This is a genomic window from Streptodolium elevatio (assembly GCF_040649515.1).
In the GTDB taxonomy this organism is placed as follows: domain Bacteria; phylum Actinomycetota; class Actinomycetes; order Streptomycetales; family Streptomycetaceae; genus Yinghuangia; species Yinghuangia elevatio.
Map to the genome: position 1 here is coordinate 1 of NZ_JBEZFP010000051.1, position 54,889 is coordinate 54,889.

At 72.6% G+C, this 54,889-nt stretch carries 52 protein-coding genes and 3 pseudogenes; 28 read left to right on the top strand and 27 right to left on the bottom strand.

Annotated elements, in window-relative coordinates; all coding sequences use genetic code 11:
* Nucleotides 1-771, top strand: a 771-nt coding sequence (locus AB0C36_RS20130; protein ID WP_358355855.1) for a phosphatase PAP2 family protein, incomplete at its 5' end; no start/stop codon positions are given.
* 186 nt (nucleotides 772-957) lie between these two features.
* On the opposite strand, the gene AB0C36_RS20135 is transcribed toward AB0C36_RS20130, so the two are convergent.
* Nucleotides 958-3,345, bottom strand: coding sequence for a molybdopterin-dependent oxidoreductase (locus AB0C36_RS20135; RefSeq protein WP_358355857.1), 2,388 nt, complete (start codon nucleotides 3,343-3,345; stop codon nucleotides 958-960).
* A gap of 133 nt (nucleotides 3,346-3,478) precedes the next feature.
* On the bottom strand, nucleotides 3,479-7,198 hold the full coding sequence (locus AB0C36_RS20140; RefSeq protein ID WP_358355859.1) for an indolepyruvate ferredoxin oxidoreductase family protein: 3,720 nt from the start codon (nucleotides 7,196-7,198) through the stop codon (nucleotides 3,479-3,481).
* Between the two features lie 186 nt (nucleotides 7,199-7,384).
* Between AB0C36_RS20140 and AB0C36_RS20145 the strand changes: the two genes are divergently transcribed.
* The 3 genes from AB0C36_RS20145 (at nucleotide 7,385) to AB0C36_RS20155 (ending at nucleotide 10,024) form a co-directional block, all read left to right on the top strand.
* Nucleotides 7,385-7,858 (top strand): Lrp/AsnC family transcriptional regulator, encoded by a 474-nt coding sequence (locus AB0C36_RS20145; protein WP_358355861.1) that lies wholly within the window; start codon nucleotides 7,385-7,387, stop codon nucleotides 7,856-7,858.
* Between the two features lie 99 nt (nucleotides 7,859-7,957).
* Nucleotides 7,958-8,890 (top strand): 3-keto-5-aminohexanoate cleavage protein, encoded by a 933-nt coding sequence (locus AB0C36_RS20150; RefSeq protein WP_358355863.1) that lies wholly within the window; start codon nucleotides 7,958-7,960, stop codon nucleotides 8,888-8,890.
* A 174-nt stretch (nucleotides 8,891-9,064) separates the two neighbouring features.
* On the top strand, nucleotides 9,065-10,024 hold the full coding sequence (locus AB0C36_RS20155; protein ID WP_358355865.1) for a LysR family transcriptional regulator: 960 nt from the start codon (nucleotides 9,065-9,067) through the stop codon (nucleotides 10,022-10,024).
* Between the two features lie 31 nt (nucleotides 10,025-10,055).
* Here the strand turns inward: AB0C36_RS20155 and AB0C36_RS20160 are convergent, their stop codons facing one another.
* Nucleotides 10,056-10,580, bottom strand: a complete 525-nt coding sequence (locus tag AB0C36_RS20160) for a L,D-transpeptidase (protein WP_358355866.1) — start codon at nucleotides 10,578-10,580, stop codon at nucleotides 10,056-10,058.
* An 842-nt stretch (nucleotides 10,581-11,422) separates the two neighbouring features.
* Between AB0C36_RS20160 and AB0C36_RS20165 the strand changes: the two genes are divergently transcribed.
* The gene (locus tag AB0C36_RS20165; protein WP_358355868.1) at nucleotides 11,423-11,938 is read left to right on the top strand and encodes a hypothetical protein; all 516 of its coding nucleotides are present in this window, start codon (nucleotides 11,423-11,425) and stop codon (nucleotides 11,936-11,938) included.
* 42 nt (nucleotides 11,939-11,980) lie between these two features.
* Here the strand turns inward: AB0C36_RS20165 and AB0C36_RS20170 are convergent, their stop codons facing one another.
* Entirely contained in the window at nucleotides 11,981-12,493 is a 513-nt protein-coding gene (locus AB0C36_RS20170; protein ID WP_358355946.1) for a F0F1 ATP synthase subunit B, read from the bottom strand.
* Nucleotides 12,494-12,866: 373 nt separating this feature from the next.
* Here AB0C36_RS20170 and AB0C36_RS20175 point away from each other — a divergent pair, with 373 nt between their 5' ends.
* The gene (locus AB0C36_RS20175) at nucleotides 12,867-13,916 is read left to right on the top strand and encodes a tetratricopeptide repeat protein (RefSeq protein ID WP_358355870.1); all 1,050 of its coding nucleotides are present in this window, start codon (nucleotides 12,867-12,869) and stop codon (nucleotides 13,914-13,916) included.
* A 102-nt stretch (nucleotides 13,917-14,018) separates the two neighbouring features.
* On the opposite strand, the gene AB0C36_RS20180 is transcribed toward AB0C36_RS20175, so the two are convergent.
* Entirely contained in the window at nucleotides 14,019-15,548 is a 1,530-nt protein-coding gene (locus AB0C36_RS20180) for a radical SAM protein (RefSeq protein ID WP_358355871.1), read from the bottom strand.
* 575 nt (nucleotides 15,549-16,123) lie between these two features.
* Here AB0C36_RS20180 and AB0C36_RS20185 point away from each other — a divergent pair.
* Complete coding sequence (locus tag AB0C36_RS20185) at nucleotides 16,124-16,708, top strand: TMEM165/GDT1 family protein (protein WP_358355873.1); 585 nt, start codon at nucleotides 16,124-16,126, stop codon at nucleotides 16,706-16,708.
* A gap of 120 nt (nucleotides 16,709-16,828) precedes the next feature.
* On the opposite strand, the gene AB0C36_RS20190 is transcribed toward AB0C36_RS20185, so the two are convergent.
* From AB0C36_RS20190 to AB0C36_RS20205, 4 genes and pseudogenes are all read right to left on the bottom strand, one after another.
* Entirely contained in the window at nucleotides 16,829-17,443 is a 615-nt protein-coding gene (locus AB0C36_RS20190; RefSeq protein WP_358355875.1) for a pyridoxamine 5'-phosphate oxidase family protein, read from the bottom strand.
* A gap of 224 nt (nucleotides 17,444-17,667) precedes the next feature.
* Entirely contained in the window at nucleotides 17,668-17,841 is a 174-nt protein-coding gene (locus AB0C36_RS20195) for a hypothetical protein (protein ID WP_358355877.1), read from the bottom strand.
* 298 nt (nucleotides 17,842-18,139) lie between these two features.
* Nucleotides 18,140-18,603, bottom strand: a pseudogene (locus AB0C36_RS20200) (DUF2199 domain-containing protein).
* 98 nt (nucleotides 18,604-18,701) lie between these two features.
* Nucleotides 18,702-18,989, bottom strand: a complete 288-nt coding sequence (locus AB0C36_RS20205) for a putative quinol monooxygenase (protein WP_358355879.1) — start codon at nucleotides 18,987-18,989, stop codon at nucleotides 18,702-18,704.
* 481 nt (nucleotides 18,990-19,470) lie between these two features.
* Between AB0C36_RS20205 and AB0C36_RS20210 the strand changes: the two genes are divergently transcribed.
* Together AB0C36_RS20210 and AB0C36_RS20215 are read left to right on the top strand one after the other, a co-directional pair.
* A complete protein-coding gene (locus AB0C36_RS20210) occupies nucleotides 19,471-20,991 on the top strand; it encodes a SulP family inorganic anion transporter (protein WP_358355881.1) in 1,521 nt (506 codons plus the stop codon).
* 70 nt (nucleotides 20,992-21,061) lie between these two features.
* Nucleotides 21,062-21,559: a hypothetical protein gene (locus AB0C36_RS20215; RefSeq protein WP_358355883.1), complete on the top strand. Its 498-nt coding sequence runs from the start codon at nucleotides 21,062-21,064 to the stop codon at nucleotides 21,557-21,559.
* Between the two features lie 151 nt (nucleotides 21,560-21,710).
* On the opposite strand, the gene AB0C36_RS20220 is transcribed toward AB0C36_RS20215, so the two are convergent.
* Nucleotides 21,711-22,817 (bottom strand): DUF1214 domain-containing protein, encoded by a 1,107-nt coding sequence (locus AB0C36_RS20220; protein WP_358355885.1) that lies wholly within the window; start codon nucleotides 22,815-22,817, stop codon nucleotides 21,711-21,713.
* Between the two features lie 243 nt (nucleotides 22,818-23,060).
* Between AB0C36_RS20220 and AB0C36_RS20225 the strand changes: the two genes are divergently transcribed.
* Both AB0C36_RS20225 and AB0C36_RS20230 read left to right on the top strand, forming a co-directional pair.
* On the top strand, nucleotides 23,061-23,276 hold the full coding sequence (locus AB0C36_RS20225) for a hypothetical protein (protein WP_358355887.1): 216 nt from the start codon (nucleotides 23,061-23,063) through the stop codon (nucleotides 23,274-23,276).
* Nucleotides 23,277-23,412: 136 nt separating this feature from the next.
* Nucleotides 23,413-26,577: a helix-turn-helix transcriptional regulator gene (locus AB0C36_RS20230; protein ID WP_358355889.1), complete on the top strand. Its 3,165-nt coding sequence runs from the start codon at nucleotides 23,413-23,415 to the stop codon at nucleotides 26,575-26,577.
* 128 nt (nucleotides 26,578-26,705) lie between these two features.
* Here the strand turns inward: AB0C36_RS20230 and AB0C36_RS20235 are convergent, their stop codons facing one another.
* From AB0C36_RS20235 to AB0C36_RS20245, 3 genes and pseudogenes are all read right to left on the bottom strand, one after another.
* The gene (locus AB0C36_RS20235) at nucleotides 26,706-26,834 is read right to left on the bottom strand and encodes a hypothetical protein (protein WP_358355950.1); all 129 of its coding nucleotides are present in this window, start codon (nucleotides 26,832-26,834) and stop codon (nucleotides 26,706-26,708) included.
* Between the two features lie 86 nt (nucleotides 26,835-26,920).
* Nucleotides 26,921-27,139: pseudogene (locus AB0C36_RS20240) on the bottom strand (DUF4232 domain-containing protein); the annotation flags it as partial.
* 85 nt (nucleotides 27,140-27,224) lie between these two features.
* Nucleotides 27,225-27,656 carry an ArsI/CadI family heavy metal resistance metalloenzyme gene (locus AB0C36_RS20245; RefSeq protein ID WP_358355891.1) on the bottom strand — a complete coding sequence of 144 codons (432 nt, stop codon included), beginning with the start codon at nucleotides 27,654-27,656 and terminating at the stop codon, nucleotides 27,225-27,227.
* Nucleotides 27,657-27,748: 92 nt separating this feature from the next.
* Between AB0C36_RS20245 and AB0C36_RS20250 the strand changes: the two genes are divergently transcribed.
* From AB0C36_RS20250 to AB0C36_RS20260, 3 genes are all read left to right on the top strand, one after another.
* Complete coding sequence (locus AB0C36_RS20250; protein ID WP_358355893.1) at nucleotides 27,749-28,165, top strand: ArsR/SmtB family transcription factor; 417 nt, start codon at nucleotides 27,749-27,751, stop codon at nucleotides 28,163-28,165.
* Complete coding sequence (locus AB0C36_RS20255; RefSeq protein ID WP_358355895.1) at nucleotides 28,162-28,896, top strand: aquaporin; 735 nt, start codon at nucleotides 28,162-28,164, stop codon at nucleotides 28,894-28,896. Before AB0C36_RS20250 ends, AB0C36_RS20255 begins: the two co-directional genes overlap by 4 nt.
* 99 nt (nucleotides 28,897-28,995) lie before the next feature.
* Nucleotides 28,996-29,424: an arsenate reductase ArsC gene (locus tag AB0C36_RS20260; RefSeq protein WP_358355897.1), complete on the top strand. Its 429-nt coding sequence runs from the start codon at nucleotides 28,996-28,998 to the stop codon at nucleotides 29,422-29,424.
* A gap of 53 nt (nucleotides 29,425-29,477) precedes the next feature.
* On the opposite strand, the gene AB0C36_RS20265 is transcribed toward AB0C36_RS20260, so the two are convergent.
* A complete protein-coding gene (locus AB0C36_RS20265; protein ID WP_358355899.1) occupies nucleotides 29,478-30,440 on the bottom strand; it encodes an alcohol dehydrogenase catalytic domain-containing protein in 963 nt (320 codons plus the stop codon).
* Between the two features lie 179 nt (nucleotides 30,441-30,619).
* Here AB0C36_RS20265 and AB0C36_RS20270 point away from each other — a divergent pair, with 179 nt between their 5' ends.
* Both AB0C36_RS20270 and AB0C36_RS20275 read left to right on the top strand, forming a co-directional pair.
* Nucleotides 30,620-31,030, top strand: coding sequence for a winged helix-turn-helix transcriptional regulator (locus AB0C36_RS20270; protein WP_358355901.1), 411 nt, complete (start codon nucleotides 30,620-30,622; stop codon nucleotides 31,028-31,030).
* Nucleotides 31,031-31,136: 106 nt separating this feature from the next.
* Entirely contained in the window at nucleotides 31,137-31,829 is a 693-nt protein-coding gene (locus tag AB0C36_RS20275) for an SMI1/KNR4 family protein (protein WP_358355903.1), read from the top strand.
* Between the two features lie 79 nt (nucleotides 31,830-31,908).
* Here AB0C36_RS20275 and AB0C36_RS20280 read toward each other — a convergent pair whose 3' ends face one another.
* A complete protein-coding gene (locus AB0C36_RS20280; RefSeq protein ID WP_358355905.1) occupies nucleotides 31,909-32,139 on the bottom strand; it encodes a hypothetical protein in 231 nt (76 codons plus the stop codon).
* Between the two features lie 78 nt (nucleotides 32,140-32,217).
* Complete coding sequence (locus AB0C36_RS20285) at nucleotides 32,218-33,336, bottom strand: NADH-quinone oxidoreductase subunit E (protein WP_358355907.1); 1,119 nt, start codon at nucleotides 33,334-33,336, stop codon at nucleotides 32,218-32,220.
* 506 nt (nucleotides 33,337-33,842) lie between these two features.
* Between AB0C36_RS20285 and AB0C36_RS20290 the strand changes: the two genes are divergently transcribed.
* Entirely contained in the window at nucleotides 33,843-33,968 is a 126-nt protein-coding gene (locus AB0C36_RS20290; RefSeq protein ID WP_358355909.1) for a hypothetical protein, read from the top strand.
* A 114-nt stretch (nucleotides 33,969-34,082) separates the two neighbouring features.
* On the opposite strand, the gene AB0C36_RS20295 is transcribed toward AB0C36_RS20290, so the two are convergent.
* The 4 genes from AB0C36_RS20295 to AB0C36_RS20310 form a co-directional block, all read right to left on the bottom strand.
* Nucleotides 34,083-35,057 (bottom strand): zinc-binding dehydrogenase, encoded by a 975-nt coding sequence (locus tag AB0C36_RS20295; protein ID WP_358355911.1) that lies wholly within the window; start codon nucleotides 35,055-35,057, stop codon nucleotides 34,083-34,085.
* 101 nt (nucleotides 35,058-35,158) lie between these two features.
* The gene (locus AB0C36_RS20300; RefSeq protein ID WP_358355913.1) at nucleotides 35,159-35,593 is read right to left on the bottom strand and encodes an ATP-binding protein; all 435 of its coding nucleotides are present in this window, start codon (nucleotides 35,591-35,593) and stop codon (nucleotides 35,159-35,161) included.
* A 435-nt stretch (nucleotides 35,594-36,028) separates the two neighbouring features.
* Nucleotides 36,029-37,102, bottom strand: a complete 1,074-nt coding sequence (locus tag AB0C36_RS20305) for a zinc-binding dehydrogenase (protein WP_358355914.1) — start codon at nucleotides 37,100-37,102, stop codon at nucleotides 36,029-36,031.
* Nucleotides 37,103-37,276: 174 nt separating this feature from the next.
* Nucleotides 37,277-38,524: an LLM class flavin-dependent oxidoreductase gene (locus tag AB0C36_RS20310; protein WP_358355916.1), complete on the bottom strand. Its 1,248-nt coding sequence runs from the start codon at nucleotides 38,522-38,524 to the stop codon at nucleotides 37,277-37,279.
* 179 nt (nucleotides 38,525-38,703) lie between these two features.
* Here AB0C36_RS20310 and AB0C36_RS20315 point away from each other — a divergent pair, with 179 nt between their 5' ends.
* Complete coding sequence (locus tag AB0C36_RS20315; protein WP_358355918.1) at nucleotides 38,704-39,588, top strand: PaaX family transcriptional regulator; 885 nt, start codon at nucleotides 38,704-38,706, stop codon at nucleotides 39,586-39,588.
* 362 nt (nucleotides 39,589-39,950) lie between these two features.
* Nucleotides 39,951-40,253 carry a DUF6342 family protein gene (locus AB0C36_RS20320; protein WP_358355920.1) on the top strand — a complete coding sequence of 101 codons (303 nt, stop codon included), beginning with the start codon at nucleotides 39,951-39,953 and terminating at the stop codon, nucleotides 40,251-40,253.
* Between the two features lie 246 nt (nucleotides 40,254-40,499).
* Here AB0C36_RS20320 and AB0C36_RS20325 read toward each other — a convergent pair whose 3' ends face one another.
* Both AB0C36_RS20325 and AB0C36_RS20330 read right to left on the bottom strand, forming a co-directional pair.
* Nucleotides 40,500-41,129, bottom strand: a complete 630-nt coding sequence (locus AB0C36_RS20325; protein ID WP_358355922.1) for a GNAT family N-acetyltransferase — start codon at nucleotides 41,127-41,129, stop codon at nucleotides 40,500-40,502.
* A 3-nt stretch (nucleotides 41,130-41,132) separates the two neighbouring features.
* The gene (locus AB0C36_RS20330; RefSeq protein ID WP_358355924.1) at nucleotides 41,133-41,816 is read right to left on the bottom strand and encodes a TetR/AcrR family transcriptional regulator; all 684 of its coding nucleotides are present in this window, start codon (nucleotides 41,814-41,816) and stop codon (nucleotides 41,133-41,135) included.
* Between the two features lie 232 nt (nucleotides 41,817-42,048).
* On the opposite strand from AB0C36_RS20330, the gene AB0C36_RS20335 reads away from it, so the two are divergent.
* The 6 genes from AB0C36_RS20335 (at nucleotide 42,049) to AB0C36_RS20360 (ending at nucleotide 47,299) form a co-directional block, all read left to right on the top strand.
* Nucleotides 42,049-42,876, top strand: coding sequence for an SDR family NAD(P)-dependent oxidoreductase (locus AB0C36_RS20335; RefSeq protein ID WP_358355926.1), 828 nt, complete (start codon nucleotides 42,049-42,051; stop codon nucleotides 42,874-42,876).
* Nucleotides 42,877-43,087: 211 nt separating this feature from the next.
* Nucleotides 43,088-43,525 carry an ArsR/SmtB family transcription factor gene (locus AB0C36_RS20340; RefSeq protein WP_358355927.1) on the top strand — a complete coding sequence of 146 codons (438 nt, stop codon included), beginning with the start codon at nucleotides 43,088-43,090 and terminating at the stop codon, nucleotides 43,523-43,525.
* Entirely contained in the window at nucleotides 43,522-44,697 is a 1,176-nt protein-coding gene (locus AB0C36_RS20345; RefSeq protein WP_358355929.1) for a cation diffusion facilitator family transporter, read from the top strand. Before AB0C36_RS20340 ends, AB0C36_RS20345 begins: the two co-directional genes overlap by 4 nt.
* A 47-nt stretch (nucleotides 44,698-44,744) precedes the next feature.
* Nucleotides 44,745-45,572, top strand: a complete 828-nt coding sequence (locus tag AB0C36_RS20350; protein ID WP_358355931.1) for a helix-turn-helix transcriptional regulator — start codon at nucleotides 44,745-44,747, stop codon at nucleotides 45,570-45,572.
* Between the two features lie 259 nt (nucleotides 45,573-45,831).
* Entirely contained in the window at nucleotides 45,832-46,374 is a 543-nt protein-coding gene (locus tag AB0C36_RS20355) for a DUF3291 domain-containing protein (RefSeq protein WP_358355933.1), read from the top strand.
* Nucleotides 46,375-46,753: 379 nt separating this feature from the next.
* Nucleotides 46,754-47,299: a hypothetical protein gene (locus AB0C36_RS20360; protein ID WP_358355935.1), complete on the top strand. Its 546-nt coding sequence runs from the start codon at nucleotides 46,754-46,756 to the stop codon at nucleotides 47,297-47,299.
* Between the two features lie 82 nt (nucleotides 47,300-47,381).
* Here the strand turns inward: AB0C36_RS20360 and AB0C36_RS20365 are convergent, their stop codons facing one another.
* Nucleotides 47,382-48,005 (bottom strand): NUDIX domain-containing protein, encoded by a 624-nt coding sequence (locus AB0C36_RS20365; protein ID WP_358355937.1) that lies wholly within the window; start codon nucleotides 48,003-48,005, stop codon nucleotides 47,382-47,384.
* 362 nt (nucleotides 48,006-48,367) lie between these two features.
* Here AB0C36_RS20365 and AB0C36_RS20370 point away from each other — a divergent pair, with 362 nt between their 5' ends.
* Entirely contained in the window at nucleotides 48,368-48,793 is a 426-nt protein-coding gene (locus tag AB0C36_RS20370; protein WP_358355939.1) for a VOC family protein, read from the top strand.
* Between the two features lie 7 nt (nucleotides 48,794-48,800).
* On the opposite strand, the gene AB0C36_RS20375 is transcribed toward AB0C36_RS20370, so the two are convergent.
* The 4 genes from AB0C36_RS20375 to AB0C36_RS20390 all read right to left on the bottom strand — a co-directional run bounded on the left by AB0C36_RS20375 (nucleotide 48,801) and on the right by AB0C36_RS20390 (nucleotide 52,535).
* Nucleotides 48,801-49,454 carry a GNAT family N-acetyltransferase gene (locus AB0C36_RS20375; protein WP_358355947.1) on the bottom strand — a complete coding sequence of 218 codons (654 nt, stop codon included), beginning with the start codon at nucleotides 49,452-49,454 and terminating at the stop codon, nucleotides 48,801-48,803.
* Nucleotides 49,455-49,656: 202 nt separating this feature from the next.
* A complete protein-coding gene (locus AB0C36_RS20380; protein ID WP_358355949.1) occupies nucleotides 49,657-50,388 on the bottom strand; it encodes a type 1 glutamine amidotransferase in 732 nt (243 codons plus the stop codon).
* Entirely contained in the window at nucleotides 50,388-51,671 is a 1,284-nt protein-coding gene (locus AB0C36_RS20385; RefSeq protein WP_358355940.1) for a MurT ligase domain-containing protein, read from the bottom strand. The genes AB0C36_RS20380 and AB0C36_RS20385 overlap by 1 nt, the downstream gene beginning before the upstream one ends.
* A 441-nt stretch (nucleotides 51,672-52,112) precedes the next feature.
* Nucleotides 52,113-52,535, bottom strand: coding sequence for a VOC family protein (locus tag AB0C36_RS20390; protein ID WP_358355942.1), 423 nt, complete (start codon nucleotides 52,533-52,535; stop codon nucleotides 52,113-52,115).
* A 144-nt stretch (nucleotides 52,536-52,679) separates the two neighbouring features.
* Here AB0C36_RS20390 and AB0C36_RS20395 point away from each other — a divergent pair.
* A pseudogene (locus AB0C36_RS20395) lies at nucleotides 52,680-53,740 on the top strand (helix-turn-helix transcriptional regulator).
* Between the two features lie 346 nt (nucleotides 53,741-54,086).
* Entirely contained in the window at nucleotides 54,087-54,626 is a 540-nt protein-coding gene (locus tag AB0C36_RS20400) for an RICIN domain-containing protein (protein WP_358355944.1), read from the top strand.
* The last annotated feature ends 263 nt before the right edge of the window (nucleotides 54,627-54,889 follow it).

Genomic DNA, 54,889 nt, shown 5'->3' on the forward strand with positions numbered 1-54,889 from the left:
GCCGAGCGGCGCAACGCTCGGCACGCGGAAACGCGCGCCGAGGCGGGGACGCGGTCGGGCGGGGGCACTCGAACCCGGACCCGGACCGGGACCCGGGCCGCGCCCGGGCGTACCGGGCCGGGGACCCGTACCGTGGCGGCGCTCATGGCCGTCGGCTGCGCGGTGTTCGCGGTCCTGGCGGTCCTCGTCGAGTCGGCGTGGGCACCGCTGGAGCGCATGGACGCGGACGTCGCCAAGACGTCCGACCGCTGGGTGCGTGCGGATCCCGTCCGCGAGGACGTCCTGCGGATCCTCAGCGACTGGGTGTGGGACCCGTTCGCCTTCCGCGGCGTCGCGCTGGTGCTCTGCGCATGGCTGTGGTGGCGCCGCGGCGCCCGCCGCCACGTGCTGTGGGCGGCGGTCGCACTGGTGGCGGCCGTCGGGATCAGCGGCCTGTGCAAGGTCGCGTTCGACCGGCCGCGACCGCAGGGCATGACGGTGACCGGACCTGGTGGTTCCTTCCCGTCCGGACACGTCATGACCGCGACCGTCGGCGCCGGAGTGGTGGTACTGCTCCTGCTCCCGTACCTGTCGAGCCGGGTGCGTCCCTGGGTGTACGCGCCGGCGGCCCTGTCGGTGGTCGGCGTCGGCATCACACGCGTGGTCCTCGGCGCGCACTACCTCTCGGACGTCGTTGCCGGATGGTTCCTCGGCGCGGCCATCCTGGCCGCATCCGTCGCCGTCTTCGCGTGGCGCGGAGCCGACCCGCTGGTGCCGCCCGAACGCCGGTGAACCGAACGGCCGCCCGGGGCGTCCCGGGTGCGCGCGGCACACCGCGTCGGGCCGCCCACACTGGGGGTGTGGGCGGCCCGACAGCCGTGCACGTGACGCGAATCGGCCGGTGCTGCCCGCGGCAGCCCCCGCGCAGCCACCGGCCACCCGCGACCAGCCCGCGCTCAGCCCCCGTTCAGCTCCAGTTCAGCCCGCCGGGACCGGTTCCGCCGCCGGCACCGGCAGCGGGGCCACCGTGACGGGGATGCCGTTGACCGCGGCGTTGCCGGAGATGGCGTCCACGAACGCGCCGGGCGCCAGGACGTTGGAGTTGACCCCCGCGTGGGCGCGGGCCGTGGCCATGCGCGTACCGGGCTCGTCGTGGCCCCATCCGTGCGGCATGGAGACCACGCCCGGCATCATCTCGTCGGTGACCTGCACGGCGACGTTGATCGTGCCCTCGGGCGAGGCGACTTCGGCGTCCTGGCCGTCGGCCAGCCCGGCACGCGCGGCGTCGTCCGGGTGCATGAGCAGCGTGCACCGATTGGTGCCGCCGACCAGCGCCGGGACGTTGTGCAGCCACGAGTTCTTCGACCGCAGGTGGCGCCGGCTGACCAGCAGCAGCGACGACGGGTCGGCGGCACGTTCGACATGGGCGCGCAGCCGGGGGAGGTCGGCGGTGATGTAGTCGGGCGCGAGCTGCACGCTCTCGAACCCGGCCGCCGCCAGCACCTCGGCGATGCGCGGTTCCATCGGCCCCAGTTCCAGGCCGTTCGGGGCGTCCTTGAAGTCCTGGAGGGTCAGGCCGCCCTCGACCCGCCCGTAGCGGTCGCCCCACGGGCCCGTACGCACCGACAGGTCCGCGATGCGCTCCGGCCCGCCGCGCTCATAGTGCGGCAGCACCTCGTCGGGGTCGAGGCCGCAGATCCGCACGAGCGTGGAGAACCACATGTCGTCGAGCGCCGCGACGTCCACCTCGTCGGCCTTCTGGCCCGCGAGTATCGCCGCCAGCCGCAGCACGATCTCCCACTCCGCCGGGCGGTCGGGGTCGGCCGGCAGCACCGGCTCGGACCACTTCCCGGCACTGCCGACGGCGAAGTTCCACATCAGGTCGTCGAAGTGCGGCACCTGCAGCGGCCCGGGGCCGGGCAGGATCACGTTCGCGTGCCGGGTGGTCTCGTTGATCCAGTTGTCGATGCTGACCATCGCGTCGAGCTTCGGCAGCGCCTCGCGCAACCGCGCCGCGCCCGGCGTACTGACCGCCGGGTTGCCCGCGATGGTCACCAGCGCCCGGATGCGGCCCTCGCCCTCGGTGTCGATCTCCTCCGCGAGGCACGACGCCGGGACCTGGCCGAGGACTTCGGGGGCACCGCGCACGCGCGAGTGCCAGCGCCCGAACGGCGCGCCCTCGGCCGACTTGCTGTGCTGGGTCAGCGTCGCCACCGACCAGTTCATCGGCTTGGGGAACATCAGGCCGCCGGGCGTGTCGAAGTGCCCGGTGAGGATGTTGACGACATCGACGAGCCAGCTCGCGAGGGTGCCGAACTCCTGGTTGCACAGGCCGATGCGGCCGTACACGACGGCGGAGCGGGCGGCGGCCAGCTCGCGGGCGAGCTGCCGGATGCGGTCGGCGGGCACACGGGTGGCGTCCTCGACGGACTCGGGCGTCCAGTCGCGCGCAAGGTCGCGAAGCGTGTCGATGCCCGCGATGTGCGCAGCGGCGGGACCGAGGTCGACCAGGCCGTCCGCGAACAGCACGTGCACGACGGCCATCAGCAGCGCGGCGTCCGTGCCCGGCACGATGGGCAGCCATTCGTCGGCCGCGTCCGCGGTTCCGGTGCGCCGCGGGTCGACCACGACGACGCGGCCGCCGCCGCGCCGGATGCGCTTGATCTCGCCCATGATGTCCGGGCACGCCAGCAGCGACCCTTGGGAGGCCTGCGGGTTGGCGCCCATGACGACGAACAGGTCGTCGGTGCGCCGCAGATCGGGCACCGGGATGGTCCACATGCCGCCGTACATCAGCAGGGCCGAGACGTTCTTGGGCCACTGGTCGACGGTGCCGGACGAGTAGATGTGGTGGATGCCGGCCATGCCGACCAGCACGCCCGCGTACCGGGCGAGGGCCATGTTGTGGGCGAGCGGGTTGCCGAGGAAAGCGGTGAGCACCTGCGGGCCGTACGCGTCCAGCACCGGCCTCATGACGCGCTCGCACTCGGCGAACGCCTCGTCCCAGGTGACCTCGCGCCAGGTGTCCCCGTCGCGGACCACGGGCGCGCGGAGTCGGTCGGGGTCCTCCTGGAGGGCGCCGAGCGTCGTGCCCTTGGGGCAGATGTGGCCCTTGCTCCACACGTCGTCGCGGTTCGGCCGGATCTTGTGCACACGGCCGTCGCGTACGTGGACCTCAAGGCCGCACATGGCCTCGCACAGGTGGCATGTGCGGCGGTGCACCGTGGTGGCGCCTTCCGCGGCGCCTTCGCCGGTGCTTTGTGCGGCGCCTTCTGTCGCGCCTTCGATGGCGCCTTGTACGGTGCCTGCCGCGGGGCCGGTCGTGCGTGCCGTGCCGTCGCCGTCGGTCTGCTGTGCCGTGCTCATCCGGACCGGCCTCCCTAGCTCTGCCGAAACGTGCGCGACTATCGCAGAGATCGCGTGCGGGGAGAAGGGCGACTACTGGTTTTCGTTGGACGCAATTCCGGAAACTGCGGCGGACTACCGACGGGAGGCGCGGTCACGAGACGGAACGTACCTCTGCACGCTCCGGGCGGTCCGCGTCGCTGCCACCGAGCGCCGCGCCCGTCCGGTCGGCCCGCGGTGTCGGCGCGGCCAACTCCTCGAGCGCGGACCGCGTCAGAGACCGGAACTCCGCCACCCGGGCCAACTTGATGTCCTCGTAGCCACGCACGACATCCGGCAGTTCCGCGAGCGCGACCACGGCGTCCACGGTCGACGTGTCCAGGAAGCCGACCGCGGCGTCCACCGCCCGGCGGTACTCGCCGACGAGCGCGCGCTCGACCTTGCGGACCCGGGCGTACCCGAAGACATCGAGCCGGGTGCCGCGCAGCCCACGCGCGGCGTGCAACGCACGGAACGCCGGAACCGCGGTACGCCGCAGCCGAATCTTCCGCTTGACCCCCAGCGCGCGGAGCACCGGCGGGTGCAGCAGCACCGACACGTCCGCGTCGGCACCGAACTCCTCGTCGCGGCGCGCCTTCTCGACCGTGTCCAGGTGCAGGCGCGCGACCTCGTACTCGTCCTTGTACGCCATGAGCTTGTGCAGCCCGCGCGCGTACGCGGCGCCGATCCGCGCGCCGTCCGCCGCGCCGACCCGGGCACGCGCGGCCTTGGTGACGCGCCGGACGTCGTCGGCGTAGGTGCGCGCGTACGCCTCGTTCTGGAACCCCGTCAGATCCGCGATCCGGGTGGCCAGCACGTCGCGCAGCCCGCCGCCGCCCACGGGCGGACCTCCGTCGGCCGAACTCGCGTCGGCCGAACTCGCGTCGGGCGAACTCGCGTGGGGCGAACTCAGGTCGGGCGCGTTCGCGTCGGCCGCCGCGCGCTCGGCCAGTGCCTGCGACACCGCGTCCACCGCCACCACCGGGCGGTCGGGAACGGCGACGGCGGCGAGCACGGCGGCCGGGTCGACCGCCGCCGCGCGGCCCCAGCGGAACGCGGCCAGGTTCGCTTCCACGGCCGCCCCGTTCAGGCGTACCGCGGCCTCCACCGCCTCCGCGCCGAGCGGCAGGCAGCCGTGCTGGTACGCGGCGCCAAGCAGCAGCATGTTCGCCGGCATGTGGTCGCCGAACAGGGCCTCGGACAGTCCGAGCGCGTCGAAGTACAGGTTGGACCGGGCGGCCGCCGCGCCTTCCGCCGGCGGGGCCGCGCCGGGCGCCGCGGTGGCCGCCTCGATGCGCGCCACCGCGTCGTCCGGCGAGCCCGGCAGCGCGAGTTGGTTCGTGACCATCGCCGCCGTCGGCACGATCGCCGTGTTGACCACCGCCACCGTGTGCCCGGCGCGCACCGACGTGAGATTGCCGTCCGCCGCCGCGCCCAGCAGGTCGAAGCCCACCAGCACGTCGACCGTGCCACGCGACGCCCGCAGGGCACCCTCGATCGGGGCGTCCGCGATGCGCACGTCGCTCACCACCGGGCCGCCCTTCTGCGCGAGACCGGTCTGTTCCAGGCCCGCCGCGTACCGGCCGTCCAAGTGCGCGGCCATCTGGAGGATCTGCGACACCGTCACCACCCCCGTGCCGCCGATCCCGGGCATGCGCAGCAGCACGCCGTCACCGTCCGCCGCGAACCGGCGCACCGGCTCCGGCAGGTCCACCGGAAGATCCGGCCGCGCCGCGCGGCGCGTACGCGTTCCCGGCTCGACCAGCAGGAACGACGGGCAGTCCCCCTTCAGGCAGGAGAAGTCCGAGTTGCACGAGGCCTGGTGGATGCGCGTCTTGCGACCGAACACGGTGTCCACCGGATGCACCGACAGGCAGGTCGACTGGTCCCCGCAGTCGCCGCAGCCCTCGCACACCCGCTCGTTGACCACGACGCGCTCGGCGGGAGTCGGCAGCTGCCCGCGCTTGCGCAGCCGCCGCTCCTCGGCGGCGCAGCGGTCGTCGTGGATCAGCACCGTGACACCCTCGACCCCGGCGAGTTCGCGTTCCACGTCGGCCAGTTCGTCGCGGTGCCGGACCCGCGCCACCGGGTCCAGGGCGATGCCCCGATACGCCGCGGGGTCGTCGGTGGTCACCACGACCCGCCGCACGCCCTCCAGCGCGAGCCACCGCGTGAGCGTCGGCACGTCCATGCGGCCCTCCGCGCGCTGCCCGCCCGTCATGGCCACCGCGTCGTTGTAGAGCAGCTTGTACGTCATCCGCACCCCGGCCGCGACCGCCGCCCGCACCGCCAGCGAACCCGAGTGGTGGAACGTCCCGTCGCCGAGGTTCTGCACGAAGTGCCGGTCGTCCGTGAACGGTGCCAGGCCGATCCACTGCGCGCCCTCGCCGCCCATCTGGGTGAGCCCGATCTGGTTGCCGCGCCCGCGCCCGTCGAGCGCGATCATCGCGTGGCAGCCGATGCCGACGCCCACCAGCGTGTCGTCCGACGTCCGGGTGGAGGTGTTGTGCGGGCAGCCCGAACAGAAGTACGGCGTACGCGACGCCGCCATCGGCAGCGCGATCCGCGCGGGCCGCTTCGGCGCACCCGACGACAGGACCGCGGCCGCGGTGTGCGGCAGGCGGTCCGCGCCGATCCGGGCGGCCAGGACCCGCGCCACGTCCTCGGCGCCGACCGCGCCGCGGGCGGTCAGCAGCGGGCGCCCCGCCTCGTCGCGGCGACCGAGCACCAGCGGCGCGTCCGGCCGCCGGTACAGTGCCTCCTTCAGGTGCCCCTCCAGGAACGGCACCTTGTCCTCCACCACCAGGACCTCGTCCAACCCGGCCGTCAGCTCGGCCAGTTCCGCGGCGTCCACGGGGAACGGCATGCCCAGGCGGATCAGCCGCAGCCCCAGGTCCGCAAGCTCCGCCTCGCCGATGCCGAGGTCGCGCAGCGCGCGGACGACGACCGCGTACTGGGTGCCCGAGGCGAGGACGCCCAGCCGCGCGCCCGGGGTCGCGGTCGCGGGGGAGTGCGGGGCGCCGGCCATGATGCGGTTCAGGCCGACCGACCGGGCGTACGCACGGGCCAGGTCCAGGCGCCGGGTCAGCATGTCGAGTTCGGCGTCCAGCGACGCCGGGCCCACCAGCGCGGCGGCGGCACCGCGCGGCGTCCGCACCGGCTCCGGCACGACGCCCGCGAACCCGCCCGCGTCGACCGTCGCCGACGCGTCCGCGACATCCGCCACGATCTTCAGCCCGGTCCACAGCCCGCTCGCCCGCGACATCGCCACCGCGTGCAGCCCGAACTCCAGAACCTCCGCCACCGATCCGGGAGCCAGCAGCGGCATCGCCAGGCTCTCCGCCATCGGCTCGCACGAACTGGGCACCGTCGACGACTTGCTCGACGGGTCGTCGCCGATCCACGCCACCGCCCCGCCCAGCGGCGCGGTCCCGGCCAGCGTCGCGTGCCGGATGGCGTCGGCCGCCCGGTCCAGGCCCGGGTTCTTGCCGTACCAGAACCCCACGACGCCGTCGTGCCGGCGGCCCGGCACCTGGTCGGCCAACTGGCTGCCGGCCACCGCGGTGGCCGCCAACTCCTCGTTCAGACCCGCCTGGAACACCACGCCTGCCGGGTCGAGGAACCGGGCCGCACGGCCCATCTCCAGGTCCAGCGTGCCCAGCGGCGAGCCCTGGTAGCCGGACACGAACACCCGCGTGTCCAGGCCGCGCGCGGCGTCGAGGCGGCGCTGCTCCAGCGTGAGGCGTACCAGCGCCTGGACGCCGGACAGCAGAACGCGTCCCTCCTCGGCGGCGTACTTGTCGTCGAGCGACACGGCGGACGGATCGATACGCACAGGAGCCTCCGACACGCAGGGCAGGAGCGGGAAATGCGGGCGACGCGAACGCGGACATACGGAAACCGCGGAGCGGGTGGTGCCCCGAAAGCACATCAACGCTCCCGAGGTCACGCAAGTACCTAGAGGTAAATGCGCCAAAAGACGCAAATGCTTGACGCTGTGGCGGGGATTATCGTCAATAGTTTGCGTACGAAGCCCCGAATCGAGAGGTCCCCGATGGCCGACGCCGACGACACCGACCACCGCCTGCTGCGCCTCCTGCGCGAGGACGGCCGCCGGACCTTCTCCGACATGGCCGCCGAGGTCGGCCTCTCCGTCGCCGCCGTCAAACGCCGCGTCGACCGGCTCCGCGACCTCGGCGTCATCACCGGCTTCTCGGTGCAGATCGACCACGCGAAACTCGGCTGGGGCATCGAGGCGTTCACCGAACTGCGGTACGCGGGCAGCACCACCGTCCAGGAGATCATGCGCACCACCACCGGCGTCCCGGAGATCCAGGCCGTCTACACCATCGCCGGCGACCCCGACGCGCTCATCCACGTGCGCGTCCGCGACATCGCCCACCTCCAGGAAGTCATCGACACCCTGCGGCGCGACGGCCGCGTCACCGGAACCAAGACCCTGATGGTCCTCGGATCCTGGACTCGCGAGGCATGATCCGCCACGATCGGCAGCCGTACCACCCCAGGCGCCCGGAGCCCGGCACACGTACCCACCGCCCGGCCCCGAAACCGGACGGTCCGTCAGGAGGCCCTCGTGTCCGTCCCGACCACCCACAGCACCGACGCGGTGATCATCGAAGCCGCCCTCAACGGCATCAACCCGCTCGCACCGCGCGACCCAGCCGACATCGCCCGCGACGCCGTCGCCGCCATCGACGCCGGCGCGGCGATCCTGCACAACCACATCGACCTGTCCGGACCCACCACCAGCGAGGAAGTCGCCGAACGCTACCTGCGCGCCTGGCGCCCCCTGATGGCCGAACGCCCGGACACCCTCGTCTACCCCACCGTCGGCTACGCCCCCGACGTCGCCGGCTCCTACGCCCACGTCGAACTCCTCGCCAAGGGCGGCTGGCTGCGCATCGGCATCGTCGACCCCGGCTCGGTCAACCTCGGCGGCTGCGACGCCGACGGCATCCCCACCGGCGGCATCGTCTACCGCAACAGCTACGACGACATCCGCCACCAGATGGCCCTGTGCGCCGAACTCCGCCTCGGTCCGAGCCTCGCCATCTACGAACCGGGGTTCCTACGCGTCGTCCTCGCCTGGCACCGCGCGGGACGCCTGCCGGCGGGGGCCATGGTCAAGATCTACTTCGGCGGCGAGTACGGCTACCTCGGCCGCACCACCGCGGGCCCGTCCTTCGGCCTGCCGCCCACCGCGGCCGCGCTCCGCGCCTACCTCGAAATGCTCGACGGCACCGGCCTGCCGTGGTCCGTCGCCGTCATGGGCGGCGACCTGTTCGCCACCCCCGTCGCCCGCCTCGCCCTCGAACTCGGCGGACACCTCCACGTCGGCCTCGAGGACCACGCGGGTCCGGGCCTGCGGGAGACCACCAACGCCGAACTCGTACGCGAGGCCGCCGCCCTGGCCAAGGAAGTCGGCCGCCCCCTGGCCACCCCCCGCGACGTCCCGGCCCTCCTCGCCCTCCCCTCCCCGCAATACCCAGGCCCCATCGGCGACTGAGCCAGCAGCCACGCGCACTGCACCGAACGACGACCCGCAACGGGAAGCGGGCGGCGCCCTTCGGTGGGCGCGGGACAAGTGGCGGGATGATTCCCGCAGTTGGGGGTGGTATTCGGGGGGATCAATTTCGCGTTCGGCATCGTGCATTCCGCCTCCGCTCGCTACGTTGCGCGGGTGACCCTCCAGCAGCTGCGCTACCTCATCGCGATCGTGGAGCACGGCTCGATCTCGGCGGCGGCCGAGGCGCTGTTCACCGCGCAGCCCGCCGTCACCCGCGCGATCCAGGCACTGGAGCGCGAGCTCAAGGTCCCGCTGCTGCTCCGCTCCCAGGGCCGGGCCCGGCTCACCTCCGAGGGCGAGGCGGTCGTCCAACTCGCGCACCGGGTCCTGGCCGGCGTCGCGGCGATCGGCGAGTCGATGCGTCCCAAGGACGCGACCCCCGCGGCCGCCGCACGGCCGGTACGCCTCGGCACCACGCCCGCGCTCGCCATCCAGATGATCAGCGCCCTGTCGCCCCGGTTCGCCCGGCACCTCCCCGGCATCACCGTCGACGTCGTCACGTTCCCGAGCCGGGACCCCATCTTCGACGCCTTGCGCGCGGGAGAGATCGACGTGGGCCTGACCGACCTGCCGGCGCCGACCGACCTCGAAATGGACCTCCTCCGCCCGCACGAGGTGGTCCTCGTCTCCCCGCAGAACGTCGACCTGCCCGATCCGCTGCCCTGGGAACTCCTCGACGGGCACCCGATGATCGTGCCCACGCGCGCCTCCCCGCGCCGCGCCGACTTCGAGGAGTTCTTCGCCACGGCCGGGATACGCCCCGCCGTCGTCCTGGAGACCGACGAACGCGCCGCGTGGCTGGCCGGCGTCGCGGGCGGCCTCGGGTCCATGCTCTGGTACCGCGACCTCCTCGAAGGGTTCGACGCGATGGTGCGCATGCGGTCCTTCTCCCCGCCGATCCACCGCACGATCGGGCTGGTCTCCGCGCGGCGCGCGATGCGCGCCGAAGTCCGCGCGTTCTACGGCTTCGCCCGGCGCATCAACGCGACCGTGTTCCACGCGAGCGGCGACGGACGCGGCGAGGCGCGGGGTGAGGCGCGGGGCGACGGACGCGGCGACGGGCCGGGCGGCTGAGTGCCCGGCCGCACCCGACTCCACCGGCAGCTCAGCGGCGGCGGCCCCAGATGTACGCCCGGTCGCCCTTCTGCGTGAGCGAGAACAACCGCTTCGCGTCCGCGAGCCGCATGTTCACGCACCCGTGCGAGCCGGGCGGCGTGGTGATCGCGCCCGCGTACGCGTGGAACGCCTGCCCGCCGTCGAAGTACTGCGCGTACGGCATCGACACGTTGTAGGCGTACGACCAGTCCTTCACCCGCTTGGCGTAGATCGACTTGAGGCCGGTACGCGTCGGAAAGCCCTTGCGGCCGCTGCGGATCGGGACGGGGCCGTACGTACGGTGGCCGTTCTTGTCCTGCATCCACAGTGTCTGGTTGTCGAGGTTCACGCAGACGATGCGGACGTACCCGCGCGGGCAGGGGTTCGCCGCCGCCGCGGGCGCCGCCTCGACCGCGGGCGCGAGCGCGAACAGCAGCGCGCCGGCGAGCGACGACGACAGCAGCACGTGCCTGAGCGGACGCCGCGGCCCGTCGGATCGGGCGGCGAAGCGGGCTGCTGTTCGCATGTCACGCATGACGGTCTCCTGCGCTGGGCCGAACGCCCAGGGCGGGATCGGAGCCCGGGGCGGCCCTCCAGGATCACGGTGCCCAGCCGCCCCGCGCATCTCGGCGTCACCCGCCCGGAGGAAGGCCGATCGTGGTAGCGAAGACCCGTTCGCAGCAGCCGCGCGACCACGCAAGTCCCCGCACAATCGGAGTCATATGCCAGGCGCCGCAATGGAGTTCGGCTCCGCCGGCTGACCGCCGGGGCACCGGCGCGCACCGCCGCCCGAGCCCGGAATTCCACCCTCCAGGAGCGCCGACCATGCCCGTCCGGCCCTACGACGCCGTGCTCTGCGACATCGACGGCGCACTGCGCCACTGGCCCGCCCCCGGACACACACCGACATCGACCGCGCGCACGCCCCACCTCCCGGTACGCTCGCCGCCGCCCGCAAACCGGCGATGACAGCCGTCCACTCCCGCAGCGCCGAAGACCTCCGCACCGCCCTGCACCCCCCACCAGGGACGCCCCCACCAACAGCGACAGTCACTCGGCCCCGTGAACGGCGACCCGGCTGCCCAGACCCCGTCAGGCCCGACGATTCCCGCATCGAAATCCTGTGGTCCGCCCAGGGTGGCAGCCGACACGATTGCGCAGTGATCACGCGCCAAGAAGCCGTCTCCCAGGTCGTCGCACGCCTGGTGCCCGAGGCCACCGCCGCACGGGCGGCGTTCGAGGATGCGGTCCGCGTACGGGACCTCGGCTTCGGCTGGCTCGTCCGCCACGAACCGCGCGAAGGCCGGAACGACACGTCACCCCGGGACGATGACAGCGTGCGGGGGGGGAGCGTACCTGGTCGATGCGAAGACAGCAGTGCTGTATTTCGTGCCGGCCGTCGACCTGGCGGACGACGCGTGGATCGACGGGTTCCTCTTCCACCACACGCGGCGTCACGTACCCGACGCCCTCGAGACACGCATCCGCGACGTCCTCGCCGCCGGCGGGCGGATGACCGCCCTACGCGAACTGCGCCGATTGGCACCGGCCTTCGACCTCGAACGTGCGCGCGGGTATGTGGACGCGCTCGAGAACCGGGCGGCCCCGCCACGCGTACTGCCCCCGCCGTCAATCCAAGTGGGCCAGCTGGACCCGCCAACGGCCGGTCTGAACGAGTACGCGCACATGTGGACGACCGACCGGGACCAGTGGTACCTCTCAACTCTCCCCGGCCATGTTGCGATCCCGATCCATCGAGTCCATCGAGGCGCGGAGGAGTCTGCGCTGGTGATCTGCGACGATCGGCTGGCCGCCGCTGTCGTGGCGCACATGGCCGAGGCCGGAGTGGAGATGGTGGCGCGGGCGCTCGTACCGCCGAACCCGGCGCAGTAGCCGGGGGCAGCGGGGTGGCCGATTAAGGCATTCGGCGAGCGGTTACTTGCTGGTGACGGGGGATTGTTGGTCGAGGTCGTCGAGGAAGCGGTCGACGATTCGGCGTTGGAGTGCCTCGTCCCTGAGCGATTCGCCGACGATGCGGCCGGCCAGGTCGGTGGCCAGCTTGCCGAGGTCCTGCCGGACCACGATGGAGGCCTGCCTGCGGTCGGCTTCGATCTGCGCGTGGCCGGACGCGACGATCTCGTCCTTGATGCGCGCGCCTTCGGCCCGCAGCTCGGCCAGGGCCGCGGCACCCCGCTCACGCCCTTCCGCGGTGAGACGGCCCGCTTCGCGACGGGCGTCGATCAGTTCGGCGCGATGACGCAGCAACTTGGCCTGCGCTTCCGCCTGGGCCTCTTCCGCACGGGCAAGGCCGCCCTCGATGGCGTCCGTACGCTCTTCCAGCGTCTTCCTGATCCGCGGCAGGAGCACCTTCGCGAGGAAGTAGAAGACGACGAGGAACGCCACGCCACCGATGACGATCTCGTCGAGCGGTGGGAGGAGGGGGTTCATCGGCTCGTGCCTGGGGACGCACGGGACCGTCGGGTCGTACGTCGGGTCGTGCGTCGGGACGCAAAGGATCGTCGCCTCGTCCCCTGCGGCAAGGTGCGTCACGGTGGCTTCCTCCGTTGCCAAGTCCAAAGTCACACAAGGAAGACGCGGCGAAGCCCGGGAATGCTGTGCCGGGTACCGGCGACTTCTTCGGTGCCTTCGAAGGGGCGCGCTGCGGATCGGCGGGGGCGTGGCGCGCCAACCGTCCGGAAGCGGGTACGCGGCGGTCCAAGTGACGTCAGCATTGCCTTCCCGCCCGTACGCGAGAGGATCACCCGCCGTGGCCTGGCTCCGGAGACGTTCCGCCACCCGTTCCGCCGCCGAGGAGCGGTTCTTGCAGCTCCAGCAGCTCTGGGAGGCCAGCCGCATCGACGACGTGCTGCGTACGGTCGACGACGTGATCGCCGTATGCGAGCGGGAGTTCGCGCCGCGAGGCGCCGAGCTCGGGCACCTTCACACCGTCAAGATGAACGCACTCGGGGAGGCCGGCCGGGTGGCCGAGGCCCGCGCGCACTTCGGGGCGGTCCTGCCGGGGTTCGTCGCCGCGGGGAAGCACGCGGGCGACGCCGTACCCCAGCTGCGGACCGCCATGGCGGGGACCCTGGCACGCTACGGCGACATCGCCGGAGCGTGGGAGCAGTACAAGTTGGCCCTCGCGCAACGCCAAAAGGGGCGGTGGAGCCTCAGGGCGTTCGCGGCCGAGGTGAACGTGGCAGGCAGCCTCGCCCTGGCCGGCGGCTACGCGCAGGCGGAGGCGTGGCTCCGCGCACTCGCCGGGGAGCTTCTCTCGGTGCGCGACCTAGCCGAACGCATGGAGGCCGACGCCGCCCTGCGCACGAACCTGTCGTTCGCGCTGATCGGACTCGGCCGCTTCGCCGAAGCGGAGGAGAACGCCCGGCTTGCCGCCGAGGCGTTCGCCTCCCTGGAAGGACCCATGGGCGATTCGACACGCGCCGCCCGCGGCAACCTGGCGTCGGCCCTCGTCGAACTCGGGCGCGCGGTGGAGGCCGAGCGCGAGAGCCGCGCGCTGATCGGCTGGCACGAGGCGTACGGACGGCAGGACATGCCCGGCGTCGCGACCCTCCGCACCACCCTGGGCCGGGCCCTCGCCGCTCAGGGCCGACTCGACGACGCGGTCGCCGAACTGCGCGCCGCGGTCGACCTCGGCTGCGCCACGCAGGGCCCGTCGGGGTGGCGTACGGTCCAGGCCGTGGTCGCCCTCGCCGACCTGCACACCCGGATGGACGACTGGGCAGAGGCGCGGACGCTGCTGGAGACCGCCGTACGCGAAGGCGACGCCACCGGGCGGCAGGACAACCCCTGGCTGCCGATCGCCCGGGCGCGGCTGGCGGCGGTCACCGAAGGACTGAACCGGAACATGTGACCCGTCGACGGAACATGTGACCCGTCGAGCAGCCTTCGGGTGACCGCCCCAGGCGCCGCGCTGTTCGCGGAGTGGGGTGGGGCGGGGTGAGTTGGGGCAGGGTCAGGAGTCCTTCGGGATCGCGGAGTTGAGGGCGACGCGGTGTTCTGTGACGTTCTCCTTCCGCAGATCCGGGGCGAGGTCCGGGGCGTAGTTGGCGACGATCTCCCGGAACCGTTCGACGGTCTCGTCGTCCATGATCTCGGTGCCGTGGTCGGCCATCGGGATGGTCAGATAGCTGCGTACGCGCCCCAGCTCGTGCGCGCGGTAGCTCATGTCGACCGCATACCGGTTCACCATGAGGCGCTTGTCCGGCTCGTCGTGCGAGATGTCGTTGGCGAGCGTCTCGAAGCCGAGGTTGAGGAACAGGTCGGGCTCGTCCATCAGGCGGGTGTGCGCGGGCGACCCGCGCCAGCCGCTGCGGTTCCAGTTGCTGTTGCCCGGGATCTCGTTCTTGGCCGGAAAGCCGCGGTACTCCGAGTTCGGGAACTCCTCGAGGAGCAGACCGCACAGTTCGCGCGTCTCGATGAGGGTGTCCCGGGTGTCCTCGGGGATCCCGAAGACATACAGGATCTCCGGGATGAAGTCGTTCCGCTCCGCGTGGTCGAACGCGTGGATCAGGTCCGACCGCAGTTCGTCCGCGTGCTTGCGCATCGCCCGCAGCACCGCGACCGAGGCCGCGCCGTCGGCGCCGAACCCGAAGCGGTCGAAGCCGGCCGCGCGTACCAGGTCGCGGATCTCGTCGGACGCCATGGCCGCGTTGTACGAGTCGGCGCGCGTGAGCGCGTGCATGCCGACCTCCACGCCGTGGCGCTCCGAGACCTCCAGCACGGCTTCGAGGCGGCCGGTCAGCTGCGCGAGGTCGCCGCCGGGCAGCGCCTGCTGGAAGAAGTCGAGAGACGTGCAATACAGGTAGAGCGACGGGATGCCGAGGCGCTGTGCGTGTCCGCAGTACAGGTCGAGGAACGCGCGGGTGTCGAAGAACGACTCGCGCCGTTTGGTCTGCGCGCCGCAGAAACTGCAGCCGAACAGGCAGCCCTGGCTGAACGGGAGCGTCATCTCGTTGGCGAGGTACACGCGCAGGTCCGCGTCGCTCAGCCGGGCCATCTGGCGTTCGAGGCCGGCGTCCATGGCGTCGGGGAGCTGCGCGAGCGCGCCGCGGTCGGTCTTGCGCGCGCCGGGGAAGATGCGCTGGAACTCCTCGGACGAGAGCCGCTCGACACCCTGGCCGCCCACATGGATCCGGGCGGGGTCCACCCGCTCGGCGAGGTGGCGGTAGACGTGCACCGCAGGGGTGATGTTCTGCGCGCCCATGCAGGCGATGCCGTACGAGTCGAACTCCTCGACGCCGGGCGCTTCGCGCAGATCGTGCAACTGGCAGTCGAACAGCACCGGTTCGGCGAGGCCGTGGCGTTCGAGCAGTTCCGCGGCGTACATCGGGGCGACCGGAAGGAAGGGCTGCCGGTCGGTCACGAACGGGGTGCCCTCGGCGAGGTAGTTGTCGTGCACGTACGGCGGATGGATCATCAGAGTTCGGCCGGTCGGCACGGATGCGACGTCCGACGGCGACAACGACAGGGATATCGGCGGCACGGGTTTCCCCCTTGGTTGTGGTGGCGGTGCGCCGGTGTTCTGGTCTGGCGGCGGCAGTGGGCGTACGGCCACTGCCCCGGCCAACGGCCCGGTCCACGGCTACGCCCACGGCCGGGTCCGCGGTCCCGGTGGCGCGCGTGGCGACCTTCACTCGATCGTGGGCGGCGCGTCGGGGGCGCGTACAGCCCCGATCCGGACACGGCCATCTGACAAGGTGGTTTCCCACTTACGGCGGCGTACGGCGCCCTGAGCGGCTGTCGGCATCGGACTGCGGCGCCGACGCGAGGGGACGCGCGAGGGCCCCGGGACGGGGTCGCGGACGGTGTCAGCTACACTGAGTGATCGCGAAGGGGAGTAGTCCTTCAACGTCGGCTGGTCGACACACTGGGCATCTGCGGATGCCCCGGCCACCGAGCCCCGCCTTGCAGGCGGGGTGGACGAGACCTTCGGTCAAGGCATGACCGGTCCGTGCATCCGTGCGGGCCTGTTCCGTCGTGCCGGGCCGAACGGTCGTATCCCGCCGCACACGCGGGGCCCGCACGCTCTGCCCGGCCCCCGCAGAAAGCAGTTCCGGCGTGACACTCGATCCCCTGGCGATCCTGACCGCCTTCGGGCTCATCTTCCTGGCCGAGCTTCCCGACAAGACGATGTTCGCGTCGCTGGCCATGGGCACCCGCATGCGGCCGCTGTACGTGTGGTTCGGCACGTCCACCGCCTTCGTCGTCCACGTCGCGCTCGCGGTCGGAGCCGGCAGTCTCATCGGCCTGCTTCCCAACGTGGCGGTCAAGCTGGTCTCCGCGGCCTTGTTCGCGTTCGGCGCCGTGGTGCTGCTGCGCGGGAGCGGCGACGATGACGACGAGGACGCCGCGAGCCGTACGGTCACCGGCTTCTGGCCCGTCTACACCACCGCGTTCATGGCCGTGTTCATCAGCGAGTGGGGCGACCTGACGCAGATCACCACCGCCAACCTCGCCGCGACGAACGGCTGGCTGCCCACCGCGATCGGCTCCGCCGCCGCGCTGATGTCGGTCTCGGCGCTCGCGCTGCTGGTCGGCCGGTTCATCGCCAAGAAGGTGCCGCTCAAGACCGTGCAGCGGATCGGCGGGGCGTGCATGGCCGTGCTGGCGGTGTGGACGGTGATCGAGGCGTTCACCGGCTGAGCCCGCCGAAGCCCGCCGCTCCCTGGCCGCCCGCCGCCCCGGCGGGCTGACTGCGGGGCTGACCGCGTGGGCTGACCGCGCGGCTGAGGACGCGCGGCCTGCCGTCGCAGCCTGAGACGGTCAGAAGGTCCACCGCGTGTGGGTGAAGACTCCGTCGTCCCTGCCGAAGCCGTACGCGGTTCCCGGGGCCACCCGGAACACCAGATCGTCACCCTTGCGGATCGCGCCCCCCATCCCGTGGAAGGTGCCGTCGGGGGAGGTGATGTGCGGGCCGTACTGCGCCTCGTACGCCGCGACCACCTCCTCCAGGCGTGCCGGGTCGTCGACGCGCTGGGCGGTGCCCTCGATCACGATGTCGAGGCCCTCGGTGAGCGAGTTGCCGCCCGTGACGAGCGCGCAACGGCTGTTGTGGGCGAGGTTCTTGGCCTTCTGCTCGGCGGGGCCGGTGGAGAAGTGCACCGCGCCGTCGTGCCAGGCGGCGATGACCGGGGTGATGTGCAGTCGGCCGTCCGGCCGAACGGTGACCGCCCAGAAGATCTCGGCCTCCCGCAGCAGCCGTTCGGCGTCGGGCCACGGGGTGGCCGTGACGTCCGCGGCGCCCGGGCGGGGGTTGAGCGCGGAGCTGTAGCGGGCGTCGAGTTCGGTCGTCGGCTGCTGGGCCGCGGGCTCGTTCGGCTTCGCGTCCGAATTCGCAGGCGAGTTCGCGTTCGGCTTCGAGTTCGGGTTCGAGGGCATGGCGGACTCCTTTCCGTCCCTCCCCTATAGACCGGAACCCGGCGTCCGAATCATCGGTCCGAGGAAGGCGCGCTGCGAGCTGCGGACGGCGGCAACGGCGACGACGGGTGTACGTCGAGAGCCCAGGACACCGTCACCGGTGTCCTGGGCTCTCGACGTACACCCGTCCGGGCCCTTCGGCCCGCCCTGAGGCGGCGTCGGCGGGGGCCCGGTCGCGCGCCGGGTCACGCCGCGTGTCCCGCGGCCGCCGCGACGCCGACCTTCCCGCCGCCGGCCTCGGCACGCGCCTGGCGGCGGGCCTCGCGGCGACCGAGCAGAGCCTTGCGTACGCGGCGGTCGTGCGCGGCGGCACGGTGCAGCTCCTGCGCGCGGGCCTGGAACATCTCGTACTCGAACATGGTGCGCTCCCCTGTGAGGTCTACGTCGCCCGGTCGGCCTGTCCGCCTGGGCTTGCCTGCCTCGCTGGGCCTTTGCGACCCCTCTTCGGCATGCCTCAAGACTCGCGTCCCAGGTGGGGGCCGGACATCGGGCGGATGCCGGATCTTGCCGCCGCCGCGCCTTACCGGGGTCCCTAAGCCACTGCCTTAGTCGCTGCCCAAGGGCGGCCGAGCCGCCTAAGGCACCCGGGCACAGCGCTCGAACATGCCTAGGCAGCCCGTACGACACGCACGACCGGCCCCCGACGACCGGGAAAGGTCAGGAGCCCGCTTTGCCACGGGGGTGCAGGACGGCCTCGGCGATCTCGCGTACGCGCTCCGGCGTGATCCCCGTCCGCTGCTCGACGGCCAGCGGGTGGTCGGTCGCTTCGAGCTCGACGAACGGTCGCCTGCCGACGGCCCTGTGTGCACATGCGTCTTGAGGTTGGTCGTGCCGGGCGAGTAGACGGGCAGGTCGGTGCACAGCCACCCGAAGTACGGCTGCTCGGACTCACGGCCGGGCGTCTCCCACAGGTCCAGCGCGCGAGCGAAGTTGGCGTGGCTGAGGGACACCCAGACGCCCCAGGAGAACACGTCCTCGCTGCCGACGACCGGTATCTCGATGAGGCCCTTGACGAAGAAGTGCTGCGCCCTGATCACGCACTGGTCCGAGGACAGCATGGAGTCCGAGGCATCCGCGAACCCGTGATCCCACACGTCGGGAGCCGTCGTCGAGTAGCCCATCGGCAATTCCGCGTGGTGCTCGCCGCAGCACGTACAGGTGAAACCAAGATCGTGAACCATGTGCAGGACCCTGGTGAGCACCCACCCGCGCGCTCGGTTCAGGTCAGGGTACGCACGGCTGCCACGTCGTACTCGGCTACGGACGCGGCGAGGATCGCGGTGCGCTGCTCGTCGCTGGGGCCGCCGGCTCGGAACGCTTCGACGGCCGCCTGCGATTCCCAGCGCTCGAAGATGACAATGCGGCCGGCGTCCACCAGGTCGGCGGAGACGGAGAAGTCGAGGCAGCCCGAGGTGCGGCGGGCCTGTTCGACCACGCTCACGCAGTCCGCGAGATACGCCGCGCGCTGCCCGGGATCGACGATGATGCTTCCTGCCACGATGACCATCTGGTGCTCCTCCGTGCGAACGGTTCTTGCACGGTAGACCCGCGGCCGGGGCAGAACTCATCGCTGCGCCCGCTCGGCGGCGGCCGCCACATGGCCACATAACGGTAGAGTCGCCGGGTCGGCCGGGAGTCGCTTCCGTGGCCGCACCGATCCATCCGCGGCGGGGCCTCGGTCCCGCCGTTCCGCTGCCCGGCCAGGAGGAAGGAGCGCGCCATGCGTACCCGCCGCGCCGCCTCCTGCCCGCCGTGACCCCGCGCTGTTCTCGCTGGACGCGACGCGTCGCGATGCACGGAATGCACGGGATGCACGCGATGCGATGCGACGCGCGGCCCCGCCGTCGGGGCCGGCGCGTACCCGTCGTCCTGCTCCGACTTCCACCCGCGCTGCGCGGGTGACCCACGGCCCGCCCCCGGGCGCGCCGTACCCGCAACACGCGCGGTCCGCCTCGTCGCGGCGCGCCCGAGACACCGAAGGCCCACCCTTGCCCCGTTCCGCCCCGTCCTCCTCGCTGTCGCCGCTCCGTTCGCGGGCGCGCGTCGGGCGTCCGGATTGGCTGTCGTCCCCGAAGGTCCTGCGCACCGAAGTCCTCGCCGGGCTGGTGGTCGCGCTGGCGCTGATCCCCGAGGCGATCTCGTTCTCGATCATCGCCGACGTCGACCCGGCCGTCGGGCTGTTCGCCTCGTTCACGATGGCCGTGGTCATCTCGGTCGTCGGCGGCCGCAAGGCGATGATCTCCGCGGCGACCGGCGCGGTCGCACTGGTCATCGCCCCGCTGAACCGCGACCACGGGTTCGGGTACCTGGTCGCCGCGGTCATCCTCGCCGGCGTCATCCAGATCCTGCTGGGCGCGCTGGGCGTGGCGAAGCTGATGCGGTTCGTGCCGCGGTCGGTGATGGTCGGGTTCGTCAACTCCCTCGCCGTACTGATCTTCATGGCACAGGTCCCGGAGATGCACGACGTACCGTGGCCGGTCTACCCGCTGATCGCCGCGGGGCTCGCGCTGATGGTGCTGTTCCCGCGCGTCACCAAGGTGGTCCCGGCGCCGCTGGTGTCCATCGTCATCCTCACCGTGGTCACCGTCGCCGCGGGGATCGCGGTGCCGACGGTCGGCGACAAGGGCGACCTGCCGTCCTCCCTGCCCACCCCCGGACTGCCGGACGTGCCGTTCACGTTCGAGACGCTGAAGACCATCGCCCCGTACGCGCTGGCGATGGCGCTGGTGGGGCTGATGGAGTCGCTGATGACGGCCAAGCTGGTCGACGACATCACCGACACCCGCTCGAACAAGACTCGCGAGTCGATCGGCCAGGGCGTCGCGAACGTGGTCACCGGCTTCTTCGGCGGCATGGGCGGCTGCGCGATGATCGGCCAGACCATGATCAACGTGAAGGTGTCCGGCGCCCGCACCCGCCTGTCCACCTTCCTCGCCGGCGCGTTCCTGATGGTGCTGTGCGTGGTGTTCGGGCCGGTGGTCTCCGACATCCCGATGGCCGCGCTGGTCGCGGTGATGGTCATGGTCTCGGTCGCCACGTTCGACTGGCACTCCGTCGCACCCAAGACCCTCAGGCGCATGCCCGCCGGGGAGATCACCGTCATGGTCGTGACGGTGGCGTTCGTGGTGGCCACCCACAATCTCGCCATCGGCGTGGTCGTCGGGTCCGTCACCGCCATGGTCATCTTCGCCAAGCGCGTCGCCCACCAGGCCGACGTCACCGCCGTCGTCGACCCCGACGGCAAACAGGCCGTCTACGCGGTCACCGGCGAGTTGTTCTTCGCCTCGTCCAACGACCTCGTGCACCGGTTCGACTACGCGAACGACCCCGACCACGTCGTCATAGACCTGACCGACGCCCACATCTGGGACGCCTCCTCCGTCGCCGCATTGGACGCCGTCGAGGCCAAGTACGCCGCGCGGGGCAAGAAGGTCACCATCACCGGGCTCAACGAGCCCAGCGCGAAGTTCCACGGCAACCTCAGCGGCGAACTCACCGGAGGCCATTGACCGGACTGCCCGGGCAACCTTCCGCGTGGCCGACGGGTCCAACCAAAATCCAACCTGTGGGGGAGTACACGTGCGACGCACATTGGTCAGCGCAACCGCAGCAGCAGCCGCAGTAGCGGCCGCCATCCTGCTCGGGGGGTGCGGTGGCGGGGACGGCGACGGCGACAAGGCGACGCCCGCCGCGCCGCCGACAGCGACCGCGACCGCGACGGATCGGCCTGGGACATCGGCCGGCGGAGGCTCGTCGCCGGGCTCCCCGGCGTCACAGCCCGCCGCCGGGGCGAACCCGTCGGCGCCCGTCGGGGCGCCGCAGGCTCCGGACGCCGCGACGCGGGCGAAGTACATCGCGAGCCTGAACTCGATCAACCCGGCCCTCGTGGACGGGAAGGAGGACCGCGCCGTCGACCGCGGCCTCAACGTATGCCTCGACCTGGGCGCCAAGAAGGACCATGCCACCGTGCTCAAGAACATCCAGGAGCGCTTCGGCAGCCCTACCGTGACCGTCACGGGCGACGAGGCCGACCGGATCAAGGCCGTGGCCAACTCCTGGCTGTGCCCCAAGTTGTAGGCATCCGGAGCACGCCTGCACCACCGAGCGCGCATCGGGCCGTCGCCTGCACGGCCCGATGCGCGGCCTATGCCCGGCCCCGACGCGCGGCCGGGAGCGCGACGCGATGTGCGACGCGATGTGCGACGCGGTGTGCGACCCCGGGAACCGGTTACAGGGTGACCAGTTCCACGGTCGGGCGCTCGGGGAGCGACTCGGCCAGGAACCAGCGGAACCACAGGATGCCCGAGCGGTGCCCAGCGGTGGAGATCCAGTTCGGCCATTCGGGACGACACGGGTCGTCGTGGGCGACGACGATGGTCCACGACCCGTCCGCCTCGTACACGATCTGCGTGCCGTTGAGGGAAACCGGCTCGGTCGCCCGGTACTCGTAGTTGAAGGTCGACAAGAACGGATTCCACAAGCACAGGTTCCAGAACACCGACTCCGGCGAGCGGCCGCGTATCACCAGCGCCTCGTTCTCGGCGAGTTCGAACGCGCCCGAGGCGTAGCACGCGTCGCCCGCCGCCCAGCCGCGGGTGACGGTGGGCACCGGGTACGGCTCGGCGACCGTGTTCGGCACGTGCGCGGTCGACGGGAACATCGCGCCGTGCCGACGCACCCAGCGGGCGGCCGCCCGGAACCGCTCGGACATGTCGCCCGCGTCGAGCCGGTGTCCGGTGGGGTTCGCGGCGAACCCGGCGCCGTCGCCCAGGGGTTCGATGTGCCAGTCCGCACGGCGCCCGGTCGTCGTGTCGGCGAGGTAGTCGCGCGTGATCGCGCACACCGTCTCGGCGGTGAGTTCGACGAACGCACCGGTGTGCCCCGGCGGGCGTACGGGGGCGAGCAGGATCTCGAACCTGCCGTCGGCGTCGAACGCCAGGTCGCGGTCGTTGACGATGCCGACGATGCGGTCCGTGTCGACGACGCGGTCGCCGGTGCTGTCGAGGGCTGTGCCGTACACGGTGATCGACAGGTACACGGCGTCGCCGCGGCGGCCGGTCACCCGGTAGCCGCGCGCGGGGTCCAGCGGCGCGAACTGGTAGAAGGCGTCGGGGTTGTCGCCGTAGAACTTGCGGTACGGCCCGACGATGTCGACGAAACGCGGCCGCGCCGGGTCGGCGGTGACGAACACGTCCTGCGCGATCGAGAGCAGCGACATCGCCCACCGGTAACCCTCCAGCCGCGACTGCGGATCGGTGACGGTACGCCCCCACTCCGCATCCAACCCCGCGGCCGGGTCCAGGAGTTCGCGGTACGCGTCGCCGACTTCTTCCACAGCGTGCTCCTCGGGTGCGGGTGTTCACATGATCACGTGGGGACGTTCCTACCGCGCGGGGCCGGGGTTCTCAAGGGAAGACCCGGAGGTCGGCGCGACGTGAGGACACCCGGGACTGATGGCGTCAGGACGGTCGGAGGAGTCGAGATCGACCACTGGATGGTGGAGTCCATACTTTCGTCGGGTTGAGACGGAACCTCTGGCCGTTACGCCGCGCCCAGGCGTCGCCGCATGATCGACGGTATGCGGAAGCTCTTCGAAACCGTCGGATTCCTCCTGGCCGTCGCAGGCGCGGCCGGGATCGCGCAGCACTACCTGGGGTGGTTCCGGTTCCACGCGGTCGTACGCTTCCTGCCGCTTGGCAACGCCGACGTCCTCTGGGTCAACATCGCGCTGATCGTGGTCGGGGCCATCCTGATGGTCACGCCGGACCTCGTCCGGGGCGGTCAGAACAGGTGAACCGGCGCGGAGCCCCTCCCGGGCCGGCGAGATCGCGGGCTCACCACGGCCCGGCGGCTCCACAGCGGTCGGCGTCGGTCCCGACACCGGTCGGGCCCTCGGCACCGCGACGGCCGCGCATGGCATGCTCGCCACCATGTCCGCCAACCCCGTCAGCCCCGTCTTCGTCGGCCGTACGACAGAACTCGACGCCCTCGACGAAGCCCTCCGCACCGCGGATTCCGGCACCCCGGCCGTCGTCCTGGTCGCGGGCGAGGCCGGCGTGGGCAAGACTCGCCTGCTGGAGGAGTTCCTCACCCGCGCCACCGCCTCCGGCGCCGTGACGGCGGTCGGCGGCTGCATCGAACTCGGCGCCGAAGCCCTGCCCTTCGCCCCCGTCGCGGCCGCGCTGCGGATGCTCGACACGGCACTGGACGGGTCCCTCGCCCGGGCCGCGGCGGGCCGTGAGAGCGACCTCGCCCGCCTGGCACCGGGACTCCTCCGGCAGACCGGCCCCGGCACCGCCACTGCCCCAGCCCCCGTTCCGGATCGCGCCCACGGACCGGCCGCCGCACTCGTACCGCGCGTGCCCGGCAGCACGCCCGGCATGCCCCCGGCCGACCCCGACGGCGGGGCCGCGGACCGCGTACGCCTCTACGACCTCACCCTCCACCTACTGGACACCCTCGGCGCCGACCGCACCCTCGTGATCGCCGTCGAGGACCTGCACTGGGCCGACTCCGCCACGCGCGAGCTGCTGGCCTACTGGGTCCGCATGATGCGCCGCGCCCGCGTACTGCTGGTGGCCACCTACCGCGCCGACGCCGTCGACCGCCGCCACCCGCTGCGCCCGGTGCTCGCCGAACTCGACCGAGTGCGCGCCGTACGCCGCCTCGACCTCGCCCGGCTCACCCGCGACCAGGTCGCCGCGCAGCTGCGCGGCATCCTCGGCGACGCGCCCGCGCACGAGACGGTCGAGCAGATCTTCGCCCGTTCCGAGGGGAACGCCTTCTTCGTCGAGGAACTGGCCGACAGCGTCCGCGACGGACGCCTCACCCGGCTCTCCGACTCGCTGCGCGACCTCCTCCTCATCCGCATCGAACAACTCCCCGAACCCGCCCAGCAGGTCGTCCGCCTCACCGCCGTCGGCGGCCCCACCGTCCCGCACCGGCTCCTCGCCGAGGTCGCCGCCGCCCACGTGCGGCTTGACGCGGACGCCCTCGACACGGCCCTGCGCGCGGCGGTCGGCGCGTACGTCCTCGCGCCCGCACGCGACGGAGACGGCTACACCTTCCGCCACGCCCTCGTCCGCGAAGCCGCCCTCGACGACCTACTCCCGGGTGAACGGATGCGCAGCCACGCCGCGTTCGCCCGCGCCCTGGAGGAACACCCCGGCCTGGTCCCGGCCGACGAAGCGATTGGCGGCATCGCCGTCCACTGGTGGGCGGCCGAGAACCCCGCCCGCGCGCTGCCCGCGCTCCTCATCGCCGCCCGGCACGCGGGGGAGCGCTACGCGTTCGGCGAGCAACTGCGCCTCCTCGACGGCGCCCAGCACATGTGGGAGCGCCTGCCCGACCCCGAGGCGCACACCGGCGCCGCACTGGTCGACATCCTCGAGGACGCCGCCACCGCCGCCCGCTACCACAACGCGCCCGACCGCGGCCTCGCCCTGCTGCGTCAGGCCATCGGACTCGTCGACGCGGACGAGGACCCGCGCCGCGCCGCGCGCCTGTGGCTGGCCCGCGGAATGCTCCTGCGCAACACCGCGCGCGCCTCCGGCCTCCCCGAACTCCGCAAGGCGGAAGCGCTTCTGGCCCAGCTGCCGCCGACGGTCGACCACGCGAGCGTCAGCATCCAGATCGCCCGGGCGCAGATGCTCGACGACCAGGCGCCGGAAGCCGTCCGCGCGGCCCGCGAGGCCCTGGAGGTGGTGCGCGCGCTCGGCGACGCGGCGGCCGAGGCCGACGTCTCCAAGACGCTCGCGTGGTTCCTGCTCAGCGTCGGCGACGTCGAGGAGGCCGAGAAGATGGGCCGGGAGGCGGCCGCCATCGCGGAACGCGTCGGCCGCCCCGACACCCTCGTGCACGTGCTGGCCAACCACGCCTCGCTGCTGGAAGGCCTCGGCCGCCACGAGGAGTCCGTGGCCACCGCCCGACGGGCGCTCGCCCTCGCGCAGGAGACCGGGCAGCGGCACATGATGGTGTTCACCTCCGGCAACCTCGCCGAGAGCCTGCTGTCGCTGGGGGAGTGGGACGCCGCCACGCAGGTCGCCGCGGACGCCTTCGCGCTGAGCCCGGGGCCGCGGGCGTCCGCCCACCTGGAACGCGTGCTGGCGGAACTGGCCGGCTACCGGGGGGACCACGAGGCGGCGGTGCGGCACCGTACGCGCGGGCACACGACGGCGACCGAGACGTACCTCGAACCGCAGGGCGTCATTCCGCACCGCGCCCTCGAGATCGCCGCGGCGCGCGACGCAGGGGACCTGGCGGCGGCACGGGCCTTGGCTGCGGCGCAGATGGCCGAGGGGATCGTCTCCGGCCACCAGCGGTACGGATGGCCGCTGCTGGTGCAGGCGGCGCGGGCGGAAATGGTGTTGGCACCGACCGCAGGACTCGGGCCCGCGGGCGCGGAGGACTCGGCGGCGGCAGACCCGAGGGCCGCCGCTGCGGCGGCCTCTGCGGCGGCCACGGCCGCGCTGCGCGCGTGTGCCGCGACGCTGGCCCGGGACTGCGACCTGGACCGCGCGTACGCGGCCACGGTCACCGCGCTGCTCGACACCGCCGAGGGGCGCGATGACGCCGTCGAGCGGTGGATCGAGGCCGATGCGGCGTGGTCGCGCACCGGCAAGCCGTACGACCAGGCACGCGCGAAGGTGGACCTGGCCGCCGTCCTTGCCGCGGCGGGCCGCCGTACCGAAGCCCGGGACGCCCTGTCGGCCGCACACGCCACGGCGTCCCGCCTGGGTGCGCACCCGCTGCGCGCGGAGGCCGAACTGCTGGCGCGCCGCCTCGGCCTGACACTGGCTCAGGGCGGCACCGGGGCCGCCGCCGACAGCCGCGAGGACATCGGCGGCGGCCCGGGCGCGGCCGGCGGGGACCGGGACGCCCCCGCGGCCGCCGGCCTGCTCACCCCGCGCGAACGCGAGGTGCTGCTGCGGCTCGCCCAGGGGTACAGCAACCGGCGGATCGCGGAGGAGTTGTTCATCAGTGTGAAGACGGCGAGCGTCCACGTGTCCAACATCCTCGGCAAGCTCGAGGTCGCCAACCGCGGCGAGGCGGCGGCGCTCGCGCACCGCCTCGGGCTGCTCGACGACGTCGGCTGACGCGGCTTCGTCCGCTTCGTCGGCTTGCGACCCCGCGGCTTGCGCCGCCCCCCACTTACGCGGTCCCGTCGGCTGACAAGGCTCGGTCGGTTGACGCGGTCGCGTCGGTGCCGTCAGGCCTCAGGCCGTCACCGCGCGAACGTGTACTTGTAGACCGCGTATCGGTCCTTGTTCCAACACGTGACCGACAGGCCGCCGCCGATGTTGAGCAAATCGCCGAGGTCTTTCGGCAGCGGGACCGTGATGGGGTTGCCCACGGTTCGTCGTTGTCGTTGCTCTTGAGGTTGACGGCCATCGACGTCACGGCGTCGACCGGTTCGCCCACCAGGAACACCCGCAGGCCCGCGTACGTCTTCCCACCCGGTGCCATGGTGGCCACCTCCTTGGCCGGGGACTCCATCGGCTGCACGGACTCGTGTGAGCCGTCGCCGAACACGACGTCCGGGTGATGGAAGAGAGTGCACGTCCTGGCGCTGGTGTTGGTGGCGGTCAGGATGATGTGCCGGGCGCCCGACGGTCGGGCGGCGGACGTCGCGCCGCCACGGGGCTGTTGCAGAGTCAATACATGTGGATCTTCTTCGAGGTCCGCGGCGGCGCGCGGGAAGCTGCCCGGGGCAGGGCAGGGCAGGGCAGGGCAGGGCGCGGCGTCAGGACGCGGCGTCGGCGGGGCCGGGCAGGCAGCACATACTGCCGGTGTCCCTGGCCAGGTTGTCGGCGTCAGCCTTGACGACGTACACCTCCCAGGGCTCCCGGCCCGGGCCGTGGACCCAGGTCTTGTCCTGGACCGCGTAGCAACAGGCGGTGTCGTTCTCCTCGATCGTGGCCAGTCCGGCCGAGGTGAGGCGCGCCGTCGCGGCGCCGACCTGCCCGGTGCTCTCCACCTCGATGCCGAGGTGGTCCAGCACGGTCGGTTCGTCTGCGGGGCCCTGGACGAGGACGAGCTTGAGGGGCGGCTCGGCGACGGCGAAGTTGGCGTATCCGTCGCGGACCTTGGCGGGCTCGGTGTCGAACAGCTTGCTGTAGAAGGCGATCGACGCGTCGAGGTCGGCGACGCGCAGGGCGAGTTGGACGCGGGGCATGGCAGGGCACCTCCGGGTTGAAAGGTCGGTATCGACGTTTGTCTATGTCCTCGACCTTGCCTCCCGGTATTTGCATCTGTCAATATCGATGCATGTCGAATCTGCAAGAACTGCCGCTTCCGGGCGTCGGCGCCGGCGCGGCCCCCGGCGCGGACTCTGCGGAAGTCGGGAACGCGGCGGACGTCCTCGCCTGCTGTACGCCTCCGCTGTCCCGCGAGCCGATCGGCGCCGAGGACTCGGTGCGCGTCGCGGCGATGTTCAAGGCACTGGGCGACCCGGTGCGCTTGCGGCTGTTCTCGCTGATCGCGTCGCACGAGGGCGGCGAGGCGTGCGTGTGCGACGTGCAGGACGTCGGCGTGTCGCAGCCGACCGTCAGCCATCACCTCAAGAAGCTCCGGGACGCGGGCCTGGTGACGTCCGAGCGGCGCGGGAGCTGGGTGTACTACAAGGTCGCTCCGGCGGTCGTGGCAGCGCTTTCGGGCCTGTTGGACGTGGGCGTCCGGCGGTGAGTCCCCCGCCCGCCGTACCGCCCGCCCCGCCTCCCGCAATACCGCTCGCCCGGCGCGCCGCGGCCGAGTTCCTCGGCACCGCGGCCCTGGTCGCGGTGGTGGTCGGGTCCGGCGTCCAGGCGAGCGAGCTGACGTCCGACATCGGCGTGCAGCTGCTGGCGAACTCGCTCGCGACGGTGTTCGGGCTCGGCGTGCTGATCCTGCTCTTCGGGCCGGTGTCCGGCGCCCACTTCAATCCCGTGGTCACACTTGCGGATTGGTGGACGGGGCGGCGCGGCGCGGCGGGCGTCACGACGCAGGAGGCCGCAGCGTACGTCCCGGCGCAGGTCCTCGGCGCGATCGGCGGTGCCGTGCTCGCAAACGCGATGTTCGGCCTGGCGCTCGTCGACCCGTCGGCGCACGACCGGTCCGCCGGGCACCTGGTCGGGGGCGAAGTGGTGGCCACGGCGGGCCTGGTGCTGCTGGTCTTCGGACTCGCGCGCACCGACAGGTTGCGGTACGCACCGGCCGCGGTGTCGGCGTACATCGGCGCGGCCTACTGGTTCACGTCCTCCACGTCGTTCGCGAATCCCGCGGTGACCGTGGGACGTGCCTTCAGCGACAGCTTCGCCGGCATCGAACCCGCGTCCGTGCCGGGCTTCGTCGCGGCCCAGTGCGTCGGCGGCGCGGTCGGACTGGCACTGGTCGCCGTCGTCTTCGGCGGCCGACCGCGCGAACGGACCGCCGCCTGACGGTCCGCCCGCTTCGCCTCCTCCGCTCTTCGGTGCGTTCTCCGACGCGTTCTCCGAAGCGTTCTCCGACTACCGACAACTGGAAGGACCGACGCGCCTGTGTCCACGGCATCTTCCGGCACACCGTCCGTGCTGTTCGTCTGCGTGCACAACGCGGGCCGCTCCCAGATGGCCGCCGGTTTCCTGCGCCACCTCGGCGGCGACCGCGTCGACGTACGCTCCGCCGGGTCCGTTCCGGGCGACCGCATCAACCCGGTGGCCGTCCAGGCGATGAGGGAGGCGGGCATCGACATCGCCGGGCAACAGCCCACGATGCTCACGCCCGAGACCGTGCGGGAGTCCGACGTCGTGATCACCATGGGGTGCGGGGACGCCTGCCCGGTCTTCCCGGGCAAGCGCTACCTCGACTGGCAGTTGGACGACCCCGCGGGCCAGGGCATCGACGCGGTGCGACGCATCCGAGACGAGATCGAGGGCCGCGTCCGAGCGCTGCTGGCGGAGTTGCCGCCGCCGAAGCGCGAGGGCTGAGCCGCCCCCCGAGGGCGGCCGGGGGGCGAGGGCGCCGGGGCGAAGGTGTACGGCTACGGGACCAGGACCAGGCGCCCGCGTACGGCTCCCCGGGCCAGGCGACCGTACGCGGCCTCGGCGTCGGACAACGCGAACGTGTCGGCAACGCGCAGCGTCAGACCGCCCGTTGCGGCGGCCGCGAGCTGCGACAATTGGGCGAGGCGTTCCCCGTCGGCGGCGATCCACGTGTGGCTCGTACGGATGCCCCGCAGCGGGATCGCGGACGCGGGCCCGAGCGTCGTGTACGCCCCCTGGTTGCGCACCGCCCCCAACACCTCCGCGCCGCCCAGGACCGCGGCGTCGAGGGCACCGTCGACCCCACCGGGGACGAGCGCGCGTACCGCCGCGCCCAGGCGCTCCACATCGCGCGGCACGAACCACTCGGCGCCGAAGCCGCGTACCAGCGCCTCGTCCGCCGCAGCCGCGACAGCGGCCACCCGCAGGCCGCGCCGGACGGCCAGCTCGACCGCGAACCCGCCCACACCCCCGGCCGCGCCCGTGACCAGAACGCTCTGACCCGGCGTCAGCGCGAGATTGTCGAGCGCCTGTTCGGCGGTCAGCGCGTTGAGGGGGATGGTCGCCGCCGCGACCGGGTCGACACCGGGCGGGGCCGGGGCGATCTGGTGCGTGTCGAGCACGACGTACTCGGCGTGCGTGCCGCTCACCGCATCGAGCAGGTCCGCAAGGCCGATGACCTCGTCCCCGACGGAATACGCCGCCACGCCCGCGCCCAGCGCGTCGACGCGCCCGGCGACGTCCCAGCCGAGACCCACCGAATCGCGTGCCGGATGCAGCCCGCCGGCCGCGAGCACGCCGTTCGCGGTCGCCAGGTCCACCGGATTGACCGCCGCGGCCCGGACCGCGACCCGGACCTGGCCCGGACCGGGCACGGGCAGGGGGAGTTCGACGACAGCGAGGGTGTGGGTGCCCTCGCCGGAAGCCGACGTACGCGGGGACTGCGAGACAAGCGCGCGCATGGCGGAGCTCCTGAAGGTCGCGGGGCCTGCGGACAACGCAGGCCGGGGGGAGTGTGGAGACGTACTGCGCGGACGCAGTGCAGGAAGCGGCCGGAGGGCCGCGGCACCAACTTGCCCGGGGGTACTCTCCGGAAGGAAGTACGTACCTGGAAGTGCGTACCGGAGACGGAGGTGCGCAGGTGGCGACCATGACGGCGGCCGAGCGGCGCGAGCGCGGACGCGAGGCATACGACGCGTACCTCGCCGAATGCCCCTCACGACACGTACTGGACCGCATCGGCGACAAGTGGGTCTCGTTGCTCCTGGTCGCCCTCGCCGACGGCCCCCGCCGCTACGCGGAACTCGGCCGGGCCGTGGCCGGGGTCAGCCAGAAGATGCTGACCCAGACCCTCCGCGGACTCGAACGCGACGGCCTGGTCTCGCGCACCGTCACGCCGTCCGTACCCGCGCGCGTGGACTACGCCCTGACACCGGTCGGCCGGAGCCTGGTCGACCTGATCGGGGTGATCAAGGTGTGGGCCGAGGGCAACATCGCCGCCATTGAAGCCGCGCGCACCGAGTACGACGCCCGCGAGCAGCCGCCAGCGTGACCCCGGCCGCACGCGCATCGGGTTCCGCACGAGCTGCTGTGCTCGCTCCCGCGACGACCTGACACGCCGCCGTACGCCGCCGCAGGCCGCTGCGTAGGCTCGTCCCATGACCGACGCGACATGGGAAGGCGTACGCGCACGCTTGCGGGCACTCGCCGAACGCCCCCTCGACGACCGGGCGTTCGACAACGGCGTGTTCGGCGCGCTCGGCCACCGGTTCCGCCTCGACGACCCGCTGACCCCCGAAGGCCTCGCCGACCTCGAAGCCCGGACCGGGGTGTCACTGCCCGAGGAGTACCGCGGCTTCCTGCTCCACGTGGGAGCCGGGGGTGCGGGCCCCGCCTACGGCGTCTTCCCCGTATTGTGCGAGCACGGAACGTGGCGGTGGGTCGGCGACGGGGCCGACCTGGCCGACCTGGCCCGGCTCGCCGAACCCTTTCCCCGCCGGGGCCCCGACCCCGCGCGACTCGAAGCTCTCCTCGCCGAACGCCCGGACGAGGAAGAACTCGACGACGGCGACGACTTCGACGCCGCGCTCGAGGAGTGGAGCGACCGATGGGAAGCCCTGATGTGGTCGGCCGACCGCACCGTCGGCGCGGTCCCCATCTGCCACCTCGGCTGCGCCACCCGCCAATGGCTGGTCCTCACCGGGCCGGAACGCGGCCGCATTTGGGCCGACAACCGCGTCGACGAGGTGGACCTCGAACCGCTGCTCGACGCAGACGGCGAACCGGTGACCTTCACCTGGTGGTACCTGGGCTGGCTCGAGGCGGCGGAGCGCGAACTGTCCCTGACTTAGCGCCCGACCAGGACGCCTGTTCAGGGCCCGCGTGCCCGGAAGCGCCGTCCTGACGCCTGGACCCGCTCCGACTCCAACGTCAGCCGGAGCAGGCGCCGCGCTGGTCTTCCTGCCACTCGCACACCGGGCACAGCGTCACGCCGCGTTGCGCGGCCGGGTATTCGGTCGGCTTGCCGCAGTACGCGCAGTCGGCGAGTCCCGCGGTCGTCCCCGCGTCGGCGGCGGGAGGCAATGGCCGCGCGGCCGACGCACCGCAGTACGGGGCGCCGACAGCCGGGTCGGCGGCTGCGGGGGAGTGTGCGGCGTCCATGGCCACGACTGTACCGGCGCACCCCGGTTGCGGGCCGCCGCGGCCGGGGAACGCCGGAACGCCGAACCTGAAGGCGTGTCAGTCGTGCGCGATCGGAAGGCCCTGCGTTCCGATCAAGGCGCGAGAGCCCAAGGGGGCATCCAGGGTTACCGACGCGGTGCGCCCGGCCCCGATCGCCGCGCACGCCACGCCCGCGGCCGACTCGTGCGGATGGCGTACGACCGCGAGAGCTACCACGCCGACGCGCTGCACCGACTCGACCGTGTAGTCCTCACCGCACGGCCCGGGCTGGTCCGGGGCACCCGTGAAGCCGAGTGTGATCGTGCGGCCGTCGGGCGACACCGATGCCCTGCTGCCGGGGCCGTCGATCTGCGGACCGCTGGGGCCGGCGTCCGGGTTCAGGCGGGGCGGCTGCGGGTCGCCGAGCAGCGCCGCGGCACGGCCGCGTACTGCCGTGCCCTCGAACGTCATCTCCCACATCGGCACGGTGGCCGGCCCGTCGCTGGTGACGACCGTGCCGGTGGTCAGGGCGATGCCGGTGACCGGGATGCGCGGGAACGGCTGCGTACCGCACGTGGATTCCATCGCCGGGGGAACGCTGCGGCCGAAGGACTGCCGCGGGGCGACGAACGGCCGCTTGAAGACCGTTCCGTCGGCGCGGCGGACCTCGCCTTCGGCGGGATGCGGAGGCACCGTCGCGGTCGGACGGATCTCGAAGCACGCGTTACCGAACGAGGCCTTGTACGCCTCGTTGTGCCGCTCCCACGTGCCCACCTGCTCCACGGCGCCGGACACCAGCACGAACGCCGGCCCGGCCGGCCGCTTCGTCTGCGCCTGCTCCCACGCGTCGGCCGCCCGAGTGACCGCCTCGCGCGCCACGCGGGGGAAGTCCTCGGGCCTCAGGGGCTCCCCGGGCGGCGGCAGGGGTATGCCCGGTGACGCGGGGGGCTCAGGGGCGCCCGACTGCGGCGCTGACGGGCGGCTGCTTCCCGTCGGGACGGCCGCGTCCGACGGGGAGACGGGACTGTCGGGCCTCGCGCTACCCGTGCTGCCCGGGCCGGCCGCATCGGCGGCGTCCGAGCGGGGATCGTCCTCGCCGCACGCGGTGAGCAGCAGCGCGAGGGCGAGCGCTCCGGCGCCGGCCACGGACGCGGCGCGGGTCGCGGGTGCGGTTCGGCGGTTGCGGCGTACGGGCACGCTCGACCTCCCAAGTGATGGTTCTGCGTTGCATCTGTCGTGCTTGCGCGCCCTGCCGGGGCGGCGCACGTGCGCGTCGTCGCCGTAGCGCGCGACATCGCTTCGACGCAGGCCCCGCGCCGCGGGTTCCGTCCGGGACTTCGCACGGTTGAAGGCGACCTCCCGCCGCGCGGCGCCGATCGCGGCGTGCCGGGGAACAACCGTCCAGAGCAGGCGAGTTCACGGGCGTGCTCGCGCCGGCTAGAGGCTGCCCGCACGTCGGTGGGTGAGGTCTCGCGGGATACTCGTGCTCGTTGTCGACCTGGTGCGGGTGGGGCCTCCGTGGTTGAGCTGCGTTGTGAAGTGGTTCGTTGGGTGGACGAAGAGCCGTTTCCCGGTTGGGTGGAGGCGCAGTTCACGGACGCGGCGGGACGTCGCTGGTCGCTGTTTGACAAGCCCCCGATCTTCGCGGCAGCGAGAGATCTCGGCCCGGATTCGTCCTACCGGTCGAGGCCACCGTCGCATGCGTGGTCCGCGAAGGTCACGACTCGCCGGAGAACGACACCGTGACCATCTCCACCTCGCCGCACGGAGCCGCGATACCGGACGGGCACGACGAGTTCACGGTGCGGCAGGACCAGCTCATCCGCTGAGCGCGTGGTTGTGGAGCGGCGCGAAACGGCTCGATCCACGTCGGATCACTCGCTGAGATCACCCCACCCACACCATGACCAATGCGACGGCGAATCCCCAGTTATGGACAACCTTCAGGTGGTGAGGACGACTTTGCCCTCGACTTGGCGGGACTCGAGTGCGGCGTGGGCTTCGGCTGCTTTGGACAGCGGGAAGCGGGTCATCAGCGGGACCCAGCGGCCGGAGGCCGCTTCCTCCAGAGCGCGTGCGGTCAGCTCGTCGCGGCCGCCGGCGGGGAGGGATTGCGGGCCGAGTGCCCAGGTCGCGGTGAGTTGGCGGGCGACGAGGTCCTGCGTGGTGATCGCGGTCGGTTCGCCCGAGGCCCAGCCGTACAGGAGGAAGCGGCCGCCCGGTTCCAGGAGTTCGAGTGCCTGGCGGCCCAGGGTGCCGCCGACGCCGTCGAGGACGACGGTGACGCCGCGGCCGGCCAGGGCGGCGCGTACGCGGGTGGGCCAGTCGGGGTGCCGGTAGTCCGCCGCGACGTCGGCTCCGAGGGCGCGTACGCGGTCGGTCTTGGCGGTGCCGCCTGCGGCCCCCACCACGGTGGCGCCGGCGTGCCGGGCGGCTTGGACGAGCAGGCTGCCCAGGCCTCCGGCGGCGGACATGACGAGCACGGTGTCGTCGGGCGTCAGTGCCGCGACGTGCAGGACGCCCTGCGCGGTGGCGCCATTGGTGACGACCGCGACGGCGCTGGCGGCGTCGAGTCCCTCGGGGAGCGGGCGGACTCCTTCGAGCTGTGCCACGGCCATTTCGGCGTAGCCGCCCGCGGCGTGGAGCTGGGCGACCACGCGGCGGCCCAGCCAGTGTTCGTCGACGTCGGGCCCGAGTGCGCCCACCACACCGGCGACCTCGCCGCCGGGCGTCATGGGTACCACCGGCGGCTGGTGCGGCCCGACGGCGGTGCCGCCGCGCAGCCGTGCCTCGATCAGGTGGACTCCGGCGGCTTCGACGTGGACGAGTACCTGGCCGGCGGCCGGGACCGGGTCGGGGACCTCCTCGTACGTCAGGTTCTCGGCCGGGCCGTGGGCGTGGAGGCGTATTGCGTGCATGCGTCGACTCTGGCACGGGCCGGTCGGGGGTGCGGAGGCGGTCCCGGTGCGGCGGGGACCGGCCTGTGCCGTCGGGCGGGAGTGGTGTGCGGCGGCGGTGGTCAGTGGGGGAGGGGGACGGTCACCCAGACGGTTTTGCCCCCCAGGTCGGGGTCGGGTTCGATGCCGGCGGTCCCGCCGCATTCGTCGACGAGGTACTTGACGATGTGCAGGCCGCGGCCGCTGTCGTCGTCGACGGTTTCGAGGAGGGCTTTGGGGCGGAAGGGGTGGCGGTCGTGGACGCCGATCTGGATGCAGCCGGTGTCGGTCAGGTGCAGGATCACGTCGATCTGCGGGGAGAGCATGCCGGCGTGCTTGACCGCGTTGGTGACGAGTTCGGACACGACGAGGCGGAGTGTGTCGGCGCGTTCGTGGTGCGGGGGCAGGCCCCATCCGGTGGCGACGTCGATGACGGCGTGGCGTGCCTGGGGGACGGCGGCGTTGTGCGGCGGGATCTGGAACCGGCAGGCGGGGGTGGCGTCGCGCAGGGCGGTCATGCCGCGGCCTCCGGGGTGTGGGCCGCGCGCGGGTGCGCCGGTGCGGTCTGTGTGGTGCGGGTCCTGCGGCGCAGGGGGCGCATGCTGTGACTGCGGGTGTTGCGGGTGTTGCTGCGCATGCGGTGCGTTGCGTGACTCATGGTGCCCCCGGGGGCGGATGCGGCTGTTCGGAGCAGCGTACCGACCCTTTCGCGACTATGAGTGTCGAATTCGTCACTCCGTGTTGGTATCCGGGGTGTTGCGGGATCTCGTACGGGGCGCGCGGGTGCGTGGGACGCGGACCGGCGCGCACTCGGTGGGGAGCGCGCGCCGGTGGGTGGGCCGGTGGGGGCGGGGGCGTCGGCGGCGGGTGCGCCGCAGGTGGGGTGTTGGCGGTGATGCGAGTGGGGCGGATGGGGTCTGGGTCGGCGGCGGGCGCCGGCGAGTGCGGGCGGGTCAGCCGCGGGTGAGGTCGGGGGTGTGGACGTCGGCGCCGTCGAGGTGCGGGCGTACGAGGACCTTCACGTGGTCGTCGGGTCGTCCGAGCGTGTCGATCGCGGCGGCGACGCCTCCGAAGCCGACCTCGCCGGTGACGAGCGAGGCGGCGTCGACGGTGCCCTCCGCAATCCGCCGGAGGGTCGCGGGGTACTGCTCGGGCGGGTAGGTGAGGCACATCTTGACCGTGAGGTCCTTGTAGATGCCGACGACGGGTCGGAAGGAGTCCATGGTCATGCAGACGCCGATGAGCATGACGGTGCCGCCGCGCGGGACCTTGTAGAGGACGTCGTTGAACATGCCGGCCTTGCCGGAGCATTCGAAGACGGTGAGGGGCTGGCCGGCCTCGGAGACCTCGCGCCAGACGGCGAAGGGGTCCTGTTCGGCGGGGTCGACGACGACGTGGGCGCCGAAGGCGCGGGCGAGTTCGCGGCGGCGCGGGGACGGTTCGGAGACGATGACGGGGGCGACGCCGCGTTCGACGAGGCCGCCGACGGCGCCGAGTCCGATGGGGCCGGAGCCGATGACGATGGCGCCGCCGCCCTTCTCGGCGCCCGAGCGGGCGACGTTGCCGAAGCCGACGGCGAGGGGTTCGGTGAGCGCGGCCACGGGTGCGGGGACGTGGTCGGGGACCTTCACAAGGGCGGCGGCCTGCATGACCATGCGTTCGCCGAAGCCGCCGGGGAACTGGTTGGAGTAGCCGATGGTGCGCAGTGTGCCGCCGCCGTCGAGGGCCCAGGGGAGTCCGACGACGACCTGGCCTTCGGCGAAGCCTTCGACGCCGGGGCCGGGGCGCACGACGCGGGCGGACAGTTCGTGGCCCATGACGAGGTCGGCGTCGGGGTCGAAGATGAACGACGGAGTGTCGGAGTCGATGGAGGCCTGGAGGAACTCGGCGGTGTGCTTGTAGGCGGACAGGTCGGAGCCGCAGATGCCGCACGCGGCGGTTTCGACGAGGACCTGGCCGGGGCCGGGGGTGGGCTCGGGGACGTCGTCGACGGTGAAGTGCCCGCCGCGCAGGACCGCTGCTCGCATCGTGGTCGCCTCTTCTTGTGTCGGGGACTTCTTGTGTCGGGGACTTCTGGTGTCGGGGTCTTCTGATGCCGCGAAGTGCGGATGCCCGGGGGTTCGCGGGCGGGGGTGTCCGCGGGTGCCCGGTGTGTTCGGGGTCTCGGGTGTGTTCGGGCGCCGGGCGCTCAGGCCAGGTGCTCAGGCCGGGTCGGTGCCGTCGCGGTGCTGGGTGAACGCGGCTTCGACGGCCTGGCGGAGTGCGCCGATGAACTTGCCGCTGTTCTGGTTGGCCCAGGCCATGGACGCCTGGCGGGGGCGGTTCGCGCCGGTGAAGTGCGGGATGACGTACTCGGCGAAGAGTTCGTAGCTGCGGCGCTTGGCGGCGGGGTCGGCGATGGGCAGGTCGAGGAGCAGCAGGGTGCCGAAGCCGCCGGACTTCTCGGCCATGGCCTCGATGCGGGCGATGGCGTCGGCGGGGCTGCCGATCATCGCGACGCCGAAGGTGGGGAAGCCGTCGGTGGTCCACTGGCGCACGGCGTCGGCGGCGGTGGCGCCCCAGGGCATGGTCATGCCGGAGAGGCCCTCGATGTAGCGGACGAGGTGGAGTACGCCGTACTCGGCCTGGCGGCGGGCCTCTTCCTCGGTGTCGGCGAGGTGCATGGGGACGACCAGGCGCCAGGTGTCGCGGTCGGCGGTGTGGCCGTTTTCGGCGCAGGTCTTGGCGTAGATGTCCCAGTTGCCGGAGAGGGCCTCGAAGCCGTTGGGGTCGGAGGCGGCGAGGGAGAGGAGCGAGAGGCCGTGCGTGCCGGCCTGGACGGAGCCGGACGGGGAGACGGTGGAGGCGCAGGCGACCTCGATGCCGCCGCGCTGGTAGGGGGCGAGGTGGAGGCGGGCTTCGTCGAGGGTGAACCAGTCGGTGGTGCGGGTGACGGTTTCGCCGCGGAGGAGGGCGACGACGGCTTCGAGTGCCTCGGCCATCATGCCGCGCTGCTTCATGGGGTCGATGCCCATCATGAAGGCGTCGGAGGCGAGTTGGCCGGGGCCGGCGCCGAACATGACGCGGCCTTGGGACTGGTGGTCGAGCTGCACGATGCGGTCGGCGAGGACGAGGGGGTGGTGGTAGGGCAGGGAGTTGACGCCGGTGCCGAGGCGGATGCGGCGGGTGCGTTCGGCGGCGGCGGCGATGAAGACCTCGGGGGAGGCGACGGTCTCGTATCCGGCGCTGTGGTGTTCGCCGATCCAGGCCTCCTCGAAGCCGAGGTCGTCGAGGCGGGCGACGAGGTCGAGGTCGCGGCGTATCTGGAGGGTGGGGTTGCCGTCGATGCCGTGGTAGGGGGCGATGAACGCGCCGAAGCGGGTGGGGCCGACGGGTGCGGCGGGGTCGGCCGGAGTGGTGGCGCCGGTCGGGGCAGCGGAGGGCGCGGTGGTGCGGGCGGCGTCGGTCATGGGGCTGCCTCTCGGGCGATGTCGTTGGACGCAAAATTATGATGACAGTTCTTATGTCCTATCGTTGAGGGCGTGCGAGGTCAAGAGCACCGGCCTTGTTGCTGACAAGGCGACGTCGATCCGAGATCATCAACGGGCCCGCCCCCCGTCCCCCGAGGTCCCCGAAGCAAGGAGCGGACATGACCACCGCACCGCGCACCCGTCGTCGCAGCGACGGCAGCCCGAGCGCCCGCACCCTTCTGCTGACCGTGCTCGGCGAGTACGTCGGGTACGCGGGCGCCGACCGCGTCTGGTCCGCCGCGGTGGTCGACGCGCTGCGGGCCTGCGGGGTGGAGGAGACCGCGGCGCGGCGCGCGATCACGCGGCTGACGCACGAGGGCTGGCTGACCACGGAGCCTGCGGGCCGGTTCACGCGGCTGGTGATGACGCCGCGGCTGGTCCGCCTGCTGGCGAGCTGGACCGCGCGGCTGCGGCGGGCGATGGAGGAGACGCCGTGGGACGGGACCTGGCAGCAGTTGCTGATGCGCGTACCGGCCACCGCGCGGACCGAACGGGCAGCGGTGGAGGAGCAGTTGGCCTTCCAGGGCTTCGGCACGCTGGGCCAGGGCGTGTGGATCGCGGCGGACGCGGGCGGGATCGGTGCGCTGCGTGAGCTCGTCGAAGAGCTGGGGTTGGGCGCGCATGCGATGTGGCTGACGTGCCGTACGGAGTCGGTGCCGGGCGGCGGCGCGGGGTCCGCGGCGGACCGGGCGCTCGCGGCGCAGGCGTGGGACCTGGGCGCGGTACGTCCGCTGCACGCCGACTTCCTGGCCCGCTACGGCGGGGCACGGGCTGAGGGCGACGAGGAGGCGTTCGTGCTGCGGACGCGGTTGGTGCACGCGTGGCGGCTGACGTTCGACAAGGACCCGCGGCTGCCCGGCGTACTGCTGCCGCCGGACTGGCTGGGCCATGAAGCGGCGGAGTTGTTCGTGCGTACGTGGCTGGACTGCCACGAGGCGGCGGACCGCTGGTGGGCTCGGCTGGACCGGGATCCGCGGCCGACGGCGGCGCAACGGACGGCCTGAGCGGGAGCCCTGAGCGGCGGTTTCGATCCGCGGGCGCGACGGGGGTGTCGCCCCCCGGTCGGGGCGACGGCGGCGCGGGTCGCCGCTCGGGCCCGGTCCGCCGCTTCCCGGTGGCTGTTTTCCGGCCGAATTCGGGCGGCTCGAAGAGGAATAACGAATTAACCGCCGAGGTCTGATCTTTTTTGATTCCCCTATCGCCGGGCGGTGCGATCTGCGTAGGCTTCCGAGCGGTTGGGGTGTGCGTTCACCCCGCCTGAAATTTTCGTACCGGAGGAGCGGGAGTCCTGTCGGATTCGCCCGCGGCGACGCGACCGAAATCCGAGGGGGGAGAAAAGACCCGCCGGAGCTGGAGAGGATGTCTCATGCCCGAGATCGACCTCGGAGTGGCGACGGACTGGAACGAGGGCGACACGCACGGCCGCGTCAGGTTGCGGCAGAACCAGGTCTACCCGAACGCGCCCGCCAAGCAGGACGTGCTGATCAGCGGCCCGAACAGCATCGAGCTCGCGGTGAACTCGAACAACTCGCTGACGCAGGAGGCGGACAAGATCTATTTCACCACGTACCACGGCACGACGAAGAAGATCATCGCCGTGCTCGACTCCGACGGCAACCTGCATATCGCCGGAAATCTGATCACCGAGCAGAAAGACCTGTCGTACTAGCCGGCACACCCAGGCGCGGCAGGTAATTCTCGGAAGATCGAATTCCCGGGCGATCGAATTCCGGGTCCGGATTTCCGGGCGGTGCACTGTTTTGCGCCGCCCGATTTCGCCCGGGCGGTGAGATCGGCACATCAGGCACGAGTACGAGGTCCGCGGACCGGAGCATTCGCTTCCGCGTCCGGCGGCCTGTGGGGGCGGCGCTTCTCGACGCCGCCCCCACCGTCGTTCCGGTACGGCGCTACACCGCTACGCCGCCGGCGGGGGCAGGTCGAGGATCATGTCGAGGGACGGCGCGCCGTCGGGGCCGGGGAACGGGCGGCCGACGGTGCGGAAGCCGTGCTTGGCGTAGTAGCTGATGGCGCGCGGGTTGTCGGCGAATACGCCGCCCCACAGGATGATGCGCCGCCGGCCGAAGCGGCGGGCGACGTCCGCGACGAGCGGAAACACCCGCGAGCCCACGCCCTTGCCCTGGTGGTCGTCGGCGAGGGTCGGGCCGAAGCGGCAGTCGGCGGGCGTCAGGCGGATGCCGGCCCGGCGGTAGCGGGCGACGTCGCCCGGCGGGAGGTCGAGGCTGAACTCCATCAGGCCGACGATCGTCCCGGACGACGGCGCGGGGCCTGTTCGGGAGGCGTCGAGGACGAGCCTGAGTTTGTCGTGGCGTGCAATTGCGGCACACAGTTCGCGGGCGGTGTCGAGGTCGTACCCGTCGAAGGTGCTCAGTCGCCGGGTCTCCGCGGACAGCCCGGCGAGGAACGCGGCGAAGCCGTCCGCGTCGCCGTGTTCGAGCGGCCGCAGGACGAGGGCGGTGCCGTCGTCGCGGTCGAGGGTGTACGTGAGGATCGCCGGGTCCCGCGCGACGTCGCCGAGTCGCAGCACGGGTCAGCCGACCCGAGCCGGGCTCGAGGCGACGGCCGAGGAGACTGAGGACGCCGGGGCGGCCGCTGCCGGGGTGCTGGGGGCGGGCCCGCCGGTGACGGTGTCCCAGGTGGCCATCGCGAGGTCGGCGGTGCGGGTGAGTTCGGCTCGTGAGGCACCGTCGCGGGCGCGGATGGACAGGCCCTGGACCACCGCGACGTAGTAGGCGGCGACGGCCGACGTGTCGGTGTGGGGTGGGAGGTCGCCCTCGCGTACCCCGCGTTCCAGGCGCAGCCGCAGGTCGCGCAATCCCTCGTTCCGGCGGGTGGCGAGGAGGTCGCGTACGGCGGCATTCGCGTCGGTGCAGTTGGTGGCGGCGACCACGAGCATGCAGCCGGCGGGGCCGTCGTCGTCCGCGGTACGGGTGTTGGCGCGCAGGATCGCGGCGACGGCTTCGCGGGCGGTGGGCTCGTCGGTGAGCGCGCGGTCGACGGCGGCGCCGAGGGTGGCGTCGTAGAGGGCGACGGCTTCGCGGAAGAGCTGCTCCTTGGAGCCGAAGGCCGCGTACAGGCTGGGCGAGGCGATACCCATGGCGGTGGTGAGGTCCCCCATGGAGGTGGCCTCGTAGCCGCGTTCCCAGAAGACGCGCATGGCGTGTCCGAGTGCGGTGTCGCGGTCAAAGCTCCGGGGGCGTCCAGCTCTCACCATGGATCTGTCCTTCGTCCAGGACTTCTGTGTCGTTCCTTCAATATATCGCTTGACGTGGGCAGATGTGCCGTGGAAACGTTCTGTGTCGATCAACACAGAAGTCGCCGGTGCGGCGACCGCGCCCCCTGCGGCTACCGCGACCTGCCTGACGACTGCGAAGACCGGCGCCGACAACGGCGCGCGACAACGACCTGCCACGCAACCCGCGACCCGACCTGCCAAGGAGCCTCCGATGGCCGCACCCCACGTTTCCGCCGCCGAGCCCACCCGCGTGCCCTCCGCCACGACGGCCGGCACGACCTCCCCGGCGGGCGGTGTGCTGGCCGGCAAGGCGGCGCTGGTCACCGGCGGCAGCCGCGGGATCGGCGCCGCGATCGTGCGCAGGCTCGCGCGGGACGGCGCCGACGTCGCGTTCACGTACGTCAGCGCGGCGGGCGAGGAGCACGCGCGCAAGGTCGTCGCCGATGTCGAGGCCGCCGGACGCCGGGCGCTGGCCCTTCGTTCCGACGCCGCCGACCCGGCCGCGGTCACCGCCGCGGTCGACCGCGCCGCCGCCGGGCTCGGACGCCTCGACATCCTGGTCAACAACGCGGGCGTGTTCCCCAGCGGCCCGGTCGAGGAGGTCTCGTTGGCGGAGGTGGACCACACGATCGCGGTGCACGTACGGGCGGCGTTCCTGGCCTCGCAGGCGGCGGCGCGCCATCTGCCGGACGGCGGCGGGCGCATCATCGGCATCGGCAGCACGCTGGGCGAGCGCGTGCCGTTCGCCGGCGTCACCCTCTACGCGATGAGCAAGGCCGCCCTCGGGGGCCTCACCCGCGGACTGGCCCGCGACCTGGGGCCGCGCGGCATCACCGTGAACGTCGTGCACCCCGGCTCCACCGACACCGACATGAACCCGGCCGACGCCGCCGACGCGGACTTCCAGCGCGAACTCACCGCGCTGGGCCGCTTCCTCGACCCGGACGACGTCGCCGCAACCGTGGCCCACCTGGCAGGCCCCGCCGGCCGCCACATCACCGGCGCGGCCATCACCGTCGACGCGGGCGCCAACGCCTGAGAGCCGACCAACGCCGAGAACGACTTCGAGGAAACCGGGGACGTCGAGGCTCCGCCGCACGGGCGGACCGAGGCCTCTGGAAGAGGGCCCGGCTGCCGGTGGTCGCGAAACGGGGGTCGCGTTTGTTCCAGGGGGCATTGCGTTGGGATACCCCCCACCCCTATGGTCCTCATATGAAGACTTGTTCATATGAGGCAATGAGGGGTGCCCGGTGACCGCCGCGCAGCCCGACGCCGACGCCGCGTGCGCGGTGCGCGTCGTGGACGCCGACCGGGTCGCGGCCGTACGCGAGGCGCTGCCCGACGAGGGCCGCGTCGCCGACACCGCGGCGGTCTTCGCGCTGCTCGGCGACCCGGGACGGCTGAAGCTGCTGGTCGCGCTGCTGGAGGGCGAGATGTGCGTCTGCGACCTCGCGGCGGCGTGCGGGCAGGGCGAGTCCGCCGTGTCCCACCAACTGCGACTGCTGCGCGCACACCGCGTCGTCACCGCCCGGCGGTCGGGGCGCATGGCGTACTACCGCCTCGCGGACGCCCACGTGCGCCTGCTCCTCGACGTCACCCTCGCCCACCTCGAACACGCCGGGCCCGCGGACACCGTGGCCACCGCCGCTGCCGCGGCGCCGACCCGCACGGGGGGTGCGGACCGATGACGTCGACGGACAACGTGCCAGACCAAGGCGGTCACCGCCACGACGACCACGGCCACGGCCATGACGACGGCCACAGCCACGCCGCGGGCCACAGCCCGGACGACGTCCGGGACGGCAACGGCCGCCGCGCGGCACGCGCCAAGAACACCCGCTCAGGCGACCACCCGCACGACCATGCGCACGGCGACGGGCACGCCGGGCACTCCCACGGGGTGTCGCCCGACGCCGACCGCCGCTACCTCACGGCCGCGCTGGTCCTGATCGGCGGCTACATGGCCGTCGAGGTCGTGGTCGGCGTCATGGCCCAGTCCCTGGCGCTGATCACCGACGCGGGCCACATGCTGACCGACGCCGTGTCCATCGTGCTGGCGCTGGTCGCGATGCGGCTGGCGGCGCGGCCGGCGCGCGGGCGCTGGACGTACGGCCTCAAGCGCGCCGAGATCCTGTCGGCGCAGATCAACGGCATCACGTTCCTGCTGCTGGTGGTGTGGTTCACGTACGAGGCGATCCACCGCCTGATCGACCCGCCCGACGTCGAGGGCGGCCTCGTCGTGATCACCGCCGTCGCCGGGATCGCGGTCAACGTCGCCGCGGCGTGGCTGATCAGCCGGGCGAACCGGTCGAGCCTGAACGTCGAGGGGGCATACCAGCACATCCTGAACGACATGTGGGCATTCATCATCACGACGATCTCCGGCGTCGTGGTCATGACCACCGGCTTCGCCCGCGCCGACGCGATCGCCTCGCTCGTCGTCGCCGCACTCATGCTCAAGGCCGGGCTCATGCTGGTCCGCGAGTCGTGGCGCATCCTGCTGGAGGCCGCCCCCGCGGGACTCGAACCGGACGAGATCGGCGGCGAACTCGCGCTCCAGGACGGCGTGTCCGAGGTGCACGACCTGCACATCTGGACCATCACCTCGGGCTTCCCCGCCCTGTCGGCACACGTGCTCGTGGACGCCGGACACGACTGCCACGCGGTACGCGACCGCCTGGAACGCGTACTGCGCGAACGCTGGCAGGTCGAACACACCACCCTCCAGGTCGACCACGCGCCGCCCGGCGTCTGGGAGATCGCCGAGGGACCGAAGGCCGAAGGCGCCACGAGCGCCGATCCGTCGCACTGCGCGGACCCGCACGGCACCGTGCACCGCGCGGCGGGCACGCCCCGATGACGACGCGGTGCGCGCAGCCTCCGGCTCGGCGTGCCTAGACTCCGGGGGTGGACGTGACCCAGGGCGCGGCGGACGGCCGTACTCACGAGGACAGCCCGCCGCGCCCCGCGGCCGACGGCGGACAGGACGCAGCGCTCGACGCGGTAGCGGTGCTCGCCGACCCGGTGCGCCGCGCCCTGTACCGCTACGTGGCCGCCGCGGGGCGCGAGGTCGGCCGAGCCGAAGCCGCCGAAGCGGTCGGCGTGCAGCGCACCCTCGCGGCGCACCACCTCGACAAACTGGCCGAAGTGGGCCTGGTGGAGGTCGCGTTCGCGCGCCCGGCCGGGCGCAGCGGGCCCGGCGCGGGGCGGCCCGCGAAGCTGTACCGGCCGGCGGCAGGGGAGCTGTCGGTGTCGGTGCCGCGGCGGGCGTACGACGCAGCGGGCCTGGTCTTGGCCGAGGCGCTTGAGCGGCTGCGCGCGGACGACGCGGTGGCGCGCGCGGGTCGTGAGGAGGGCTACGCGGCGGGACTCCCGTTCCGGGCCCGGGCCGGCGCGGGGTCGGGGAGTGTTGCGGAGCAGGGCGTACGCCTGGCCGAGGCACTGCGCGCCCGCGGGTACGAGCCCGAACCCGACGCGCGTGACGCACAGGACGCCGAGTCGATCCAGGGGACCTGCCGGGACGCGGAGCACGGGCCGCCGCCGAGTGCGCTGCGGCTGCGGAACTGCCCGTTCCACCGGCTCGCCGAGCAGTTCCCGCCGCTGGTCTGCGGCATGAACCTCGCGCTGCTGGAGGGCCTCGTCGAGGGTGCCGGTACGCCCGCCTGGCGGCCCAGGATCGCCCCGGCGGGCGACGGCTGCTGCGTGGTCCTGGAACCGGCACCCGAGTCGGACTGAGCACGCCACGCCGCGGGACCGCAGGACCGCTGGTCCGCCGGTCCCAACGGGGCGCAGGGGTCGACGGACGTACCCGGCCATACGCGCCACCACCCCGCCCCGTCACCCCACTCGCCACGTCGCCCACGGGACGCGTCACGGTTCCGTCGCCGTGCGCGCGGGTCGCCTGTGCGCCCCCGAGACGGGCATCGTCCACCACCTGATTTCTAAAAACAATGGAGATTGACATATCGCCGCGCGAGATGGTGACATGACGCCCATGCCGAACACGCCTGCCGACACGGCCCCGATGCCCGCCTCCGCCGCCACGCCGCACCCGTCGGGCGAGCCCGCCGAGGGGGCCGCCGCCTACCACGTGGCACAGCTCAACGTCGCCCGCCTGCTCGCCCCGATCGACTCGCCGCAGCTCGCCGACTTCGTCGCCGGACTCCACACCGTGAACCTGCTCGCCGAGTCCTCGCCGGGCTTCGTGTGGCGGCTGATCGGCGACGAGAACGACCGCGACGCCACCTACGTGCCCACCGTCTTCGACGCCGACGTCCTGGTGAACCTGACGGTGTGGGAGGACGTCGACTCCCTCTGGGAGTTCGCGTACCGCGGCCACCACCTGGAGTACCTGCGCCGCCGCAACGAATGGTTCGGCGACATGGGCGAGCGCTACCAGGTCCTGTGGTGGGTCCCCGTCGGAACCGAGCCGACCGAACGGGAGGCCGCCGACCGCCTGGAACACCTCCGCACCCACGGCCCCACCCCCAAGGCATTCACCTTCCGTCAGCGCTACCCGGCGCCCGCCACACCCTGACGCGCCGGAGGACGCCCGCGTGGACCGAGTTCGCGGGAGGTTGACGGAAGACCGTCCCGCGCGCCCGGCGTGCACCTGCGAGCCTCGCGCCATGAGCGGACCAAGCGGACCGAAGTGCACAGGGTTCGGGCGCGTCGACCTGGAGCGGGGGTGCGGGCGTCCGGAGCTGTACGCAATCGCCATCACGAGAGGGCGCGACCGGCGACGCCCCGTCCGACAACCGGGGCCCGAGGCGTACGTAACTTCCGGTTCCCGACCGGGAGGAGCCCCGCGCGCCTAGGCTGCGAGGTGACAACGCGTCCGTGAGCCGGGGGGCCTCGACGGACCGGCCGGGCACCGCCGCGGCCGGGACCGGGACGCGCATCTCAGGGGGGACCTGATGAGCGGAACTGGTGGCTCTGCCACGCCCGGAAGCGGCTCGGGGAGCGCGGGGGACGGCACCGACGGGCCTGGTCGCAGTCTGCGGACCCGGCTGTTCTTCACCGCATGGAGCACCGCCGTCGTCGTCAACGTGCTGATCGTGCTGGTGGTCCTGGCCAAGGTGACCGACTGGTGCGACACCGACTGCGAGGGCAGCGACGTCTTCCAGGACAACGTGGGCGCGGTCCTGTTCGGCGGCCTCCTCATCGGTGCGTGGTCGGGCATCTGCGCCGGGGTGTTCGCCGTCGCGCTGCCGAACCGCCTGGCCGCGGTGCGCGGCGTCGCCCCGCTCGCGGCCGTGGCAGGGCAGGTGGTCGGTTACCTGACGATGGCGCCCTGGTGGCTGCGGCTCGCCGTCACCGGCCCGGAGGCCTGGGAGCTGCACAGCCTGATCTTGTTCCCGCTCCCCGAACTCGCCGTCGGCCTGGCGGTGTTCGTGGCCGTGTCCCATGCGGCGCGGCGTCCGGCCAGGCCCCTCGTACGGACCGGGAGCGGGGGCACGTAGACAGCCGGAGGAACGAGCGGAACCGGGACGGTCTGCGAGGACGGGAGACGCAGGGGACGAACCGGCGGCGACGACCACGCGGCTAGCGGCGCGTCCATTCGGGTTGCGCGAAGTCGGCCGCCCGGGCGTCGAGGTGGCCGAGCAGCACCACCTCGCGGAACTGCCACAGCAGCGCCCCGGTCGGGGCGTGCATCACCATGTCGGGGCGCAGCCACATCTGCAGCAGCGGCGGGCCGCCCGGCTGCGGCAGCCAGCGCGGCGTGTCGGGGGCCGCCAGCCGCGTCAACTCCACCGGATACACGGCGTGGACCTCGTGGTTCGGGGTCAGCACGACAGGACCGGCGACGGCCGCCACGATCGGGGTGATGGCGAAGCCGGAGGTGGCCGGGAAGTCGTCCAGACGCCCCAGCACCGCGTCCTCGCCGAGCAACAGGCCGAGTTCCTCGTGGAGTTCGCGTAGCGCGGCGCCGACCGCGGACTCCCCGTCGTCCACCCGGCCGCCCGGCAGGCCCCACTGGCCCGCGTTGCGGCCCCGGTACGCCCGCCTGATCACGATCACGCACGCCACGCCGTCGAACTCCGCCGTGCACAGCACCACCGCGGCCCGGCGCATCCCCGGCGCGTCGGCGACCTCGGTGTGCCGGAAAGCCGCGAGCCGCTCCCGTGCCGTCGCCACGAACTCGCCCACACCCACGCCTGCGCTCATGCCCGGCCCCTCTCCGACGGGATCATCAGGCTAGTGCGCGCCGGCCGCGGACCGCCAAGAGGTCCGCCAACCCGACGTCCGGCCCCGGCCGACACAGCACCCAAGGACCGCACCCGAAAGAACACCCCGAAGGACAGGTGAGGGAACATTCGAAAGAACACGCGCAACAACGCCCGCCGCAAGGCTGACACAGCGCCAAAAACCGTGCCCTGTAAGGCAATAGCCCACCGGGTTGGTCGCCCGAACGGAGCAACGAGCCAGTAGGATCATCAACCGTGGGCCACCGGCCCACCCGCGCGTGCCGGGCAGCACACCCAGGCAACCCGGCACCACCCAGCCCCCCGGACGGACAACGCGAACTTATGCCCCACCCCTCCGCCCAGCACCCGCACGACGGCGTCACCGGTACCGTGCAGCTGAACCACACCGTCGTCCACGCCGCCGACCCCGCGCTTTCGGCCGAGTTCATCGCGGTCGTGCTCGGCCTGGAGGTCGGCGCCCGCTTCGGGCCGTTCCTGCCCGTCGACCTCGGCAACGGCGTCACCCTCGACTACTACGAGATGCGCGACGAGCCGATCCAGCCGCAGCACTACGCCTTCCTCGTCCCGGACGAGGCCTTCGACGCGATGCTCGCCCGCCTGGACACGCTGGGGATCGTGTACTACGCCGACCCGAGCCACACCGAACTGGGGCGCACCAACGACCTCTTCGGCGGGCGTGGCGCGTACTTCGACGATCCCGACGGCCACAACATGGAGATCATGACGCGGCCGTACGCCCGCCCCTAGCCCGTTTTCAGCCCGTGCCTGCAGTGCCCGAGGCGTCCGCGGCACCGGCGAGGTAGCGGCCGCGCGAGAGGGCGTACACCTTCACCCGCTTTCCGTACGCCGGCACCACCGTCTCGCGTTCCTCGGCCATGCCGAGCCGGCGCATCACCTGCATCGAGGCGGTGTTGCGGACGTCGCAGATGCTCACCACGCGGGGGAGCCGGGCGTACGCGAACGCGAACCGCAGCACCTCACGCGCCGCCTCGGTGGCGATCCCGAGCCCCCAGTACGCGCGGCCCAGCCGCCACCCGATCTCGACCGCGGGCATGATCTCCGGCAGGAACTCCGGCTCCGCGAGGCCCACCCAGCCGACCAGCGCGCCGCCGGTGCCTCTGCTGCCGGATCCACCGCCGCCGGATCTCCCGCCGGGCACGCCACCCGGCCCGACGCCGGGCATGTCCCCGGGCCCGCCGCGCAGCTCGACCGCGAACAGCCCGAATCCGAGGGTGTCCCACGCCTGTTCGTACGCCGCTATCGCGGCCGCCGTCTCCTCGCGAGTCCGCACCCCGCCGTCGCGGATGAACCGCATGACTTCCGGGTCCGCGTACATCGGCGCCAACGCCTCGACATCGTCGGCGCGCCACCGGCGCAGCAGCAGCCGGTCCGTCTCGATCTCCATCACCACGCCCCCATGTTCCCGCAGGCCCCCGCCGCCGCGTACACGCCCCTCCTCCGCACACGTGCGCGCGGAAGCGCACGCGCACCGCACACGGAAACGCCGGTGGGCGCGCACCTCTCGGTACGCGCCCACCGGCGTTTCGTTCCGCACAGCTGGGCGACCGTCACTGCCGGGCGAAAGCCGGACAGCCGACGTCAGGTCGGCGTCAGGCGGACGCCGCCCGCACCGCGCGCAGCCGCTCCGCCCGCAACTGCTCGTGCCAGCGGTCCTCCAGCGGCGTCAGCGGCACACCTGTCGCCCAGGTGAGCAGCAGGTCCGCCAGCGCCGGATTGCGGGACAGCACCGGGCCGTGCATGTACGTGCCGATCACCCGGCCCGCGAACGCCCCCTCCGTGCCGTCCTCCGTACCGTTGCCGAACCCGGCCGTCACCCGCGCGAGGGGCTTGACGCCCGGGCCCAGGTGCGTGACGCCCTGATGGTTCTCGAACCCGGACAGCGCCGGGAGCCCGAGCGTCGGCTCGACGTCGGCCAGCACCTCGCCGACGCACCGCCGTCCGACCGGACCGCGCCCCGACTTCACGTCCAGCAGCCCCAGGCCCGGTTCGACCCGGTCCAGGTCGTCCACGAACTCGTGCCCGATGATCTGGTAGCCCGCGCACACCGCCAGCAGCGTCGCACCGCGCGCGACCGCCTGCCCCAGCCCCGGGTCCTTGCGCAGGCGCTCCGCCGCCAGCCGCTGCGGACGGTCTTCGCCCCCACCGATCAGGTAGATGTCGCCGGACGTCGGCACCGGCTGGTCCGACCGCACGTCGATCCGCTCCACCTGGATCCCGCGCATCTGCGCGCGGCGCTCCACGATCAGCGCGTTGCCCTGGTCGCCGTACGTGCTCAGCAGGTCCGGGTAGATCCACACCAGCCGGAGACTGCTCATCCCGATCACGCCTGGGCCTCCTTGATCGTGCGGCGCAGTTGCTGGAACGCCGTGTAGTTCGCGATGACCTCGATCTGCCCCTGCGGGGCCGCGGCGACCGCGCTCGCCAGGTCCTCGTGGACGGTGAACGTCAGCCCGGCCACGTCGAGGCGCACCGCGAGGTCCAGACGGCGCTGCCCGAGCACGAACAGCGGACGGCCGGCCAGCTTGGTGTAGTCGACGTCCCACAGCCACGAGGTGTCCTTGCCGTCCGCGTCGAGCGCGTTGACGGACAGGATGACCGGCGCGGGCGCGGGGTCGATCAGCGAGAACGTCTCCAGCCAGCCCGCCGGGTTCTTGGCCAGCAGAAGGCGCAGGTTCCGGCCGCCGTACGGCACGATGTCGTACCGGCCCGCGACCGCCGTGACGTGCTTCATGCGGGCGAGCGCCGCCGCGGTGTCCACCCCGAAGACGGACGCGACCGCGGCCGCCGTCGTCGCGTTGGCGCGGTTCGCCCGGCCCGGGAGCTGGAGTTCGAGCGGCCACACGCGCCCGTCGGGGTCGACCATCTCCTCGCCGACCAGCGACCACGTCACCTGCGGACGCCGGAAGTCGCAGTCGCCGCAGTACCAGTCGTCGCCGGGACGGTGCATCACACCGCCGCAGGAGGGGCAGGACCACGAGTCCTCCTGCCACATCTGGCCGGCCGCGACCCACACCACGTCCTTCGCGGACGACGCCGCCCACACCACGAGCGGGTCGTCCGCGTTCGCGACCAGGACGGCCTCGGTGCCGCGCAGGCCCTCGCGCCACTTCTCGGCGAGCATGCGCGTCTCCGCGGCCCGGTCCAGCTGGTCGCGCGACAGGTTCAGCAGCACGATCGCGATCGGGTCCGCGTCGCGCGCGACACCCGACAGGTACTTCTCGTCGACCTCGATCACGCCGAACCGGGCGTCCCCCGCACCCGCGAGCGCGGAGGTGATCCCGGCCGGCATGTTCGCGCCCAGCGCGTTCGACACCACCGGACCGGCCGCGCGCAGCGCCTCCGCCACCAGCCGTGTCGTGGTCGTCTTGCCGTTCGTTCCCGAGACCAGCACGACCTGGAGATGGTCGGCGAGCTGCGCCAGCAGGTCGGGGGCGATCCGCAGCGCGATCTTCCCGCCGATCACCGAACCGCTGCCCTTGCCGGCGCGGCGCGAGATGGCCGCGGTCACCCGGCTCGCGGTCACCGCCAGTTTGGACCTCGGCGGCAGCGCGTCGGGTCCGCGCGAGGGCCCGGCGCCCTGGCCCGGGACGGGGGTTCCTGTCATCGGATGCGTATCCTCCAGCGGTCTCGCCTGCCGCCGACACCCAGGCCCGTGCGACCGGGCGGCGGCCGTTCCCTCGGCCCCCCGCGTCCGGCGGACAGGGCACGGACACGGGAGCCCCGCCCGGGTGCGCCGGTCCGCACGCGACACCCTAGGCCGTTCGCGCGCGGACGGCCGGGCGCCGTACGGCACCTGACACACCCTCGGAGGTCCGCACCCGGTCCTGCCGCCGGGGCGGGGGATCCGTATACGTCGCGTCAGCCTATCGAGATTGGCCCCTTGAGGTGGGACGCCGCTCGGGCACGACGAGCGGCGCGACCACAGGCGCGACACCGGCCGGGTCCGACGGCCCGGCGGTCCTGCCGAGCCGACCTGGCCACCTGGAGCCCCGCGGACCCAGGGTGGGAACCCGGGGCCGACCGTTGTCGAGGTCAGCCGTTGGGGTCAGCCGTTGTAGGGCGCGGCGACATCCAGGACCCAGGTGACCCCGAAGCGATCGGTGAGCATGCCGTACAGCGGCGCCCACGCCGCGGGCTCCAGCGGGCGTACGACGCCGGCGCCCGCCGACAGCTTCCGCCACAAGGCGGCGATCTCGTCGGCGTCGTCGCCGCGCACGGAGACGAAGAACGGGCTCTCGCCCCGGCTCCAGGGCAGGTGCGAGGGCACGTCGTACGCCATCACGTGGAAGCCGTCGGCGCCGGCCACCTCGCCCCACATGATCCAGTCGGCCTCGCTCTCGTCGTGGACGCTTCCGGCGTCCTTGTAGGTGACGGCGACGCTGCGCCCGCCGAAGACGGATTGGTAGAAGTCCAGCGCCTGGCGTGCGTCGCCGCGGAAGTTCAGGTGGGTGGTGGTCGTGACGGACATGGCTGCGTCTCGCTTTCGGTGGGGTGTGGGTGCGGAGTGGGCGCCCGCGGTCGTTCCTGCCGATGCCGCAGCGCCGCCCGGTTCCCCAACCGTCGCAGCGGTAGCGGACAGGTTGTGTCCTGTACTGAGGGCAGACTTATGTGCATGCACAAGACGTCCGCACGGCTGCTCGCGCTGCTCTCACTGCTGCAAACGCGCCGAGACCGGTCGGGCTGGGCCGGATGGCCGGGCGACGACCTCGCGGAGCGGCTCGGCGTCACCCCGCGCACGGTCCGCCGTGACGTCGACCGCCTGCGCGAACTCGGCTACCCGATCACCGCGGTCAAGGGCCCGGCGGCGGCTACCGCCTGGACGCCGGCACGCACCTGCCCCCGCTGCTGTTCGACGACGACCAGGCCGTCGCGCTCGCCCTCGCCCTGCGGACCGCGTCCGCGGCCGTCGGCACTGCGCTCGCCGACGACGCGGCGCGGGCCCTCGCCACCGTCCGGCAGGTCATGCCGCCACGGCTGCGCCACCGCATGGACAACACGGTCCACGTCACCGCCGTCCCCTCGGCGCCGTACGAACCCGGAGGGAACGGCGCGGACGCGCCACCGGCCGGCACCCGCCTCCTCGCGGACCTGAGCGCCGCCGTCCACGCCCGCCAGGAACTGCGCTTCGACTACGCACAGGCCACCGCGGGGGATCGCGGAGGGGAGCGGGCGCAGGGACAGGGACCGGAGCGCCGCCGCGTACAGCCCCACCACCTGGTGGCGTGGCGCGGCCGGTGGTACCTCCTGGCCTGGGACCTCGACCGCGAGGACTGGCGGACGTTCCGCGCCGACCGCATCCACCCGCGTACGCCGACCGGACCGCGCTTCACCCCGCGCGAACTCCCCGGCGGCGACGTGGCCGCGTTCGTCACGGGGCGGTTCCGCGGCTCCGACGGCACGACCGCCGACTGGCCGTGCCGGGGGCAGGCCGTCCTTGCCCTCCCCGCCGCCGACGTGACCCCGTACGCGCACGACGCGGTCGTCGAAGAACTCGCCCCGGACCGCTGCCGGGTCGCGCTGGGCTCCTGGTCGTGGGCCGGCCTGGCCGCCGCCTTCGGCCGCTTCGACGCGGACATCGAGGCCGTCACCCCGCCCGAACTCGCCGACGCCTTCGCGCAACTCGCTGCCCGGTACGCGGCCGCCGGAGCCTCCCGCCGAGGCGCGTCCCGCTGACCCGTGTTGTTTTCGGTCGAAGATCACGGCCCGCGACATCGGATATCTGCGGAAATGTGGTGACGAGCAGCTCTCGGCCCGGCGCGTAACCGGAATCGGCGGTTCGCCCGCACCGCGCGTTCTGGGCGGGATGCCCCGTTCCGACGATTCGGCGACCGGGCACGCCTGTCCGGCGGCACGTGTCGCCCTACGTTTCCAGCCGCCGCTGCGGCGTCGAGACACCCAGTTGGCTGGTCAACGCGCCTGGCAGCGCTCGGTTGTTGTCCATTGGCGCGGGTGCGGGCACTGTCGGGCGGCCGATCCGGCTCCCGGCCCGGGCGTCGACGGCTCGTCAGCGAGGATGCCGATGACCAGGAAAATCGTGTGCCTGTTGGCTGCCTGTTTTCTGACCCTCCTGATTCCGCAGTCGGCGCACGCCGACGTGATACCAGGCACGTACAAGAAGATGTTCACCGGCAACTGGAACTGCCTGGACGCCGTGGGCCAGACCAACAACCAGAACGGCGGCGGAGTGCAGCAGTGGGAGTGCCTGCCGCCCGAGCAGGCCCTCAACCAGATGTGGTACGCCCAGAGCCTGGGCTACGACCTGTACTGGCTGCGCAGCATGGGAAGCGGCTACGGGCAGCGCTGCCTGACCACCGACGGAACGTCGAACGTGTTCCTGTGGGACTGCCAGGCCGACCCGGGGTACTCCGGGCAGCAGTGGCACTCCCTCGCCGGCGGCAGCGGAGCGCTGATCAACCAGCGCACCCAGACATGCCTGACCCTCGCTCCGGTGTCCACCTGGCCGGGCAACGGCAGTGCGATCTATCTGGCGCCCTGTCAGTTCGAGCTCGTGAACGGCAACTGGAGGGCGATCTCCAGGCAGCAGTTCAACGCGGTCTGAGCCTTCCGCCGACCGGCGGCCCGCTCACCGCTCACCCTCGTCGTCGGGCCCCGCACCCCACAGCCGTGCGGGGCCCGCCGACGAGCAGCCCGAAACCGTCCGCGAAGCGCTGTGGGGGAGGGCGGCGCTAGGGAGTGTCTTCAAATTCGCGTCGGATAGCCCGCGGGTCGTGGTGCGTGCGCTCGCAAGGCGCGGGCCGCAGCTCGGCCTGGGTTTGGCCGGGCAAGGTCCGCAACGCGGCGAGCGTGCGTGCCACGGTTCGC

Excerpts from the sequence above, each read along its gene's own strand:
- AB0C36_RS20135 (WP_358355857.1), bottom strand. The coding sequence starts at position 3,345 with ATGAGCACGGCACAGCAGACCGACGGCGACGGCACGGCACGCACGACC.
- AB0C36_RS20160 (WP_358355866.1), bottom strand. The coding sequence starts at position 10,580 with ATGCGTGACATGCGAACAGCAGCCCGCTTCGCCGCCCGATCCGACGGG.
- AB0C36_RS20170 (WP_358355946.1), bottom strand. The coding sequence starts at position 12,493 with ATGAACCCCCTCCTCCCACCGCTCGACGAGATCGTCATCGGTGGCGTG.
- AB0C36_RS20190 (WP_358355875.1), bottom strand. The coding sequence starts at position 17,443 with ATGCCCTCGAACCCGAACTCGAAGCCGAACGCGAACTCGCCTGCGAAT.
- AB0C36_RS20195 (WP_358355877.1), bottom strand. The coding sequence starts at position 17,841 with ATGTTCGAGTACGAGATGTTCCAGGCCCGCGCGCAGGAGCTGCACCGT.
- AB0C36_RS20205 (WP_358355879.1), bottom strand. The coding sequence starts at position 18,989 with ATGGTCATCGTGGCAGGAAGCATCATCGTCGATCCCGGGCAGCGCGCG.
- AB0C36_RS20225 (WP_358355887.1), top strand. The coding sequence starts at position 23,061 with ATGCGGAAGCTCTTCGAAACCGTCGGATTCCTCCTGGCCGTCGCAGGC.
- AB0C36_RS20230 (WP_358355889.1), top strand. The coding sequence starts at position 23,413 with ATGTCCGCCAACCCCGTCAGCCCCGTCTTCGTCGGCCGTACGACAGAA.
- AB0C36_RS20245 (WP_358355891.1), bottom strand. The coding sequence starts at position 27,656 with ATGCCCCGCGTCCAACTCGCCCTGCGCGTCGCCGACCTCGACGCGTCG.
- AB0C36_RS20250 (WP_358355893.1), top strand. The coding sequence starts at position 27,749 with ATGTCGAATCTGCAAGAACTGCCGCTTCCGGGCGTCGGCGCCGGCGCG.
- AB0C36_RS20265 (WP_358355899.1), bottom strand. The coding sequence starts at position 30,440 with ATGCGCGCGCTTGTCTCGCAGTCCCCGCGTACGTCGGCTTCCGGCGAG.
- AB0C36_RS20275 (WP_358355903.1), top strand. The coding sequence starts at position 31,137 with ATGACCGACGCGACATGGGAAGGCGTACGCGCACGCTTGCGGGCACTC.
- AB0C36_RS20280 (WP_358355905.1), bottom strand. The coding sequence starts at position 32,139 with ATGGACGCCGCACACTCCCCCGCAGCCGCCGACCCGGCTGTCGGCGCC.
- AB0C36_RS20295 (WP_358355911.1), bottom strand. The coding sequence starts at position 35,057 with ATGCACGCAATACGCCTCCACGCCCACGGCCCGGCCGAGAACCTGACG.
- AB0C36_RS20300 (WP_358355913.1), bottom strand. The coding sequence starts at position 35,593 with ATGACCGCCCTGCGCGACGCCACCCCCGCCTGCCGGTTCCAGATCCCG.
- AB0C36_RS20305 (WP_358355914.1), bottom strand. The coding sequence starts at position 37,102 with ATGCGAGCAGCGGTCCTGCGCGGCGGGCACTTCACCGTCGACGACGTC.
- AB0C36_RS20310 (WP_358355916.1), bottom strand. The coding sequence starts at position 38,524 with ATGACCGACGCCGCCCGCACCACCGCGCCCTCCGCTGCCCCGACCGGC.
- AB0C36_RS20315 (WP_358355918.1), top strand. The coding sequence starts at position 38,704 with ATGACCACCGCACCGCGCACCCGTCGTCGCAGCGACGGCAGCCCGAGC.
- AB0C36_RS20320 (WP_358355920.1), top strand. The coding sequence starts at position 39,951 with ATGCCCGAGATCGACCTCGGAGTGGCGACGGACTGGAACGAGGGCGAC.
- AB0C36_RS20330 (WP_358355924.1), bottom strand. The coding sequence starts at position 41,816 with ATGGTGAGAGCTGGACGCCCCCGGAGCTTTGACCGCGACACCGCACTC.
- AB0C36_RS20335 (WP_358355926.1), top strand. The coding sequence starts at position 42,049 with ATGGCCGCACCCCACGTTTCCGCCGCCGAGCCCACCCGCGTGCCCTCC.
- AB0C36_RS20345 (WP_358355929.1), top strand. The coding sequence starts at position 43,522 with ATGACGTCGACGGACAACGTGCCAGACCAAGGCGGTCACCGCCACGAC.
- AB0C36_RS20355 (WP_358355933.1), top strand. The coding sequence starts at position 45,832 with ATGCCGAACACGCCTGCCGACACGGCCCCGATGCCCGCCTCCGCCGCC.
- AB0C36_RS20360 (WP_358355935.1), top strand. The coding sequence starts at position 46,754 with ATGAGCGGAACTGGTGGCTCTGCCACGCCCGGAAGCGGCTCGGGGAGC.
- AB0C36_RS20365 (WP_358355937.1), bottom strand. The coding sequence starts at position 48,005 with ATGAGCGCAGGCGTGGGTGTGGGCGAGTTCGTGGCGACGGCACGGGAG.
- AB0C36_RS20370 (WP_358355939.1), top strand. The coding sequence starts at position 48,368 with ATGCCCCACCCCTCCGCCCAGCACCCGCACGACGGCGTCACCGGTACC.
- AB0C36_RS20385 (WP_358355940.1), bottom strand. The coding sequence starts at position 51,671 with ATGACAGGAACCCCCGTCCCGGGCCAGGGCGCCGGGCCCTCGCGCGGA.
- AB0C36_RS20390 (WP_358355942.1), bottom strand. The coding sequence starts at position 52,535 with ATGTCCGTCACGACCACCACCCACCTGAACTTCCGCGGCGACGCACGC.
- AB0C36_RS20400 (WP_358355944.1), top strand. The coding sequence starts at position 54,087 with ATGACCAGGAAAATCGTGTGCCTGTTGGCTGCCTGTTTTCTGACCCTC.